The organism is Streptomyces griseoruber (genome assembly GCF_001514205.1).
Lineage (GTDB): Bacteria > Actinomycetota > Actinomycetes > Streptomycetales > Streptomycetaceae > Streptomyces > Streptomyces griseoruber.
The window spans coordinates 2,391-48,053 of record NZ_KQ948778.1 but is presented as its reverse complement, the minus strand read 5'-3'; the positions used below and the strand labels follow the sequence as shown (position 1 = coordinate 48,053).

The 45,663-nt window shown below is 70.5% G+C and carries 40 protein-coding genes and 2 tRNA genes; 5 read left to right on the top strand and 37 right to left on the bottom strand.

Annotation, left to right across the window (positions count from 1 at the left end; translation table 11 throughout):
* The 8 genes from AQJ64_RS33230 to AQJ64_RS33195 form a co-directional block, all read right to left on the bottom strand.
* A partial coding sequence (locus AQJ64_RS33230; RefSeq protein WP_169809754.1) for a hypothetical protein occupies positions 1-283 on the bottom strand: 283 nt, incomplete at its 3' end.
* A 307-nt stretch (positions 284-590) separates the two neighbouring features.
* Positions 591-1,325, bottom strand: coding sequence for a TIGR03936 family radical SAM-associated protein (locus AQJ64_RS33225; protein ID WP_055631775.1), 735 nt, complete (start codon positions 1,323-1,325; stop codon positions 591-593).
* Positions 1,326-1,373: 48 nt separating this feature from the next.
* Positions 1,374-2,522, bottom strand: a complete 1,149-nt coding sequence (locus AQJ64_RS33220; RefSeq protein ID WP_055631774.1) for a hypothetical protein — start codon at positions 2,520-2,522, stop codon at positions 1,374-1,376.
* Positions 2,523-2,604: 82 nt separating this feature from the next.
* The gene (locus AQJ64_RS33215; RefSeq protein WP_055631773.1) at positions 2,605-2,961 is read right to left on the bottom strand and encodes a hypothetical protein; all 357 of its coding nucleotides are present in this window, start codon (positions 2,959-2,961) and stop codon (positions 2,605-2,607) included.
* A 7-nt stretch (positions 2,962-2,968) separates the two neighbouring features.
* Positions 2,969-3,721, bottom strand: a complete 753-nt coding sequence (locus AQJ64_RS51290) for a polyphosphate kinase 2 family protein (RefSeq protein WP_055631772.1) — start codon at positions 3,719-3,721, stop codon at positions 2,969-2,971.
* 104 nt (positions 3,722-3,825) lie between these two features.
* Positions 3,826-4,239 (bottom strand): arsenate reductase ArsC, encoded by a 414-nt coding sequence (locus tag AQJ64_RS33205; protein WP_055631771.1) that lies wholly within the window; start codon positions 4,237-4,239, stop codon positions 3,826-3,828.
* Positions 4,240-4,266: 27 nt separating this feature from the next.
* On the bottom strand, positions 4,267-5,013 hold the full coding sequence (locus tag AQJ64_RS33200; protein WP_055631770.1) for an aquaporin: 747 nt from the start codon (positions 5,011-5,013) through the stop codon (positions 4,267-4,269).
* On the bottom strand, positions 5,010-5,387 hold the full coding sequence (locus tag AQJ64_RS33195) for an ArsR/SmtB family transcription factor (protein WP_055631769.1): 378 nt from the start codon (positions 5,385-5,387) through the stop codon (positions 5,010-5,012). The genes AQJ64_RS33200 and AQJ64_RS33195 overlap by 4 nt, the downstream gene beginning before the upstream one ends.
* A gap of 103 nt (positions 5,388-5,490) precedes the next feature.
* Between AQJ64_RS33195 and arsM the strand changes: the two genes are divergently transcribed.
* Complete coding sequence (gene arsM, locus AQJ64_RS33190) at positions 5,491-6,384, top strand: arsenite methyltransferase (protein ID WP_055631768.1); 894 nt, start codon at positions 5,491-5,493, stop codon at positions 6,382-6,384.
* A 53-nt stretch (positions 6,385-6,437) separates the two neighbouring features.
* Here arsM and AQJ64_RS33185 read toward each other — a convergent pair whose 3' ends face one another.
* The 13 genes from AQJ64_RS33185 to AQJ64_RS33125 all read right to left on the bottom strand — a co-directional run bounded on the left by AQJ64_RS33185 (position 6,438) and on the right by AQJ64_RS33125 (position 24,328).
* Entirely contained in the window at positions 6,438-7,253 is an 816-nt protein-coding gene (locus tag AQJ64_RS33185; RefSeq protein ID WP_055631767.1) for a S1 RNA-binding domain-containing protein, read from the bottom strand.
* Positions 7,254-7,307: 54 nt separating this feature from the next.
* A complete protein-coding gene (locus AQJ64_RS33180; RefSeq protein ID WP_055631766.1) occupies positions 7,308-8,564 on the bottom strand; it encodes a VanZ family protein in 1,257 nt (418 codons plus the stop codon).
* Positions 8,565-8,970: 406 nt separating this feature from the next.
* A complete protein-coding gene (locus tag AQJ64_RS33175) occupies positions 8,971-10,911 on the bottom strand; it encodes a TIGR03960 family B12-binding radical SAM protein (RefSeq protein WP_055631765.1) in 1,941 nt (646 codons plus the stop codon).
* 106 nt (positions 10,912-11,017) lie between these two features.
* Entirely contained in the window at positions 11,018-12,523 is a 1,506-nt protein-coding gene (locus AQJ64_RS33170) for a CYTH and CHAD domain-containing protein (protein ID WP_055631764.1), read from the bottom strand.
* Between the two features lie 82 nt (positions 12,524-12,605).
* Positions 12,606-13,805, bottom strand: a complete 1,200-nt coding sequence (gene rodA / locus AQJ64_RS33165) for a rod shape-determining protein RodA (RefSeq protein WP_055631763.1) — start codon at positions 13,803-13,805, stop codon at positions 12,606-12,608.
* Positions 13,802-16,084, bottom strand: a complete 2,283-nt coding sequence (mrdA, locus tag AQJ64_RS33160; RefSeq protein ID WP_055631762.1) for a penicillin-binding protein 2 — start codon at positions 16,082-16,084, stop codon at positions 13,802-13,804. Before mrdA ends, rodA begins: the two co-directional genes overlap by 4 nt.
* Positions 16,085-16,212: 128 nt before the next feature.
* On the bottom strand, positions 16,213-16,884 hold the full coding sequence (mreD, locus tag AQJ64_RS33155; protein WP_055631761.1) for a rod shape-determining protein MreD: 672 nt from the start codon (positions 16,882-16,884) through the stop codon (positions 16,213-16,215).
* Positions 16,885-16,899: 15 nt separating this feature from the next.
* Positions 16,900-17,832: a rod shape-determining protein MreC gene (mreC, locus tag AQJ64_RS33150; RefSeq protein ID WP_055631760.1), complete on the bottom strand. Its 933-nt coding sequence runs from the start codon at positions 17,830-17,832 to the stop codon at positions 16,900-16,902.
* Positions 17,833-17,995: 163 nt separating this feature from the next.
* Positions 17,996-19,015 carry a rod shape-determining protein gene (locus tag AQJ64_RS33145; RefSeq protein WP_030779466.1) on the bottom strand — a complete coding sequence of 340 codons (1,020 nt, stop codon included), beginning with the start codon at positions 19,013-19,015 and terminating at the stop codon, positions 17,996-17,998.
* A 226-nt stretch (positions 19,016-19,241) separates the two neighbouring features.
* Positions 19,242-19,655 (bottom strand): nucleoside-diphosphate kinase, encoded by a 414-nt coding sequence (ndk, locus tag AQJ64_RS33140; RefSeq protein WP_055631759.1) that lies wholly within the window; start codon positions 19,653-19,655, stop codon positions 19,242-19,244.
* Positions 19,656-19,762: 107 nt separating this feature from the next.
* Positions 19,763-20,101 carry a DUF4233 domain-containing protein gene (locus tag AQJ64_RS33135; RefSeq protein ID WP_055631758.1) on the bottom strand — a complete coding sequence of 113 codons (339 nt, stop codon included), beginning with the start codon at positions 20,099-20,101 and terminating at the stop codon, positions 19,763-19,765.
* A gap of 11 nt (positions 20,102-20,112) precedes the next feature.
* Entirely contained in the window at positions 20,113-21,597 is a 1,485-nt protein-coding gene (gene folC / locus AQJ64_RS33130; protein WP_055631757.1) for a bifunctional tetrahydrofolate synthase/dihydrofolate synthase, read from the bottom strand.
* Between the two features lie 106 nt (positions 21,598-21,703).
* The gene (locus AQJ64_RS33125; protein WP_055631756.1) at positions 21,704-24,328 is read right to left on the bottom strand and encodes a valine--tRNA ligase; all 2,625 of its coding nucleotides are present in this window, start codon (positions 24,326-24,328) and stop codon (positions 21,704-21,706) included.
* A 135-nt stretch (positions 24,329-24,463) separates the two neighbouring features.
* Between AQJ64_RS33125 and AQJ64_RS33120 the strand changes: the two genes are divergently transcribed.
* Positions 24,464-25,462: a proline-rich domain-containing protein gene (locus tag AQJ64_RS33120; RefSeq protein WP_059203246.1), complete on the top strand. Its 999-nt coding sequence runs from the start codon at positions 24,464-24,466 to the stop codon at positions 25,460-25,462.
* Positions 25,463-25,532: 70 nt separating this feature from the next.
* Here AQJ64_RS33120 and clpX read toward each other — a convergent pair whose 3' ends face one another.
* The 5 genes from clpX to AQJ64_RS33095 form a co-directional block, all read right to left on the bottom strand.
* Positions 25,533-26,822 carry an ATP-dependent Clp protease ATP-binding subunit ClpX gene (gene clpX, locus AQJ64_RS33115; protein WP_055635084.1) on the bottom strand — a complete coding sequence of 430 codons (1,290 nt, stop codon included), beginning with the start codon at positions 26,820-26,822 and terminating at the stop codon, positions 25,533-25,535.
* 180 nt (positions 26,823-27,002) lie between these two features.
* Entirely contained in the window at positions 27,003-27,683 is a 681-nt protein-coding gene (locus AQJ64_RS33110; RefSeq protein ID WP_059203245.1) for an ATP-dependent Clp protease proteolytic subunit, read from the bottom strand.
* Positions 27,684-28,248: 565 nt separating this feature from the next.
* The gene (locus AQJ64_RS33105; RefSeq protein ID WP_030967072.1) at positions 28,249-28,857 is read right to left on the bottom strand and encodes an ATP-dependent Clp protease proteolytic subunit; all 609 of its coding nucleotides are present in this window, start codon (positions 28,855-28,857) and stop codon (positions 28,249-28,251) included.
* A 243-nt stretch (positions 28,858-29,100) separates the two neighbouring features.
* Entirely contained in the window at positions 29,101-30,504 is a 1,404-nt protein-coding gene (tig, locus tag AQJ64_RS33100; RefSeq protein ID WP_055635085.1) for a trigger factor, read from the bottom strand.
* A 214-nt stretch (positions 30,505-30,718) separates the two neighbouring features.
* Positions 30,719-30,795: transfer RNA gene (locus tag AQJ64_RS33095), tRNA-Pro, on the bottom strand.
* 167 nt (positions 30,796-30,962) lie between these two features.
* On the opposite strand from AQJ64_RS33095, the gene AQJ64_RS33090 reads away from it, so the two are divergent.
* A tRNA-Gly gene (locus AQJ64_RS33090) sits at positions 30,963-31,033 on the top strand.
* Positions 31,034-31,176: 143 nt separating this feature from the next.
* Positions 31,177-31,365: a hypothetical protein gene (locus AQJ64_RS33085; RefSeq protein ID WP_206189746.1), complete on the top strand. Its 189-nt coding sequence runs from the start codon at positions 31,177-31,179 to the stop codon at positions 31,363-31,365.
* Between the two features lie 12 nt (positions 31,366-31,377).
* Here AQJ64_RS33085 and AQJ64_RS33080 read toward each other — a convergent pair whose 3' ends face one another.
* Positions 31,378-31,572, bottom strand: coding sequence for a hypothetical protein (locus tag AQJ64_RS33080; protein ID WP_055635087.1), 195 nt, complete (start codon positions 31,570-31,572; stop codon positions 31,378-31,380).
* A 376-nt stretch (positions 31,573-31,948) separates the two neighbouring features.
* Here AQJ64_RS33080 and AQJ64_RS33075 point away from each other — a divergent pair, with 376 nt between their 5' ends.
* On the top strand, positions 31,949-33,058 hold the full coding sequence (locus AQJ64_RS33075; RefSeq protein WP_055635088.1) for an acyltransferase family protein: 1,110 nt from the start codon (positions 31,949-31,951) through the stop codon (positions 33,056-33,058).
* 7 nt (positions 33,059-33,065) lie between these two features.
* Here AQJ64_RS33075 and AQJ64_RS33070 read toward each other — a convergent pair whose 3' ends face one another.
* From AQJ64_RS33070 to AQJ64_RS33025, 10 genes are all read right to left on the bottom strand, one after another.
* Positions 33,066-34,487: a DUF6177 family protein gene (locus tag AQJ64_RS33070; RefSeq protein ID WP_059203244.1), complete on the bottom strand. Its 1,422-nt coding sequence runs from the start codon at positions 34,485-34,487 to the stop codon at positions 33,066-33,068.
* Positions 34,488-34,521: 34 nt separating this feature from the next.
* The gene (gene eccCa, locus AQJ64_RS33065) at positions 34,522-38,499 is read right to left on the bottom strand and encodes a type VII secretion protein EccCa (protein ID WP_055636853.1); all 3,978 of its coding nucleotides are present in this window, start codon (positions 38,497-38,499) and stop codon (positions 34,522-34,524) included.
* A gap of 31 nt (positions 38,500-38,530) precedes the next feature.
* On the bottom strand, positions 38,531-39,775 hold the full coding sequence (locus AQJ64_RS33060) for a nucleotide-binding protein (protein ID WP_059203243.1): 1,245 nt from the start codon (positions 39,773-39,775) through the stop codon (positions 38,531-38,533).
* 19 nt (positions 39,776-39,794) lie between these two features.
* A complete protein-coding gene (gene eccD / locus AQJ64_RS33055; protein ID WP_055638887.1) occupies positions 39,795-41,150 on the bottom strand; it encodes a type VII secretion integral membrane protein EccD in 1,356 nt (451 codons plus the stop codon).
* An 85-nt stretch (positions 41,151-41,235) separates the two neighbouring features.
* Positions 41,236-41,538, bottom strand: a complete 303-nt coding sequence (locus AQJ64_RS33050) for a hypothetical protein (RefSeq protein ID WP_055638886.1) — start codon at positions 41,536-41,538, stop codon at positions 41,236-41,238.
* Between the two features lie 40 nt (positions 41,539-41,578).
* Positions 41,579-42,022, bottom strand: coding sequence for an HD domain-containing protein (locus AQJ64_RS33045; RefSeq protein WP_055638888.1), 444 nt, complete (start codon positions 42,020-42,022; stop codon positions 41,579-41,581).
* Between the two features lie 133 nt (positions 42,023-42,155).
* Positions 42,156-42,734 (bottom strand): hypothetical protein, encoded by a 579-nt coding sequence (locus AQJ64_RS33040; protein WP_059203242.1) that lies wholly within the window; start codon positions 42,732-42,734, stop codon positions 42,156-42,158.
* Complete coding sequence (locus AQJ64_RS33035; RefSeq protein ID WP_059203241.1) at positions 42,731-43,519, bottom strand: DUF6508 domain-containing protein; 789 nt, start codon at positions 43,517-43,519, stop codon at positions 42,731-42,733. Before AQJ64_RS33035 ends, AQJ64_RS33040 begins: the two co-directional genes overlap by 4 nt.
* Positions 43,512-43,913 (bottom strand): hypothetical protein, encoded by a 402-nt coding sequence (locus tag AQJ64_RS33030; protein ID WP_059203240.1) that lies wholly within the window; start codon positions 43,911-43,913, stop codon positions 43,512-43,514. The genes AQJ64_RS33035 and AQJ64_RS33030 overlap by 8 nt, the downstream gene beginning before the upstream one ends.
* 42 nt (positions 43,914-43,955) lie before the next feature.
* Positions 43,956-45,663: ADP-ribosyltransferase (locus tag AQJ64_RS33025; protein WP_280529291.1), on the bottom strand; the 1,708-nt coding region annotated here is incomplete at its 5' end.

The following is a 45,663-nucleotide window of genomic DNA, read 5'->3' as shown; positions in this document are numbered from 1 at the left end:
CCTTCTCCGCCGCAGCCTCTGCGGCCTCTGCGGTCTCTGCGGTCTCTTCGATGTGCTCGGTCACGGCGACCTCTTCGGTCTCGACGACCTCGTCCGCCAGCTGCTCGGCGGTCTCCACGGCCGGTATGGCCGGCGCGGTGATCTCGGCCGGGGCCTCGGCGGCGCCGCTCGGCGGGCCGGCCGGGCGGGAAGCGGCACGGCGCCGACGACGCGGCGGCAGGGTGTCGCTGGGGGTGTTGTTCTGTTCTTCGGAACCCTGGGTGGGTTCGGTCGGTTCGAGCATGCGGGTGTGTCTCCCGTCAGGCTCCCGGGCGCCGCACCGGGCCCGGCGCCGATCACGAGGGATCGGTCGCCGTTGACGTCCGCGGCTCGCGCACCTGCGCGCTGCCGCCGTCCGGGGCGCGGCCGCCGCACGGGAGCTCTCTGTGTCCTGTCTCGCCGGTTCCGTAGCCCTGTTGCGTACGGCCTGGCGAAAGTCTTCTGGTGGGTGCGCTGCCCGACCCAGGTGGCTCCCGAGTACGAGGGCTGCGCTACGACGCCCGTCCCGATGCGGAACCTTCCGTGCGTCGACGCCTTCGCGGCGGCAGCCACTAGGCCGTTGTGAGGGCCTCTGCTGCCTCGCGGTCGGGCGCGAGCGGGTCGGTCACGGCGCCGGTCTCTTCATCGAGCAGCCCCTGCGCCAGCCTGGTCACCGCTGCGGGGACCGGCGGCGCCAGGTCGGCCACGGCGCGGAGACCGGACAGGACGTCGTCGGGTCGTACGGCAGGCGTCACGTGCCGAACAACCAGCCGCAGTATCGCACAGGGCCGGTCGGTCGGCCTATCAGCCGTTTCACTCTGTGTTTCGAGATGTACGACCGCCGGGCGCGCGTCGAAGGTGCGCATGCCGTTCTTGGTCATGCGCTGGACCTCGACGGACCCGGCGGTGTTGAAGACCTGGACGGCGCGTTCGGCGTCGGCCGGGTCGACTCCGTCGAGCCGCAGCTCCCACACGGAGGCCGTGAGCCGGTCGGCGAGGCCCGAGGTGCGGGCCTCGACCGCGTCGACGATGTCGAGCCCGGTGGGCAGCGACTCGTCGAGCAGCGCACGCAGCGTCTGCGGTTCGCGCGCCGCGGTGAGCGCGATCTCCAGGTACTCCGCCTCACTGCCCGTGCCGGTGGGTGCGGCATTGGCGTACGACACCTTCGGGTGCGGCGTGAAGCCCGCCGAGTACGCCATCGGCACCTCGGCACGGCGCAACGCGCGCTCGAAGGCACGCTGGAAGTCACGGTGGCTGGTGAACCGGAGGCGGCCGCGCTTGGTGTAGCGCAGTCGGATGCGCTGCACCGCGGGTGCGGGCGGCGGGCCTTCGGGCTGTCGCTTGCCCAGTGTCGTTCAGTCCTTCGTGAGGTTCGTGAGAGCGGTCGTACTGCTCTCAAGAGTACGTGTGCCGAGCGGCGTCGGTTCCCGCCGGAGCACCGCTTCCCTCTCCCGGGGCCGCACGGCCCGCTCCCGGGATTCCCCGAACAGCATCCGCCGTACGTCGGCCCGTGTCTGCCGGGCCGTCTCGCGCGCGGAGGCGAGGGCCTGCCGGGTCGCCCGGCCCACGGCGCGCGCGGCCTGCGCGGCGGGCCTCAGGACGGCGTCGCGCACGGCGTGTCCGACCGGGGTGAGGACGGTCCGGTACACCCAGCGCACCGGCTCCACGAAGACCCACCGGAAGAGGGTGGCGAGGAACCGCCCGACGGCGCGCGAGAGGTGCCCCGCGATCCGCCAGGCGTGTCCGAGCGCGTCCCCGACCTCACGGGCCAGGACGCCCAGGAAGCGCCCGACGGGGACGAGCACCCGGCGCCACAGTGCGAGCGCGGGCAGCACCAGCAGCACCCGGGCGGTCCAGTACGCGGCCGTCCCGAGCCCCGTGACCAGCAGTGCGAGCAACCGCCACGATCCGAGCGCGCACCAGGCGGCGGCCCGTCCGACGGGCGCGAGGATCCACTCGTACACCCACCGCGCGGGGACGACGACCAGGTGGCGGACCAGCCACAGCGCGGGCACCACGACCGCGTACCGCACGCACCACAGCACGGGCACCACGACCCCGTACCGCACCAGCCACCCGACCGCGTGGCCCGCGGGCGTCAGCACGCGCGCGTACAGCAGCGCGAACCCCGCGCCGACGCCCTGTGCCAGCCACCGGGCGGCGTGGCCGACCGGGGTGAGGACGTACCGGTACAGGGCGACGGCGGGGACGACCAGCAGCACCTTCCCGAGCCGGACCAGGGCCCGGCCGGCCGGGACGAGGACGTACCGCCACAGCCCCACCAGCGGCCACACGAACAGCACCTGCCCCAGCCACAGCAGGGCCCGGCCCAGTGGCCGGAGCAGGGTGTCCCGCAGGAAGCGGCCGGTGACGACCAGCGCGTCCCAGGCCATCCGCACGGGCACGACCAGCACGAGCACCACGATCCGCACGGGCAGCCGGATCGCGACGACGAGACATCCCTCCGGCTGATGCGGCTCGGCGGGCGGTTTCTGCAGGTCCATACCGGTGTAGACGCCGCGGACCGCTCGCTGGATGCACCGAATCAGCCGGACGGACGACAAAAGTGTGCCCGGCGTGGGTGGTTCAGGACTTGCCGCGGCTCTGCGCCTCGGCGTTGGCGATGACTTCCGCCTCTGCCTCGGCCATCGCGATGGCGACGCCGAAGGCCTGCGCGATGTGGCCGGCCGCCGACATCACGCGTGCGCTGCCCACGACGGGCGCGATGGCGACGAGGACGTCCTGGAGCTCCTCGACGGTGAGTTCGACCTTGACCGCCGGGTCGATGTGCGCGAGGTAGGAGACGGCCGGCGCATCGACGGCCACCAGGGCGGCGATACGGGTGAGGATGAGCGTCCGGTCGTCCATGTGACAGCGTTCGACGGAGTCGACGGTCATGGCGGCGAGCGTGTCGAGGACGGGGGTGTCGGATGCGGTTGCCATATCGGGATCACCTTCCTGTGTTGTGCGGGGTCGATGTCAGGTGCGGAGGGCACCTGACCAGGGCCTTTCCCGGCTCCCACAGCGCCGGCGGGGCCACCGTCGGCACCAGCGCCCGGCCGAACCGCTCCAGGTCGAGCCGGGTCGTCCCGAGGAGCCGCCGGAAGCCGTCCATCCGGGTCACCAGCACGGCGAGCGCGAACTCCACGAGCATCGCGATGTTCATCTGCCTGCCGTCGAAGCCTGCGGTGGTGAGCACGGTGTCCGTCGCTGCCGCGTCGCGTCTGACCTCGGCCGGCTCCCGGCGGGTCTCGTCACCGACCTCCGGACGGCGGGGGTCGATCTGGTGGTCGTCCCAGCGGGCGCGCTCACGGACGTCGGCCGGCGAGAACTTCCAGTTCCGCTCGGAAACCGAGAACTTCCAGTTCCGCTCGGAAACGTCGATGCGCTTGAGCGAGCGGACGCGCTGTTCGTCCTTCGACGGCTTCAGCTCCCCGCGCCCCGGCAGCTCGCGGTTGCAGCGCCGGAGCAAGTCGTGGTCGAGCTCGTCGTCCGAGGGCACCTCGAAGCCGGTCACCCGTACGCCTTGCGGGTGGACGCCGCTCATCACATGCCGGATCGTGCCGTACCTGTCCTGCGCGGCCAGCCGCTGCTGACAGTCGGCGAGCAGCGCGGCGCCTTCCTTCTTCTTCCGGATCCCCGCCTTGTCGACCCGCAACGGACTGACGAACTCCGCGATCCACTCGGCCCTCTCGTCGCCCATCGCCCGCTCGTCCCTTCGCCGCCGCGTCCCCCGCCCCTCTCCAGCAGCATCACCTCACGCGCCGAGGACGACCTCACCCGCCACGGGTGGTTCCCCCACCGGCCTCAGCGGCCGGTCAGGTCGCCCACCAGGCCACGGACGCGCCGCTCGATCTCGTCGCGGATCGGGCGGACGGCGTCGACGCCCTGACCGGCCGGGTCGTCGAGTTGCCAGTCGAGGTACCGCTTCCCCGGGAAGACCGGACAGGTGTCACCGCATCCCATCGTGATGACCACGTCGGACGCCCGCACGGCTTCACCCGTCAGAACCTTCGGTGTCTCGGCGGAGATGTCGATGCCCACCTCCTTCATCGCGTCCACCACCGCCGGGTTGACGGTCTCGGCGGGGGCGGACCCGGCCGAACGGACCTCCACCTTCTCCCCCGCGAGGTGGGTGAGGAAGGCGGCAGCCATCTGAGACCGCCCGGCGTTGTGCACGCAGACGAACAGAACGGAAGGACGCTGAAGGGAGTCGCTCATGACGGGTGTCTTTCCTTGGGTGAGGGATCAGGGAGCGGAGGCGGCACGTTCGGTTTCGCCGTACGCCACGACGACCGCGGTGGTGGTTCCGGAGGGAACGGCGGCGCCGAACAGCAACGCGGCCAAGCCCAGGCCGACGGCGGCGCCGAGCAGTTGAGCGACGATGAACGGCAGGACGGAGCCCGGGGCGATCCCGGCGAACGTGTCGCTGAAGGTCCTGCCGATGGTCACCGCCGGGTTGGCGAAGGAGGTGGACGAGGTGAACCAGTACGCGGCTCCGATGTAGGACGCCACCGCCGCCGGAGCGAGGCGCCCCTGTCCGGTCCGGCCAAGACCGAGGATCAGCAGAACCAGCCCGGCCGTGGCGACGGTCTCCGCCAGCCAGAGGTGGCCCGCGAAGCGGTCATGCGTGGACCACTTCACCAACGGTTCGGCGAACATGGCGTCGGCCAGGACCGCGCCCCCGACGGCTCCGGCCAGCTGAGCCGGAACGTACGCGACGACCTCTCGCAGTGTCGGCCCGTCCCCGCTCCGGCGCCCCGCGAACCATGCCGCGAGAGTGACGGCCGGGTTGAAGTGCGCGCCGGAGACCGGCCCGAGGAGCACGATCAGCACCCCCAGGCCGAAGACCGTGGAAATCGAGTTGGCGAGCAGTTGGACGCCCACGTCGTGCGAGAGTTCCGTCGCCTGGATCCCGGAGCCGACGACCACGGCCACCAGCACGGCCGTCCCCACCCCTTCCGCGGCGACGCGACGGCCGAGAGGCGTACTCACACGGGCTCCTTGGCAGAGTGGGGCACGGCCAGGAACCCGGCCAGGCGGTCGAGGACACCCGGCAGGACCCAGTAGTAGACCCAGGTCCCGCGACGCTCGCAGTCGATGAGTCCGGCCTGCCGGAGCAGCTTCAGATGGTGGGAGATCGTCGGCTGCGACAGGTCGAAGGCCGGGGTCAACTCGCACACGCAGACCTCACCCCCCTCCCGTGAGGCGATCATCGACATCAGACGCAGACGCACCGGGTCCCCCAGCGCCTTGAAGATCTTCGCCAGGTCGGCCGCCCGCTGCTCGTCCAGTGGCGCCGACGCCAGCCCCTGACAGCAAGCGTCATCCGCGGCTCGGCCGAGGATCGTCAGCTCTTGTTTCGACATTCCTCTATGTTGACGTTTTTCGATTCAGGGCGCAAGGTTGAATCAACGAACGTCAATACAGGCCCTTCAGGGCACCGCCATGCCCAGTCATCCAGGAGTGACCATGTCCGAGCATTCCACCGACCTCCGAGAGACCGTTCGCGAGCGCTACGCGGCGGCGGCCCTCCAGGTCACCGAAGGCGGCACCGCCTGTTGCGGACCCCAGCCCGTCGAGGTCGACGAGAACTTCGGCTCGACCCTCTACGCCGCGGACGAGCGCGACACCCTGCCCGCCGAGGCCGTCGCCGCCTCCCTCGGCTGCGGCAACCCCACCGCCGTCGCCGAGCTGCGCGCCGGTGAGCGCGTCCTCGACCTCGGTTCCGGCGGCGGCATCGACGTCCTGCTGTCCGCCCGTCGCGTCGGGCCCACCGGGAAGGCGTACGGCCTCGACATGACCGACGAGATGCTCGCCCTGGCACTCGCCAACGCCGAGAAGGCCGGCGCGGCGAACGTGGAGTTCCTCAAGGGCACGATCGAGGCCATCCCCCTGCCCGCGAACACGATCGACGTCGTGATCTCCAACTGCGTGATCAACCTGTCCACCGACAAGCCCGCCGTCCTCGCCGAGACCTACCGGGTGCTCAAGCCCGGCGGCCGGATCGGTGTGTCCGACGTGGTGGCCGACGACTCCCTGACCCCGGCGCAGCGGGCGGAGCGCGGCGATTACGTGGGGTGCATCGCGGGCGCGCTCTCCTTCGCGGAGTACCGCGCAGGACTGGAAGCGGCGGGGTTCACGGACGTCGAGATCAGGGCGACGCACACCGTGGCCGACGGGATGCACTCGGCCATCGTCCGCGCCACCAAGCCGGCCGCCTCCGAGCCGCACGCCACCGCGCTCTCACCGGCCGACGCCTGCTGCGGAGTGAACGCCTGCTGCACCGATGCCGAAACCCCGGCGGACCCGGGTGTCAGCCTCAGCGCCGCGAAGACAGCATCGGGCTGCGGCTGCCAGAACTGACGGAACTGACGGCGCCAGAGGCGTCCGAGGCGCGTCATGCGCACCCCCGCGCCTCAGGCGCGTCGCCGAGACAGAACCAGCCGGTGTCGCCCCCGGTCGACGTCCATGACGGTGACCGGCACCTCGTCGCCGACGTTGACGACGTCCTCCACCGCCGCCACGGGCTCCGATGCGAGCTCGGCCAGTCGCACCAGTCCCTCGACACCGTCCTCGACCTGGACGAAGACGCCGAACGGGACCAGCTTGGTGACGCGCCCCCGCAGTGTCTGGCCCACCGTGACGCGGTCCGCGAACTCGAGGAACGGGTCCGGCCGCATAGCCTTCAGGGACAGCCGGGCCTCGCCGTTACTGGTGTCGAACTGCAAGAACTCGCACGACACGCGCCGGCCGATCTCAACGACCTCGGACGCCGCCTCGAAACGCCGCCAGGACAGCTCGGGATACGTGATGAAGCCGACGCCGGGATACACCGGATGGCCAGGACCCTCGTCCAACGCCACGAACACGCCGAACCGCTCGATCGCCGCCACCGTGCCGGCCAGGACCTCACCGCGACGAAGCCGCTTGAGGAACGCCCAGAGTTCCGGGTTCTCCGTGGCCGCCATCGACAACCAGACCCGACCCGCATCCAGATCCACGGCGATCACCTCGGCGGTGATCCGCTGCCCGACCACCGCAACCTCGGCCGAACGCCGTCGCCAGGAAGCGTCCAACGACCCCACCACCCCGAGCGGGCGCTCCTCGAAGCCGTCCAGAAGCACCGAGGGCCCCGAACGAGTGACCTCCACGACCGTCCCCGCGCAGAGATCACCGACACGGATCGTTGCCAGAAACCTCCTGATGGCCTGATCCGCCGACGCTTCCCCCATGGCGCTCAGGCTCTCACGAGATGCCGCGGACCCACGTGATCGCGTGGGAGACCGTCACCCTTCGCCGGCGATGCGCTCGCCGGTGGCGGCGTCGATCGCGATGTCCTGCTTGCCACTGCCCACCCACCAGACCGGCCGCCATTCGCCCTTGACCTGCTGGGCAAGGAGCGAGGTGGAGTCGGCCGGCAGCCCCGTCGCATCTTCCGCCAGGGTCTTGGCCTTGGCTTCATCGATGGTCACTCGCGGAAGAGCAGGATCGTCGACGGTTCGGGCGGAGAACCCGATGACTCGTCCCGTGGTGGTGATGGTGAGGTCCAGGCGCACAGGCATCATGACCTTGTCCGTGTAACGCCGGTACACCACCGTGTAAGCCCTGGTCGGACCGTCACCGATGGATCGGATGCGCCGATCACTCCCCGCGACGTTCCGCGGAAACCACGTGCGAGCGAACCGTTCGGCCGCTGCCGCGACTTCCTTCTCGCTGAGGCTGCCCTCGTCCCCACGGGCGTTCGAAGACCGGGCACTCTCCAAGGTCTTCTGCGGCCATGTGCCGGAGATGGTGCCGCGGTTCGTCTCAGCGGTGATCTTCAGGCGGCTTCCGTCCTTCTTGGTCGCAGTCCCCCGCATCTCGGTGCCGCTCCCGAACACGCCCTTGGCCGCAGTGGCAATCCACTCGTCGGCCTGCGCGGCGGACTCGGCAAGATCGCGCATCCGATCATCCATCGCGACGACATCGACCGAATCGATCCGCGACTGGAAGACGCCCCCGACGGCCAGCACGGCGACCGCCGCGAGCGACACCCCCCACACGAGGTCACGCACGGGCTCGGCCGGCGACTGCCGCCGCCGGTACAGCCACACGGCCCCCGCCGCAGAACCCAGCACCGCGCCGGTCGCATTGGCCGCGAGGTCCGTCACACTGCACGAGCGCCCCAGATGCCCCACCGACTGGGCGAGTTCCACCGCCCCGCTGAGGGCCCCGAACGCGGCCGCAACCGTCACCGGCCTCCTGAAGAGCAGGACGGCCAGAACCGCACCGGGGGCGAAGAGCGCGATGTTCAGCAGAGAACTCGCCGACGTGAACACGTGGGTGGGCATCCCGGTGTCACACTGCCAGGACTCCAGACCGGCGTCACCGGGCAACAGAGTCACAGCGAAGATGCCGGCCAAGCAGGCGGCCAAGGCCGTCCTCAAAGGCCACGGCTTCTTCCTGGCCTTCGCCACGAGCGCCGTAGGGACGGCGACGAGTACAGCGAGGATCACGAAGGAGACGATCAGGCCCGGTACGGCGGAGATGGACGCTTCAATCACGTGGGCGCCTTCGAAACACACGACCGGGGTACTGGTCAGGCACCGCGGCCGTTGCGGAAGTGGATTGTCGAACAGCCGGGAACTTCGGACTTCCGCTTGCCACCCCAGCTGTGCGACAGCGTCTGACCTGACGCGATCGGCTTCTGGGTGTCGAGGAAGAGCACGTCCCCCGTCGTCATCGCGAGCTGGACAGCCGCGTGCTCCTCAACGCTCCCCTTCCCCCTCCGTCATGGCTCTGGTCTGCGCAATCGGCGATGCCGTCAGCGATGAGGGCCGCGCCAGCCGCCAACCGGCTCAGAAGGCGGCGGTTCGGTCGAAGCTCGTGATATTGAGTCCGATGCCTTTCACGCTCTCTGGATCCTCCGTGACCTCCGCCGCAGCGCCGCCCTCACCCCCCGCGTCCGTCTCAGCCCGTCGGAGCCGCGTTCTTGACCGTCAGGGGGAGCAGCTTCTTACCCGTGGGGCCGATTTGGATGGTGGTGTCCATCGCAGGGCAGACGCCGCAGTCGAAGCACGGGGTCCAGCGGCAGTCCTCGACCTCGGTTTCGTCGAGGGCGTCCTGCCAGTCCTCCCAGAGCCAGTCCTTGTCGAGGCCCGAGTCCAGGTGGTCCCAGGGGAGGACTTCCTCGTAGGTGCGTTCGCGGGTGGTGTACCAGTCGACGTCCACGCCGAAGGGGGCCAGGGACTTGTCGGCGCAGGCCATCCAGCGGTCGTAGGAGAAGTGCTCGCGCCAGCCGTCGAAGCGGCCGCCGTCCTCGTAGACCGCGCGGATCACGGCGCCGATGCGCCGGTCGCCGCGGGAGAGCAGGCCCTCGACGATGCCGGGCTTGCCGTCGTGGTAGCGGAAACCGATCGAGCGGCCGTACTTCTTGTCGCCGCGGATCTTGTCGCGGAGCCTGGTGAGGCGGGCGTCCGTCTCCTCCGCCGAGAGCTGCGGGGCCCACTGGAAGGGGGTGTGGGGCTTGGGGACGAAGCCGCCGATCGAGACCGTGCAGCGGATGTCGTTGGAGCGGGAGACCTCGCGGCCCTTGGCGATCACGTTCATCGCCATGTCGGCGATCTGGAGGACGTCGTCGTCCGTCTCCGTCGGCAGGCCGCACATGAAGTACAGCTTCACCTGGCGCCAGCCGTTGCCGTAGGCGGTGGCGACGGTGCGGATCAGGTCCTCCTCCGACACCATCTTGTTGATGACCTTGCGCATGCGCTCCGAGCCGCCCTCGGGGGCGAAGGTCAGGCCGGACCGGCGGCCGTTCCTCGTCAGCTCGTTCGCCAGGTCGACGTTGAAGGCGTCGACGCGGGTGGAGGGGAGGGAGAGGCCGATCTTGTCTTCCTCGTAGCGGTCTGCCAGGCCCTTGGCGATGTCGCCGATCTCCGAGTGGTCCGCCGAGGACAACGAGAGAAGGCCGACCTCCTCGAAGCCCGTCGCCTTCAGGCCCTTCTCGACCATCTCGCCGATGCCCGTGATCGAGCGCTCGCGCACCGGGCGGGTGATCATGCCGGCCTGGCAGAAGCGGCAGCCGCGCGTGCAGCCGCGGAAGATCTCGACGGACATGCGCTCGTGGACGGTCTCGGCGAGCGGGACGAGCGGCTGCTTGGGGTACGGCCACTCGTCGAGGTCCATGACCGTGTGCTTGGAGACGCGCCACGGGACGCCCGACTTGTTGGGGACCACCCGGCCGATACGGCCGTCGGGGAGGTACTCGACGTCGTAGAACGCCGGGATGTAGACGCCGCCGGTCTTCGCGAGGCGGAAGAGGACCTCCTCGCGGCCGCCGGGACGGCCCTCGGCCTTCCACTCCTTGATGATCCGCGTCATGTCGAGCACGGCCTGCTCGCCGTCGCCGATGACCGCCGCGTCGATGAAGTCGGCGATCGGCTCGGGGTTGAAGGCCGCGTGGCCGCCCGCGAGGACGATCGGGTCGTCGAGCGTGCGGTCCTTGGACTCCAGGGGGATCCCGGCCAGGTCCAGCGCCGTCAGCATGTTGGTGTAGCCCAGCTCGGTGGAGAAGGACAGGCCGAACACGTCGAAGGCCTTCACCGGGCGGTGGCTGTCCACCGTGAACTGCGGGACGCCGTGCTCCCGCATCAGCGCCTCCAGGTCCGGCCAGACGCTGTAGGTGCGCTCGGCGAGGACGCCCTCCTGCTCGTTCAGCACCTCGTAGAGGATCATGACGCCCTGGTTGGGCAGACCGACCTCGTACGCGTCCGGGTACATGAGCGCCCAGTGGACGTCACAGGACTCCCACGGCTTGACCGTGGAGTTGAGTTCGCCCCCGACGTACTGGATCGGCTTCTGCACGTGCGGGAGCAAGGCTTCGAGCTGCGGGAAGACCGACTCGACAGACATCGCGGCGTTACCTTCGTGAGCTGACAGGGTGGTCATCCAGCCTAACGCGCCCGAGGGACTCCCCCCGCCCGCGGGAATCTCGATCCGAACCCGATCCGAACCCGATCTAAACCTCCATCGAGCCGCTGGTCCCCTTCCACTCGCCCGGCACCGCCTCCTCGACCCGCTCCGCGCGCCGCTCCTCGCGGGCGTAGAGCACTCCGTACGTGAACCCGTTCTCCCCCGCCGCGTGTGCCACGGCGGACAGCTCGCGCAGGGTCGTCCGGGCCATCACGCTGTCCTGGTGGTCGCCGAGCAGGCTCTGGAGCGACTTCATGGACTTGACCAGGTCCTTGGCCGGACGGCCGAGGGCGGGGACGGAGGTCTCCGCGGCGTACCGCGTGCGCTTGGCCTTCTTGCGGGCCTCGTGCAGGGCGAGGTCGCGGTCCGTGCCCGGCGGCTGCTCCACGGCCTCCTCGATCAGCGCGGACACCTTCGCGAAGTCCTTGCGCACGGCCTTGGCGAGCACCTTCTCCGGCTGCTTGCCGGCCGCCTGCAGCACCGGCGGATCGGCGATCAGCGCGTCCAGGGTATCGAGGAGCGTCAGATAGCGCGCGGAGTCCAGTACGGCGAGCAGCCGGCGCCTCGACCCCTTCTCGCCGGCCTTCGACCAGTGCTGCAGCCGTTCCCGGACCGGGCCGGCGACCAGGGTGGCGGGCAGTGCGTCGAAGGCGGCCTGGAGCCGCTCGGCCAGCACCTCGTGGTCGCGGCCCACGCCCAGCTCCCCGGCCAGCCATTTCAGCTCGGCGGCGATCGGGTCGGTGACGTCCCGGTCGAGGACCCTGCCGAAGGAGCGGAAGGTGCTGCGCAGCCGCCGGGTGGCGACCCGCATGTCGTGCACCGACTCCTCGGCGTCCTGGCGCACCGCCGGGTCCAGCTCGACGATCGCGTCCCGCTGGGCGCGGACGTACGCCATGACGTGGTCCCCGGCGGTGACGGGCTCACCGGGGCCGTGGTCCTCGGGGCGCGGATGTCCGCCCTTGGTCTCCGCGAGCGCCCGCGCCAGCTTCGACGCCGACTTCGACGGCCGTACGCCCGCCTTGCGCAGCCGTTTCTCCACCTTGTCGAGGAGGGCCGGGTCGCCGTCGTCGGCCAGCTCCACCTCGATCTCGCTCCACTGGGCGCTGCCCTGCCCGCCGAACAGCCGCTCCGCCCGTACGGTGTCCACGCTCGCCTCGGCCAGCAGTCTGCCGTCGGCGTCCACGAGGTCCCGTACGTCCCGTGCGGAGCGCAGCCGGACCACCGCCACCAGCTGTCCCTCGCGCACCCGGGAGCGCACCAGTGCGGCCAGCTCGTCCGGGACGGTGTCGGAGAGCGGGGCGCGGATCTCGTCGCGGACCCCGGGGCCGACCGGAAGCTTCAGGTGCCAGCCGGCGTCGGAGCCGCCCGTGCGGCGGCGCAGGGTGATGGCGGCCGAGGCCAGGCGCAGGTCGGAGGTGTCGTAGTAGGTCGCGTCCAGCTCGGCGGTGCCCTTGTCGAGGACGCTCGCCACCCCGGCGACGCCGGTCAGGTCGGGCAGCCCGCTGTCATCGGATTCGTACTTGCGCTCTATCTCGCGTTTCGTCTCCGCCATGAAATGAATCTAGTCGCAGTCAGGCCGTGACGGCAGGGTCAACTTCCGTTGAATTCACGACCAACGGCTGGAAAACCACCGTTTACGCGGACATCGGGCGCTGCACCCGGATCGACTGCAACAGCCCCATCGCCACCCACACGGCGAACATCGACGAGCCGCCGTACGACACGAACGGCAGGGGCAGACCGGTCACCGGCATGATCCCGAGCGTCATCCCGATGTTCTCGAAGGACTGGAAGGCGAACCAGGCCACGATGCCTGCGGCGACGATCGTGCCGTACAGCTCGGTCGTCTCGCGGGCGATGCGGCAGGCGCGCCACAGGATCACCCCGAGGAGCACGATGATCAGGCCCGCGCCGACGAAGCCCAGCTCCTCGCCCGCCACCGTGAAGACGAAGTCCGTCTGCTGCTCGGGGACGAACTGGCCGGTGGTCTGCGAGCCGTGGAACAGGCCCGCGCCGGTCAGCCCGCCGGATCCGATCGCGATGCGCGCCTGGTTGGTGTTGTAGCCGACGCCGGCCGGGTCGAGGCTGGGGTTGGCGAACGCGGCGAAGCGGGCGATCTGGTACTCGTCGAGGATGTGCAGCTGCCAGACGGCGACCGCGCCGGCCGCGCCCGCGCCGAGCAGTCCGAAGACCCAGCGGTTGGAGGCGCCGGAGGCCAGCAGCACCCCCAGCACGATCATCACCATGACCATGACCGACCCGAGGTCGGGCATGAGCATCACGATCAGCATCGGGACGGAGGCGAGACCGAGCGCCTGGACGACCGTGCGGTGGTCCGGGTAGAGCTTGTCGCCGGCGTCGACCCTCGCCGCGAGCAGCATCGACATGCCCAGGATGATCGTGATCTTCACGAACTCCGAGGGCTGGAGCGAGAAGCCGCCGCCGAACACGATCCAGGAGTGCGCGCCGTTGACCGTCGAGCCCAGCGGGGTCAGCACCAGCAGGATGCCGAGCAGCGAGAGGCCGTAGAGGACGGGCACCGCGTTGCGCAGGGTGCGGTGGCCGAGCCAGATGGTGCCGATCATCAGGGCGATCCCGATGCCGGTGTTCATCAGATGGCGGATCAGGAAGTAGTACTGGTCGCCCTGGTTGATCTCGGTGCGGTTGCGGGTCGCGGAGAAGACCAGCACCGAGCCGATCAGGGAGAGGGCGACGGCCGACAGCAGTATCGGCCAGTCCAGCCGGCGGGCCAGCGAGTCACGGGCGAGGACCCGGGTCCAGCCGGCCCGCGCGGGCCCGTATCCGGAGACGGAGAAGCTGTTCACGCCGGTCATGCGAGCGACCTCCTGCCGACCGACCGGCGGCCTGCGGCGCCCCCGCATCCGTCCCGTCGCCGCCGTCGTCGTCTGCGGGTGTTCTGGTTCGTGGTGTTCTGCTGGGTGGTCCCGGCCGGCTGCGAGGCGTCCGGCTCGGGGGCCTTCTCCTGGCTGGCGCGCTGGTCCTTGGCCGGGTCCTTGGCGACCTTCGGGGACGTGATCGTGCCGTCCGCCCGGACGGTCGGCAGGCCCTTCTGCGGGGTGGGCAGCAGGGCGTTCTTCTTGTCGATCGTGCCGTCCGCGGAGACGCCGTAGAGGGCGTTGTAGATGTGGCGCACGGCCTCGCCGGAGGCGCCCGAACCGGTACCGGCCTGGGCGATGGTCATGATGACCGTGTAGTCCTTGCTGTAGGTGGCCAGCCAGGACGTGGTCTGCTTGCCGTAGACCTCCGCGGTACCGGTCTTGGCGTGCAGCTCGATCTTGTCCTGCGGCCAGCCGCCGAACTTCCAGGCGGCCGTACCCCGGGTGACCACGCCCGCGAGGGCGTCGTCCATGCCGGCCAGGGTCGCCTTGCTGATGGGCAGCTTGCCCGACTTCTTCGGCTTGATCTCGGTGACGGTCCTGCCGTCGGCACTGACGATCGCCTTGCCGATGGACGGCTGGTACATGGTGCCGCCGTTGGCGAGGGCGCCGTAGATCACGGCCTCCTGGATCGGCGTGACGAGGGTGTCGCCCTGGCCGATGGAGTAGTTGATCGAGTCGCCCTCACGCATCTTGTTGCCCTCGAGGCAGTTCTCGTAGGCGATCTTCTCGACGTACGTGCCGTTCTTCTTGCCGTACTTGCACCAGGAGGCCTTGTTGGCCTTCCAGTAGGACTCCTTCCACTGGCGGTCCGGGACCCGGCCGGTGACCTCGTTCGGCAGGTCGACGCCGGTCTCCTTGCCGAGGCCGAACTGGTGGGCCGCCTTGTAGAAGTAGTCCTTGGGCTCGCCCTTCTTGGGGTTGATGCCACCGTCCTTCTTCCACTCGCGGTCCGCGAGGGCGTAGAAGACGGTGTCGCAGGACACCTCCAGGGCGCGGCCGAGCGAGATGGGGCCGAAGTTCTCCCCCTCGAAGTTGTTGAAGACCTGGCCGCCCACCGAGTAGGAGCTGGTGCACGGGTAGCCGCCGTCCCAGACGTAGCCGGCCTCGACCGCGGCGGCCGTGGAGACCACCTTGAACGTCGAGCCGGGCGCGGCCTGACCCTGTATGGCCCGGTTGAGCAGCGGGTAGTCGGAGTTCTTCCCGGTGAGCTTCCGGTAGTCCTTGGCGGAGATGCCGCCGACCCAGACGTTCGGGTCGTAGGTGGGCGCGGAGGCCATGGCGACGATCCGGCCGGTCTTGGCCTCCATCACGACGACGGCGCCGGAGTCGGCCTTGTAGTTGGTGCCGGTGATCTTGTCGAACTGCTGGCGGGCGACCTTCATCGCGTTGTTCAGCTCGTACTCGGCGACGCGCTGGACACGGGAGTCGATGCTGGTGACCAGGTTGGAGCCGGGCTGTGCCGGGGTGGCCTCGGCCTGGCCGATGACCCGGCCGAGGTTGTCGACCTCGTAGCGGGTGACGCCGGCCTTGCCGCGCAGCTCCTTGTCGTACTGGCGCTCCAGGCCGGAGCGGCCGACCTGGTCGGAGCGCAGATAGGGCGAGTCGGTGTCCTGGGCCTTGGTGATCTCGTCGTCGGTGACCGGCGAGAGGTAGCCGAGGACCTGGGCGGTGTTGGACTTGCCGGGCGCGGGGTAGCGGCGCACGGCCTCCGGTTCGGCGGTGATGCCGGGGAAGTCCTCGGCGCGCTCACGGATCTGGAGGGCCTGCTTGGCGGTGGCCTCGTCGGTGATGGGGATCGGCTGGTAGGGCGAGCCGTTCCAGCAGGGCTGGGGGGTCTTCGCGTCGCACAGCCGGACCTTCTGCATGACCTCCGTGGGGTCCATGCCGAGGACGCCCGCGAGCTTGGTCAGGACGGCCTTGCCGTCGTCCGGCTGCTTGAGCAGGTCGGTGCGGGAGGCGGAGACCACCAGCCGCGTCTCGTTGTCCGCGAGGGGCACTCCGCGCGCGTCCAGGATGGAGCCGCGCACGGCGGGCTCGACGACCTGCTGGACGTGGTTGCCGGAGGCCTCCTTGGCGTAGGCCGCGCCCTCGCGGATCTGGAGGTACCACAGCCGGCCGCCGAGGGTGCCGAGGAGGGAAAGGACGAGGATCTGGATCACGACGAGCCGGATCTGGACACGTGGCGTCCGGCCGGTCTCGGGAATGTTGGTCACTGCGGCTGCCTCCCCCTCTCAGTGAGCGAACACATGTGCGCGGCTGGGTGTGCGTACGAATGATGAACGAGCGGCCTGTGAGGCCGCGTTCCGCCCAGAGTGACCCGTTCGGGTGAACTCATGCGTTCTCACAGCCGCTTGACCCCCTTGATGCGCCCGGCCCGGGTCGCCCGCGACTTCGCCGCCCTCAGCTTCAGGCCGCCGCGCTGGCCGCCGATCCTCAGGCCCGTCCCGGAGGACAGCCAGCCCGAGGAGATGTCCGAGCCCTTGGACGCGGAGTTGGTCTCCGCGAGCGGGTCGTTCTCGGCCCGCCGGGCCAGGAACATCACGCCCGGGACCACGAAGGGGGCGAGCAGCAGGTCGTACAGGGCGGCCGAGAACAGCAGCCCCGTCAGGCCGACATGACGGGCCGCCGTGTCGCCGACGAGGGCGCCGACGCCCGCGTACAGCAGGGTGGAGCCGACCGCGGCGGCGACCACCACGACCATCGGGCCGGTGGCCGACTTGATCTGCCCGGTCTCCGGCTTGACCAGCCCGGCGAGATAGCCGATCACGCACAGCACCAGGGCGTACCGCCCGGCCGCGTGGTCGGCGGGCGGTGCGAGGTCGGCGAGGAGGCCCGCGCCGAAGCCGATGAGGGCGCCGCCGACATGGCCGTACACCATGGCCAGGCCCAGGACGGTGAGGAGCAGCAGATCGGGGACCGCGCCCGGGAGATGGAGGCGGGCGAGGACGCTCACCTGGATCACCAGGGCGACGACGACCAGCGGGACGGAGAGCAGGATCCGGTTGACGCGCATGGGGGTTGTCAGCTCCTACTGCTGCTCTTGCTGGCCATCGGCGTTCGGGGTCACGGTGACGGTGACCGTCGGGGTGGGCACCGGCTTGGGCTTCGCCGGGAGCACGGTGTCGCGCGGGTCCTTCTTCGGGGTCTCGACGACCACACCGACGACGTCGAGCTTGGTGAAGCTGACGTACGGGGTGACGTAGAGGGTGCGGGTGAGGTCGCCGCCGGAGGGGTCGACCCGGGAGACCACGCCGACCGGGACTCCGGGCACGAACGGCTTGTCGGCCTGGGAGCCGAAGGTGACCAGGCGGTCGCCCTTCTTCACGTCCGCCTTGCCGTTGAGGAGTTCGACGCGCAGCGGGCTGTCGCCCTGTCCGGAGGCGAAGCCGAGTTCGTCGTTGCCCTCCATGCGGGTACCGACGGTGAAGTCGGGGTCGTTGGCGAGGAGCACGGTCGCGGTGTTCGGCCCGACCGTGGTGACCCGGCCGACGAGCCCGTCGCCGTTGAGGACGGTCATGTCGCGCCTGATGCCGTCGCTCGCGCCGACGTCGATGGTGATCGTCCAGGAGAAGCCCTGGGCCGCTCCTATCGCGATGACCTCGGCGCCCTTGATGCCGTACTGGCCCTCGCCGGCGATCTTCAGCATCTTGTCGAGCTGGGCCAGCCGGCTGCGGTTGCGGTCGTCGCTGCCGAGCTTCGCCTTGAGAGCCGCGTTCTCCTTCTCCAGCAGCGCCATCCGGTCGTGGCGCTCACCGGAGTCGCGGACCGCCGAGACGGCGTTGCCGACCGGGTCCACCGCCGAGGACACCCCCTCCTCGATCGGGCCGAAGACCGCGGCCGCGGCCTGCCGGGCACCGTCGACCGGGGAGTCCTCACCGCCGCGGATGTCCACCGTGATCAGTGCGAACGCGATGGCGATCAGCAGCACCAGGAGCAGCCGGCTCTCTCGTGTGTCCCTCACGTGCGGCGGCCGTGCCCTTCCTCGATAGAGAAATCACTACACAGGAATTCGGGTAGCCCCGGGCCAGGATGACCAAGGGCGCTTTGTGGGAGCTTATGCCGGAATATCAACGATCCGCCGCACGAGAGGGGATCATCCCGTACGGCGGAACCGAAGCGTTACGTCATCTGCGGGGCGCGGCGTCCAGAACCTGCTGGAGCGCCTCGAACTCCTCGACGCACTTGCCGGAACCGAGCGCCACGCTGTCCAGCGGGTCCTCGGCGATGTGGATCGGCATACCGGTCTCCCGGCGCAGCCGCTCGTCCAGACCGCGCAGCAGTGCTCCGCCACCGGTCAGAACGATTCCGCGGTCCATGATGTCGCCGGACAGCTCCGGCGGACACTTGTCCAGCGTGGTCTTGACGGCGTCGACGATCGCGTTGACGGGCTCCTCGATCGCCTTGCGCACCTCGGCGGCCGAGATGACGACGGTCTTGGGCAGGCCGGAGACGAGGTCCCGGCCACGGATTTCGGTGTGCTCGTCGGAGTCGAGGTCGTACGCCGAGCCGATGGTGATCTTGATCTGCTCGGCCGTGCGCTCACCCAGCAGGAGGCTGTACTCCTTCTTGATGTGCTGGATGATCGCGTTGTCCAGCTCGTCGCCCGCGACGCGGATGGACTGGGCGGTGACGATGCCGCCGAGCGAGATGACCGCGACCTCCGTGGTGCCGCCGCCGATGTCCACCACCATGTTGCCCGTGGCCTCGTGGACCGGCAGGCCGGAGCCGATGGCCGCGGCCATGGGCTCCTCGATGATGTGCACCTGACGGGCGCCGGCCTGGGTCGACGCCTCGATGACGGCGCGGCGCTCGACGCCCGTGATGCCCGAGGGCACACAGACGACGACCCGCGGACGAGCCAGATACCGCCGCTTGTGGATCTTCAGGATGAAGTAGCGGAGCATCCGCTCGGTGATCTCGAAGTCGGCGATCACGCCGTCCTTCAGCGGCCGCACGGCGACGATGTTGCCCGGCGTGCGCCCGATCATCTTCTTCGCTTCGGCGCCGACCGCGAGGATGCCACCGGTGTTGGTGTTGATCGCGACGACGGACGGCTCGTTGAGTACGATCCCGCGACCCCTGACGTACACCAGCGTGTTGGCGGTCCCGAGGTCGACAGCCATGTCACGGCCGATGAACGACATTGAGTTCCCCATCAGGATTCGACTGGCCTTCCATGAGCTTTTGAGGGCTTTTCAGGTCGGCGAGGTGGGTGCTGTGACGTGAAGGCTTCCATCGTAGACGCGCCTTCTCGGACACTGCGGAAGGGTCCTGGCCATTGTCAGCAGATGCTGTGTGGGTTCGCTTCCGGAGACGGGCGTTCGGGGAGTCTCGTTCCCTCGATCGCCCGTCTCAGTCGTCTCGGAACGGTTACGCGCGCCCCGGGAAGAAGATCTTGATCTCGCGCTCGGCGGACTCCTCGGAGTCGGAGGCGTGGATCAGGTTCTCGCGGACGATGACGCCGTAGTCGCCGCGGATCGAGCCGGGAGCGGCCGCGATCGGGTCGGTCGGGCCGGCCAGCGCGCGCACACCCTCGACGACCCGGTCGCCCTCGACGATCAGGGCGACGACCGGACCGGACGCCATGAACTCCACCAGCGGCTCGTAGAAGGGCTTGCCCTTGTGCTCGCCGTAGTGCTGCTCCAGCGTGTCCTGATCCAGGGTGCGCAGCTCCAGCGCGGTGATCCGCCAGCCCGCCTTGCGCTCGATACGGCTGATGATCTCGCCGGTCAGGCCGCGACGGACCGCGTCGGGCTTGAGGAGGACGAGGGTGCGCTGGCTCACGGGAGACTCCTTAGGGACTGCTGAGGTGCACTACTGCCGGGGTGCGGTGGGACGAGATTACAGGGCGTGTCCGTGAACCTGTCACACAGCGTCAGCAGGATCGGCGGTCAGGTCCCGGCCTGTGCCGCGAAGCGGGCCTTCGCCTCCTCGACCTTGCGCCCATAGTGCACCGAGGCCCACCACAGGCCGGCGAACAGCACCCCGATGACGAACATCATCGGGACGAAGAAACCGGACGCGACCAGCGCGATCTGGAGCGCCCAGCCGAGGGCGACGCCCCCGGGCCGGGTCACCACGCCGCACAGCAGCACACTGAGGAACATCGCGATCCCGCACACCGTCCACACCGTGGTCATGGACAGGTCGGGGTCCTTCATGGCGACCAGACCGGCGAATCCGATGATGAAGAACTCGCCGATCAGGGTCGAGGAACAGAGCGTACGCATGGCGGGGGTGTTCAGCCCTTCCCGAGGAGCAGCCGGGCCTCGCCGACCGTGATGACGGAACCGGTGACCAGCACGCCGCCGCCGGCGAACTCGCCCTCCTCCTCGGCGAGCGTGATCGCCGCCTCCAGGGCGTCCGGCAGCCGCGGCTCGACCTGGACGCGCTCGTCGCCGAACACCTCCACGGCGATCGCGGCCAACTCGTCGGCGTCCATGGCGCGCTGGCTGGAGTTCTGGGTGACGACGACCTCCGCGAAGATCGGCTCGAAGGCCTCCAGGACCCCGCGGACGTTCTTGTCGCCGCTGGCCCCGACCACGCCGATCAGCCGGCTGAAGTCGAAGGCCTCGCCGATGGCGTCGGCGGTCACCCGTGCGCCGGCCGGGTTGTGGGCGGCGTCCAGGACGACGGTCGGGGAGCGCCGTACGACCTCCAGCCGGCCCGGCGAGGACACGGCCGCGAAGGCCTTGCGGACCGCGTCGATGTCGAGCGGTTCGGGCCGCTGGGAGCCGACGCCGAAGAACGCCTCCACGGCGGCGAGCGCGACGGCCGCGTTGTGCGCCTGGTGCTCGCCGTGCAGCGGGAGGTACACCTCGGGGTACTCGCCGCCCAGCCCACGCAGGGTGACCAGCTGTCCGCCGACGGCGACCTGGCGCGCCACGACACCGAACTCCAGCCCCTCGCGGGCCACGGTGGCGTCGACCTCGACGGCCTTCTTCAGCAGCACCTGGGCCGCGTCGACCGGCTGCTGGGCCAGGATGACCGTGGCGTCCTGCTTGATGATCCCGCCCTTCTCCCCCGCGATCTCGCCCGGGGTCTCCCCCAGCCGGTCGGTGTGGTCGAGGTCGATGGGCGTGACCACGGCGACATCGCCGTCGATGACGTTGGTGGCGTCCCAGGAGCCGCCCATGCCGACCTCGACGACGGCGACGTCGACCGGGGCGTCCGCGAAGGCCGCGTACGCCATACCGGTCAGCACCTCGAAGAAGGACAGCCGGTACTCCTGCTGGGAGTCGACCATCTCGACGTACGCCTTGATGTCGTCGTACGTCTCGATGAAGCGCTCGGCGGAGATCGGGGCGCCGTCGAGGCTGATGCGCTCGGTGATGGACTGCACGTGGGGGGAGGTGTAGCGGCCGGTGCGCAGGTCGAAGGCGCCGAGGAGGGCCTCGATCATGCGGGCGGTGGAGGTCTTGCCGTTGGTGCCCGTGATGTGGATCGAGGGATACGTCCGCTGCGGCTCGCCCAGGACGTCCATCAGCGCGGCGATCCGGCTGACGGACGGCTCCAGCTTGGTCTCGCCCCAGCGGGTGGCCAGGTCGGCCTCGACCGCGCGGAGGGCCTTGTCGACCTCGGGGTCCTCGGGGCGGGTCGGGACGTCAGCGCTCGGGGCTGCGCCCTGGGTGCGCAGGGTGCGGCTGCCGGCCTCGATGACCGCGAGATCGGGGTCTCGGTCGGTCTCGGCCTCGATGATCTCGTCGAAGGAGTCGCTGTCGCTCACGGGGTTCAGTCTAGGCCGGTGGCCCACGGAGGAGGGTGGCTGGTCACGTACGGCGGGCGCGGGGAGTCTGTGGCTGGTCGCACAGTTCCCCGCGCCCCTGGGTCGGCTACTGCTGGGGCAGCCTTTCCAGCTGGGCCCCGATGCGGGCGATGTCCTCGTCCGCCTTCGCCAGGCGGCCCCGGATCTTGTCGACCACGTTGTCCGGGGCCTTCGCCAGGAACGCCTCGTTGCCGAGCTTGGCGTTCGCCTGGGCCTTCTCCTTCTCGGCCGCCGCGAGGTCCTTGGCGAGGCGCTTGCGCTCCGCCGCCACGTCGATCGTGCCGGAGAGGTCCAGGGCGACCGTGGCGCCGGCGACCGGGAGGGTGGCGGTGGCCGAGAAGGCCTCGCCCTCCGGCTGGAGGCGCAGGAGCTGACGGATGGCGGCCTCGTGGGGCGCCAGCGCCGTGCCGTCGAGGGTCAGGCGGGCCGGGACGCGCTGGCCGGGCTGGAGGCCCTGGTCGGCGCGGAAGCGGCGGACCTCGGTGATCACCGACTGGAGGCTCTCGATCTCCTGTTCGGCGGCCGGGTCCCGGAAGCCCGAGTCGGTCGGCCAGTCGGCGATGACGATGGACTCGCCGCCGGTCAGCGTGGTCCAGAGGGTCTCGGTGACGAACGGGACCACCGGGTGCAGCAGCTTCAGGGTGACGTCGAGGACCTCCCCGAGGACGCGCTGGGAGACCTTCGCGGGCTCGCCGCCCGCCTGGAACGTCGTCTTGGACAGCTCGACGTACCAGTCGAAGACCTCGTCCCAGGCGAAGTGGAAGAGGGCGTCGGAGAGCTTGGCGAACTGGAAGTCCTCGTAGAACGCGTCGACTTCGGAGACGACGGAGTTCAGACGGGAGAGGATCCAGCGGTCGGTCGCCGACATCTTCGACGGGTCCGGCAGGGGGCCGTCCACCGTCGCGCCGTTCATCAGCGCGAAGCGGGTCGCGTTCCAGATCTTGTTGGCGAAGTTGCGGGAGCCCTGGACCCAGTCCTCGCCGATCGGGACGTCGACGCCCGGGTTGGCGCCGCGCGCGAGGGTGAAGCGGAGCGCGTCGGAGCCGTACTTGTCCATCCAGTCCAGCGGGTTGACCGCGTTGCCGAAGGACTTGGACATCTTCTTGCCGAACTGGTCGCGGACCATGCCGTGCAGGGCGATGGTGTGGAACGGCGGGGTGCCGTCCATCGCGTACAGGCCGAACATCATCATCCGGGCGACCCAGAAGAAGAGGATGTCGTAGCCGGTGACCAGGACGGAGTTCGGGTAGAACTTCGCGAGCGACTCGGTCTGTTCGGGCCAGCCCAGGGTGGAGAAGGGCCACAGGCCGGAGGAGAACCAGGTGTCGAGGACGTCGGTGTCCTGGCGCCAGCCCTCGCCGGTCGGCGCCTCGTCGTCGGGGCCGACGCAGACGACCTCGCCGTCGGGCCCGTACCAGACCGGGATGCGGTGGCCCCACCACAACTGACGCGAGATGCACCAGTCGTGGAGGTTGTCGACCCAGTCGAAGTACCGCTTCTCCATCTCCTGCGGGTGGATCTTGACGCGGCCGTCACGGACCGCGTCACCGGCGGCCTTGGCGAGCGGGCCGACCTTGACCCACCACTGCATGGACAGGCGCGGCTCGATGGTGGTCTTGCAGCGCGAGCAGTGGCCGACGCTGTGGACGTACGGCCGCTTCTCGGCGACGATCCGGCCCTCGGCTCGCAGAGCGGCGACGATGGCGGAGCGGGCCTCGAGCCGGTCCAGGCCCTGGAAGGGGCCGTGGGCGGTGATGACGGCGTGCTCGTCCATGATCGTGATGGACGGCAGGTCGTGGCGCTGGCCGATCTCGAAGTCGTTCGGGTCGTGCGCCGGGGTCACCTTGACGGCGCCGGTGCCGAACTCCGGGTCGACGTGGGTGTCCGCGACGACCGGGATGGAACGGTCCGTCAGCGGCAGCCGGATCAGCTTGCCGATCAGGTGCTGGTAGCGCTCGTCGTCGGGGTGGACGGCGACGGCCGTGTCACCGAGCATCGTCTCGGCGCGGGTGGTGGCGACGACGATGGTGTCGTCGCCCTCGCCGTACTTCATGGAGACGAGCTCGCCGTCGTCGTCCTGGTACTCGACCTCGATGTCCGAGATGGCGGTCAGACAGCGCGGGCACCAGTTGATGATGCGCTCGGCGCGGTAGATCAGCTCGTCGTCGTAGAGCCGCTTGAAGATGGTCTGGACGGCCTGGGAGAGGCCCTCGTCCATGGTGAAGCGCTCACGGGACCAGGCGACGCCGTCGCCGAGGCGGCGCATCTGGCCGCTGATCTGGCCGCCGGACTCGCCCTTCCACTGCCAGACGCGCTCGACGAACGCCTCCCGGCCGAGGTCGTGGCGGGACTTGCCCTCCTTGCCCAGCTCGCGCTCGACGACGTTCTGCGTGGCGATGCCGGCGTGGTCCATGCCGGGCTGCCACAGCGTCTCGAAGCCCTGCATGCGCTTGCGGCGGGTGAGGGCGTCGATGAGCGTGTGCTCGAAGGCGTGGCCCAGGTGCAGGCTGCCCGTGACGTTCGGCGGCGGGATGACGATGGTGTACGGCGGCTTGTCGCTCTTCTCGTCCGCCTCGAAGTAACCCCGCTCCACCCAGCGCTCGTACAGCGGCCCCTCTACGTCGGCCGGCGCGTACTGGGTCGGCAGTTCGGTGTGGGGCGCTGATGGCTGCTGATGAGCGTTCTCGGTCACGGGGCCAGTTTAGGGGTGTCACGGCGCCGTCCCGAAACGTGTTTGCCTTGTAACGGTCGGGGCCCCGCCGCCTGGCAGGTACTGAGTTTGAGCCAAGATGTGAAAATCACATAAGCATCTGGAGGGGAACCCAGAATGAGTCACCACCAGCCGGGCCCGTACGGCGGGCAGCCCCCGCAGCCCGGACCGTACGGCGGCCAGCCCGGCCCCTACGGCCAGCCCCCGCAGGCGCCCCAGCCCGGCTACGGCTACCCCCAGCAGCCCCCGGCCCCGCAGCCCGGTTACGGCTACCCGACGCAGCCCCCGCAGGCCGGTCCCTACGGTCAGCCCCCGCAGGCGGGACCGTACGGCCAGCAGCCCCCGACCGTGGGCTACGCCCAGCAGCCTCCCTACGGCCAGGCCCCCTACGGCGTCCCGCAGCCCCCGGTGCCCGGCGGCGGCAAGAAGAGGACCGGCATCGTCATCGGCTCGGTCGCCGTGGTCGCGGCCCTCGGCGTGGGCGCGTTCTTCGTCCTCGGCACGGGCAGCGCCTCGGGCGGCATCGAGGACGACGGCGCCCACAAGCTGGCCACTCCGGCCACCGTGCTCTCCGACTACAAGCGGGCCTCCGACGACGGCGCGAGCGCCGGTGACGACTCCGCGTCCGATCTGGAGAAGAGCGGCGTCAAGAACGGCAAGACCGTGCTCGGCATCTACTCGACGGCCGACCTGAGCGGCTACGACCCCTCCGACCCGAGCACCGCGCCCGACGCGACCGAGCTCGCCACCGCCAAGGGCATCACCTTCGCCGGTGCGTACGGCACGATCGCCGACCCCGAGAAGGCGCTGGACACGTTCTTCGCCAACTTCAAGAAGTCCTCCGAGGAGAGCTCCTCCTCCGGCAGCAGCGGCTCGGAGGCCAAGCTGGTCGGCGAGCCCGAGGAGGTCGACCTCGACGGCGCGGTCATGAAGTGCCAGGCGGCCACCGGCACGAACGTCGCGACCAAGCAGGAGAAGACCGACTGGTTCTGCGCCTGGGCCGACTACAGCACCATCGCCATGGTCTCGCCGGGTGACACCACGAAGGGCATCACCAAGGACGTGGCGGCCGACATCACCACGAAGCTGCGCGACGAGGTCCGGGTCAAGGCATGACCCCCCGGCAGTACATGCGAAGGGGCCCCGGTCGGTCGACCGGGGCCCCTTCGCATGTGCTCGCTCTGCCTCACGCCGTCTTCTGCTCGCCCGGTCCCCGGCCGCCGCGGGCCTCGCGGGGGATCAGGGTCGGGTTGACGTTGGAGTGGACGACGTCGGCGGTGATGACCACGCGGGCCACGTCCTTGCGGGACGGGACCTCGTACATCACCGACATCAGGACCTCCTCCATGATGGCGCGCAGACCGCGGGCGCCGGTCTGGCGGAGGATGGCCTGGTCGGCGATGGCCTCCAGCGCCTCGCGCTCGAAGTCCAGCTCCACGCCGTCGAGTTCGAAGAGCCGCTGGTACTGCTTGACCAGCGCGTTGCGCGGCTCGACCAGGATCTGGAGCAGGGCCTCGCGGTCGAGGTTGTGGACGCTGGTGATGACGGGGAGACGGCCGATGAACTCCGGGATCATGCCGAACTTGACCAGGTCCTCGGGCATGACGTCCTCGAACTGGTCCTTGGCCTCCAGCTCCCGCTTGGAGCGGATCGTCGCGCCGAAGCCGATGCCCTTGGCGCCGGCCCGGGACTCGATGATCTTCTCCAGGCCCGCGAAGGCGCCGCCCACGATGAACAGCACGTTCGTCGTGTCGATCTGGATGAACTCCTGGTGCGGGTGCTTGCGCCCGCCCTGCGGCGGGACGGAGGCCGTGGTGCCCTCCAGGATCTTCAGCAGCGCCTGCTGGACCCCCTCACCGCTCACGTCACGCGTGATGGAGGGGTTTTCGCTCTTCCGGGCGACCTTGTCGATCTCATCGATGTAGATGATCCCGGTCTCGGCCTTCTTGACGTCGTAGTCGGCGGCCTGGATGAGCTTGAGGAGGATGTTCTCGACGTCCTCGCCGACGTACCCCGCCTCGGTCAGCGCCGTGGCGTCGGCGATGGCGAACGGCACGTTCAGCATGCGGGCGAGGGTCTGGGCGAGGAGGGTCTTGCCCGAGCCCGTGGGGCCGAGCAGAAGGATGTTGGACTTCGCCAACTCGATGGCGTCCTCGCGGCTTTGCCCGCCGCCGTTCTCACCGGCCTGGACCCGCTTGTAGTGGTTGTACACCGCGACCGAGAGGGCCTTCTTCGCGGCCTCCTGGCCGACGACGTACCCCTCCAGGAACTCGTAGATCTCGCGGGGCTTGGGGAGTTCCTCCCAGCGCACCTCGCTCGTCTCGGCGAGTTCCTCCTCGATGATCTCGTTGCAGAGATCGATGCACTCGTCGCAGATGTACACACCGGGCCCTGCGATGAGCTTCTTGACCTGCTTCTGGCTCTTGCCGCAGAACGAGCACTTGAGCAGATCGCCGCCGTCACCGATGCGTGCCACGGTGTGCTTCCCCTTCGCCTGGGAGACGCCTGGACACTTTCGAATCCAGCGGCTCCTGGTGCTGCCTTATTCCGACGGTACCTTGCCGGGACCCCCGTTCGGGCCCCCCTTGGCACGGTTCACTTCCGCGTGGACCGTGTCACACCGCGCCAAGGGGTACGGACGAGAGGGCCCAGTGCGTCAACGCAGAGAGCTGTTGTTCATCTTCCGGGTGGAGATGATCTGGTCGATCAGGCCGTACGACAGGGCGTCCTCGGCCGTGAGGATCTTGTCGCGCTCGATGTCCTCGCGGATCTTCTCGATCGGCGTGGTCGAGTGCTTGGCCAGCATCTCCTCCAGCTGCGCACGCATCCGGAGGATCTCGTTGGCGGCGATCTCCAGGTCGGAGACCTGACCGCGGCCCGTCTCACTGTACGGCTGGTGGATCAGCACGCGCGCGTTCGGCAGGGCCATGCGCTTGCCCGGCGTACCGGCCGCCAGCAGGATCGCGGCGGCGGAGGCCGCCTGGCCCATGCAGACCGTCTGGATGTCGGGCTTGACGAACTGCATGGTGTCGTAGATCGCCGTCAGCGCGGTGAAGGAACCGCCGGGGCTGTTGATGTAGACCGAGATGTCCCGGTCGGGGTCCATCGACTCCAGGCACAGCAGCTGCGCCATGACGTCGTTGGCGGAGGCGTCGTCGATCTGCACGCCGAGGAAGATCACGCGCTCCTCGAAGAGCTTCGCGTACGGGTCGTACTCGCGGATGCCCTGGGAGGTGCGCTCGACGAAGCGGGGGATGACGTAGCGGGACTCGGCGCGGGGGCCGGTGTACTCGGCCGCCGTGCGGGCGTTGAGGCCGCTGCCGGGGAAGTCGTTCACGGTGTCTCCTGGAGAGAGGGTGGGGCGGTGGGCTGGGAGGGGCGGGCGGGACTCTGACGGCAGGATCCCTCTGGGTCTTCGACGGCGGCGTCCTCACGGTCCCGGTGACCTCGGCCGTTCCGTTGGCCTCGGCCGTTCCGTCGGCCTTGGTCCTTCCGGTGGCCTCGGCCGGTTCCCGGTCGGATCCACGAGGGCCTCGGGGACTCCGTGGGGCCCTGACGGGCTCCACGGGCTCCACGGGGGCCTCGGGGCTCCGTGGCGGTCTCGTGACCCCTGCGGGGGCCGTGGAGGCCTTCACGGGGCTCGTGGGGCCTTACGGGGCCTGCCGAGCTCCCGCGGGACCTGTGGGCCTCCCGGGGCCGGTGGCCCCTTCCGGGGCCGGTGAGCCCTTCCGGGCCGGCCCTTGCGGGACGTGAGGCCCTGCGGGGACCACGGGCCGCCGCGGGGCGGGACCGTCGGACTGCCGCGATGCCGGGACCGGTGAGGTCCGGCGACACCCACCGGTCAAGTCTCCATCGACTGCGGTGGGATCGTGCGAAGGGGACCGGTGCCGTCGGTCGTGGTCCTACGCCGCCCCGGTACCGCCACCGCCCGGCATGCCCGCGGCCGTGGGGATGACGTCGTCGATGAGGCCGTACTCCTTGGCCTCGAACGCGTCGAACCAGCGGTCGCGGTCCGAGTCACGGGTGATCTGCTCGACCGACTGGCCGGTGTGCTGCGAGGTGAGCTCGGCCATGCGCTTCTTGGTGTGCAGCAGCCGCTCGGCGTGGATCTTGATGTCCGAGGCCGAGCCGGCCAGGCCGGCGGAGGGCTGGTGGATCAGGATCTCGGCGTTCGGCAGCGCGAAACGCTTGCCGGGCGTGCCCGCGCTGAGCAGGAACTGACCCATCGAGGCGGCGAGGCCCATGGCGATGGTCACCACGTCGTTCTTGATGAACTGCATGGTGTCGTAGATCGCCATGCCGGCCGTGATCGAGCCGCCGGGGCTGTTGATGTACAGGTAGATGTCCTTGTCCGGGTCCGCGGCAAGGAGCAGCAGCTGTGCGGTGATCTTGTTCGCGATGTCGTCGTCGACCGGCTGGCCGAGGAAGATGATCCGCTCGCCGAGCAGCCGGTTGTAGACCTGGTCGCCGAGGCCACCACCGATAGAGGGCTCGCCGGCGGCGTAGGGCATCAGATTCGTCACGTCTCCACCTGCTCGTCTTACGACGGCGCCGGGCCGTCTCACGTGTACTGCCGGGGGCAACGGGGACTCCCCTGCCCTCGTATTCATGGACCCTAACGCGCGGGTCCCGCCGGAGAATCCCGGAGAGGTGGGTGTTCGCCGGGGGCGTAGCGGCGCGTAGTCGCGCGAGTAACGGAACGGGCCCCGGAACACAGGGTTCCGGGGCCCGTCACAGCGAAGCGGCGGTGCGGATCAGGCGTCGGCCTTCTCGTCACCCTCGGCCTCGGTCTCGGCGGCACCCTCGACGGCCTCGACCGTCTCGGTGGCGGCCTCGACCTCGTCCTCGTCGTCCAGGTCGATGACCTCGCCGTTGGTGTCCTTGACCGTGGCGGACTCGACGACCGTGGCCAGGGCCTTGCCGCGGGCGACCTCGCCGACCAGCAGCGGAACCTGGCCGCCCTCGACGACCGCCTGGGCGAACTGGTCGGGGGACATGCCGGAGGAGGCGGCGCGGCGCATGAGGTGCTCGGTGAGCTCCTCCTGGTTCACGTTCAGCTTCTCGCGCTTGACGAGCTCGTCCAGGACGAACTGGGTCTTGATGCCCTTGACCGCGGCCTCACGGGTCTCGGTGTCGAACTCCTCGGCGGTCTTGCCCTGGATCTCCAGGTACTTGTCGAGGGTCAGGCCCATCTGGCCGAGCTGGTGGTGCTCCAGGTTGTGCTTGCGGGTGTTGATCTCGTCCTCGAGCAGCTTCTCGGGGACGGGCACCTCGACGAGCTCCAGCAGCTTCTCCAGGACGCGCTCCTGGGCCTGCGTGGCCTGGTCGTACTGCTTCATGTTCTCGAGGCGCTTGCGGCTGTCCGCACGCAGCTCCTCCAGGGTGTCGAACTCGGAGGCGAGCTGCGCGAACTCGTCGTCCAGCTCGGGCAGTTCGCGGGCGGCGACCTGGGTGACCTTGACGGTGACCTCGGCCTCCTTGCCGGCCGCGGAGCCGCCCTTGAGCTCGGAGGTGAAGGTGGCCTCGCCACCGGCCTCCAGGCCCTTCACGGCGTCGTCGATGCCCTCGAGGAGCTCGCCGGAGCCGATCGTGTAGGAGACGCCCTCGGCGACGCCGTCCTCCAGGACCTCGCCGTCGACCTTGGCCTGCAGGTCCACGGTCACGACGTCGCCGTCCTCGGCGGCGCGCTCGACCGGGGAGGTGGAGGCGAAGCGCTCACGGAGCTGCTCGACCGACTTGTCGATGTCCTCCTCGTCGACCTCGACGGCGTCGACCTCGACCTCGATGGAGGAGAAGTCCTCGGGGAGCTCCAGGGCGGGGCGGACGTCGACCTCGGCGGTGAAGTTCAGCGTCTCGCCGTCCTTCAGCTCCGTGATGTCGACCTCGGGCTGGCCGAGGACGTCGATCTCGGCGGTGTTGACCGCCTCGGTGTAGAACTTCGGAAGCGCGTCGTTGACCGCCTCCTCCAGGACCGCACCGCGGCCGAACCGCTGGTCGATGACCCGGGCCGGGATCTTGCCCTTGCGGAAGCCCTTCACCGTGACCTGCTGGTTGATCTTCTTGTACGCCGCGTCGAGGCTGTCCTTGAGCTCCTCGAAGGGCACCTCGACAGTGAGCCGAACCCGAGTCGGGTTCAGGGTCTCCACGGCGCTCTTCACGGTTCGGTCTCCTTGTGGCTGACTTCTTGGGGTTCGCCGGAGCCCGACAGGCCCGGCGATTCGCCGCCCGGGGGAGTTCACCGGCCGGGGTGGGCCGGGACACACGAGCGCGCAGCTTGCATAGTAACCGCAGCGGGTGAGCCACCCAAAAGTCGATCACCGGCCAGGTGCGGGTCGTGATCGCGCAGGTGGACGGCGCGGATGATCGCGAAGGTGGTCGGGGTGGCGGGATTTGAACCCACGGCCTTCCGCTCCCAAAGCGGACGCGCTACCAAGCTGCGCCACACCCCGTCTGGTGCGAGACGTAGGGTACATGCCCGCAGGCCGCCTGACCGCCGCATTTACGGAGCACCGGGAGCGGGCGGGACGCGCGCACCGGGAAGGGATGTGCGGGCGGCGGCGTCGACCCGCTACGATGCGTGCAGCGCCGCGCTCTGCTGACCTGCGGCGCACCCTGTGCGGGCGTAGCTCAATGGTAGAGCCCTAGTCTTCCAAACTAGCTACGCGGGTTCGATTCCCGTCGCCCGCTCTGTACGCCGAAGGCCCGGGCGGGAGGCTGGTTTCCTCCCCCGGGCCTTCAGTGCGTCCCGGGGTCGCCGCTACCCTCGGGTGCAGGGCGGGTCGCACAGACGGGGGGCTGCGGTGGTCGAGCTGGGGATCCTGTTCGGGGTCATGATCGCGCTGGCGGTCTTCCTGATCGTCACGCTGCTGCGCCGGGGGAGCCGCGCCACCGAGAACGCGGACGGGCTCCTCATCGAGCAGGATCGCCGGCTGCGGGCACACCACGACCGCGTCTCCTACAACGCGCTGTCGATGGACGGCACCTCACCGACCCAGAGCGACAGTCACCGCCGTCCCTAGGTGCCGCCGGCCTCAGAAGCTGATCGAGTTGATGGTGTCGGCCAGCGAGTTGAGGAAACGGTTGATCGACGGCGCCATGCCGCTGGAGGCGAGGAAGAAGCCGAAGAGGATGGCGACTATGGCGGGGCCCGCCTTGATGCTGCCTCCTCTGATCAGCACCACCAGGATGATCGCCAACAGCAGCACCACTGACAGTGAAATCGCCACGACTGATCACACACCCTCGGTTGGTCCGCACTCCCGAGACCATCGTGCCACCAACACGGGCTTCCCATGCCGCCGGTGACGCATCATCGCGGCGGCCGTTCGGGCCCGGTCGCGCCGCGCGGCAATTCGAGGCGTACCCGTCACGGGAATTGAAAGAGATCGTTTCCGTCTCCACACAACCTGTGCGCGGGTAATTCGAATTGGGGCCGACGGTACGTCAACAACAGCCACACAACGGGTGTTATGCACCTTTTAGTGTGGATGAATCCTGACATCCCGGACAGATCGGAGGTGACACCACGGACGGGCGGGCGCAATTACGAGAATGACCTGGGGTGTTTTACGAATACGCACAAGCAGCGCTAGGGTGCCTCAAATGTTCCACGCCGTCTCGTCTCTCGTTCCAAGCCCGCGCCCGCCGAAGAACCTGAACGACCAGCACCATCCGTCACGTGACGCGTTCTTCGACAACGCGAAGTACCTGGCGATCGTGCTGGTGGCCGTGGCCCACTCCTGGGAGCCGCTCAAGGGCGACAGCCGGGTCCTCCAGGCGGCGTACCTGGTCGTGTACGCCTTCCACATGCCGGCGTTCATCATTGTCTCCGGGTACTTCTCCCGGAGTTTCGACGCGAGCCCGGGCCGGGTGAAGCGGCTGGTCACCGGGGTCGTCGTACCGTATGTCGTCTTCGAGACCGGCTACTCGCTCCTCAAGCGCTACGGCGACCACAGCCCCGGCCAGGAGCTGAGCCTCCTCGACCCCTACTACCTGACCTGGTTCCTGATCGCGCTGTTCATCTGGCGGCTGACCACCCCGCTGTGGAAGGCCCTGCGGTATCCGCTGCCGGTCGCGCTCGGCATCGCCGTGCTGGCGTCCGTCAGCCCGGACATCGGGGACGACCTCGATCTCCAGCGGGTGCTGCAGTTCCTGCCGTTCTTCGTGCTGGGGCTGTGTCTGCGGGCCGAGCACTTCCGGCTGGTGCGGCGGCGTTCGGTGCGCGTCGCCGCCGTGCCGGTGTTCGTCCTCGCGCTGGCCTTCTCCTGGTGGGCGGTGCCCCGGATGAACAGCGCGTGGTTCTACCACCGGGACTCCGCGCAGGAGCTGGGCGCTCCCGCGTGGGTCGGGCCCGTCATGCAACTCGCGCTGTTCGGGTGCTCCTTGCTGCTGACCGCCTGTTTCCTGTCCTGGGTGCCGGGGCGGACCCTGTGGTTCACCTCGCTGGGGGCGGGGACCCTGTACGGGTATCTGCTGCACGGGTTCCTCCTCAAGGGTGCGGAGTACCGGGGGTGGTTCGACCACCGCTCGCTGCACGGCCCGCTCGGGGAGATCGCCGTGAGTCTCACCGTTGCCGTGACGGTCACGTTGTTGTGCACCTCGCCGGTGCGGCGGGTGTTCCGGGGGGTGATCGAGCCTCGGATGGAGTGGGCGTTCCGGAAGGATCCCGTCCGGGTCGCCCGGGAGCGGGAGCAGGCGTCCGCCCGGCCCTGAGGTGTCCTCAGCCCTTCAGGTGGGTCATCAGCCTCTCGAAGTCCTTCCAGCCCGACAGGTCCGACGGGTTGCCGGGGAAGGGGTAGTAGAGGGCCGGGCGGGTTTTCGGGCCCAGTTCTCGGGGTTTTTCGCGCAGCGGGGTGCGCCGTGCCCGGTCGCCGGGCATCGTGCGGACCTCCTCGGCGCCGAGCACGAAGGCGTACGGGACTCCCGGGCCCTCGAAGCGGGGCGGGACCGCGAGGTCGCGGCGGGCCCTGCGGACCTGGACGAGCATCGACTGGAGGTCGTGGCGGGTGGCCAGGGTCTGTGCCGCGTTCATGATCGAGGCGTCCGTGGGGACGGTCTCGCCGGGACCGTAGCCGAAGGCGAGGGTGACGTCCTCCTCGACGCCTCCCTTGGTGCGGGAGACGCGGACCGTCGCCAGGGCCGGGCGCTCGGGGGCACCGACCACCACCAGCCAGGTCGGCGCCGGTGAGCGCTCGAACGCCACGTCCGTCACCTGGCGCAGCGACCAGGGCAGGTTGGCGGGTTCCTCGGTGCCCCAGCCGGCCGGCGGCTCGCCGGTGATCTCGCGCCAGACCGCTTCCAGGGCGCCGCCGAGGACCAGCCGGTCGTCGGCCGGGTGGACGCAGCGGAAGGAGATCGCGAGCTGGCGCTCGCCGGAGTCGGCGATCTCCCGGGTGAAGGACTCGGCGACCGGGGTGCGGGGGTCCTCGGGGGTGGCCTCGGGGGACTCGACGGTCACGAACAGGCCGTTCGCCCACTGCAGGACCGCGCCGGACAGGCCGTCGTAGTAGCCGCACTGCTCGTCCTGCACCACCCAGCGCGAGGGCCAGCCGGGCAGGGCGCCCCGGACCGTCGGGGAGAGGCGGGTGCCTGCCGGGGTGACGATCTGGAGGCCCAGTTCGGCGTCGGCGGCGGCCCGGAAGGTGTCGGCCAGCCAGGCGGTCATCGCCACCACCGGGCGGTCCTGGATGACCACGGCGACCTTGTCGGTGAGCACGTCGACGGCGGGCTGCGCGGCGGCCGGCACGGGGACGGCGGTCATGCCCTCGGTGTTCACCACGGCGAGCGAGGCCGCGGCCTCGCGGGGCCAGGCCGTGCCGCCGACCAGGGTGGCGACTCGGGCCGCGAAGGTGCCGGCCAGTGCCTCCGCCTCGCGCACCCCGGTGGTGGCGCGGGCCTCGGTCCACCAGTACGGGACCTCCGGCTCGTCGGCGCCGAGGAGCCGCTGGGCCTCTCCCCTGACCTGGACGAGCAGCGGGGCCTCCACCGAGAGCAGGGGGCGGCCCTGCTCGTCGTGCAGCCGGACCAGCGCGCCGTCCTCCTCCGCGCCGACCAGGGTGTCGGGGCCGCCCGAGAGCAGGCCGGCGATCACGCTGAGCGGGTCGGGCATCCTCTGCGTGAGCGCGACGACGTCCTTCGTCATGGGTGCTCCCCCTCGTCCCCCGTCATGGGTCCCTCTACCTCGTCCCCGCGTGGACGGTCTGGATCAGTCGGTTCGGCTCGCCCCTGCGGACCAGCACACCGCGGCCGGGCGGCTGCTGGGAGGCGTAGACCCCGGTGAAGAGCTGGCCCTCGCTGCGGTCGCCGGACATCACCAGGGCCGCCGCGCCGGACTCGCGCAGGCCCATCAGCAGCGGCTCGTACAGCCCCCGGGAAGCGCCCGCGACCCGCCGGGTGAGGACGAAGTGCAGGCCGATGTCCTGGGCCGAGGGGATGTACGGGACGAAGGGGGCGAGGGGCTGCTGGCCCGCGGTGGTGAGGACGTCGTAGTCGTCGACCAGGATCACGATCCGCGGGCCCGAGAAGCTGCCGGGCTCCAGGTCCGAGGCGTCCGTGCTCTCGTCGGGCAGCCGCTTGTCGAGTTCGGTGGCGATGCCCGCGGCGAGACCGGCGGCGAGCTTGGCGTTGTAGGCGTAGCCGCCCCGGTATTCCTCCGGGATCGCGCCGCGCAGACCGCGCCTCGGGTCCATGATGCCGAAGACCAGTTCGTCGTCGCCGTAGCGCTCGATCAGGCCCTGGGCGATCACCTTGAGCAGGTTGGTCTTGCCGCACTCGCTGTCGCCCATGATCAGCAGGTGCTGGTCGTGGTGGAACAGGTCGAGCAGGACCGGCGCCAGATGGGTCTGGTCCAGGCCGACGGCGACCCGGCGGGGTTCGGCGGACGGGCCGGGCAGCAGGTGCGGTTCGAGGAGGTGCGGGAGGACCCGTACGGGCTGGGCGACCTCGCCGGTCCAGGTCGCGCGGATCGTCCGGGCGGCGCGCTCCAGGACCGCGCCGAGGTCGGCGGTGTCGGCCAGGCCGTCCGTGCGGGGCAGCGCGACCTGGGCGAACAGCTTGCCGTCGGTCAGCACCCGGCCCTTCTCCTCGGGCGAGAGGGTCTGGGCGAGCTTGCGTTCGATGCTGGACTCGCTCGGGTCGTTCAGCCGCAGCTCGACCCGGGTGCCGAACTGGGACTGGGTCGCGATCCGCACGTCGTTCCAGCGGAGCATGCCCGCGACGACGTGGATGCCGTAGCCGCCGCCGCGCTTGAGGATGTCGACGACCGCGTCGTCCAGTTCCTCGAAGTCGTCGCGCAGCGCGCCGAAGCCGTCGATGAGCAGCACGATCTCGGTGGAGGCCAGCTCGGGCAGGCGGCCCGCCGCGCGCAGGGTGCGCAGCTGCTCCAGCGAGTCGATGGTGTGGACGCGGAAGAGTTCCTCGCGCTGGTCGAGCATGCCGCGCACGGAGTCGATGGTGCGGGCGGCGCGCTCGCGGTCGGCACGCCCCGCGACCCCGCCGACGTGCGGGAGTCCGGCGAGCGCCTGGAGGCCGCCGCCGACCAGGTCGAGGCCGTAGACGCCGACCTCCTGCGGGGTGTGGGTGAGCGCCAGCGAGAGGGCCAGGGTGCGCAGCAGGGTGGTCTTGCCGGACTGCGGGCCGCCGATGACCGCCGCGTGGCCGCCGGCCATGGTGAGGTCCAGGTACCACTGGCCCTGCCACTGCCTGGTGGGGTCGTCGAGGACGCCCAGCGGGACCTGGAGCGGGCCGCGGCGCCGGGCGAGCTGGGTGCCGCGCGGGCCGACCTGGAGGGGGCCGGCCACCTGGTCGAGGGCGATCGCCTCGGGCAGCGGGGGCAGCCAGATCTGGCGTACGGGGCGGACGCCGGCGCCCTCGATCTGCTGGACCATGACGCCCATCTCGGTGGGCCCGGTCTCCCGGCGCCGCATCTGCGGCTCCTGCGGGGCGGCGCCCTCCTCCTGGCCGAGGGTGTTGTAGGCCTCGTACTCCAGGGCGAGCGGTCCGGTGTCCTCCTGCTCGCGACGCACCGGGCCGCTGTAGGCGCCGGAGACATAGCCGGCCTTGAAGCGCTCGTAGTGGCTGGTGTCGACCTTGAGGTAGCCGAAGCCGGGCAGCGGCGGCAGGTGGAAGGCGTCCGTGGTGTCCAGGACCGTGCGGGACTCGTCGGCGGAGAAGGTCCGCAGGCCGAGCCGGTACGACAGATAGGTGTCGAGGCCCTTGAGCTTGCCGCCCTCGATGCGCTGGCTGGACAGCAGCAGGTGCACGCCGATGGAGCGGCCGATGCGGCCGATGGACAGGAACAGGTCGATGAAGTCGGGCTTGGCGGTGAGGAGTTCACCGAACTCGTCGATGACCACGAAGAGGTGCGGCAGCGGGTCGAGGTCGGGGCGCTTCTCGGCGCGCAGGGCGGCGTAGTGGCCGATGTCGGCGACGTTCCCGGCGTCCTTGAGGACCTGCTGGCGGCGCTTGACCTCGCCGGCCAGGGAGGCGTGGACGCGTTCGACGAGGCCTGCCTGGTTCTCCAGGTTGGTGATGACGCCGGCCACGTGCGGGAGGCCGGCGAAGGGGGCGAAGGTCGCGCCGCCCTTGTAGTCGACGAGGACCATGGCGAGGTCCTCCGGCGGGTGCGTGGCGACCAGGGCGAGGACCAGGGTGCGCAGCAGTTCGGACTTGCCGGAGCCGGTGGCGCCGACGCACAGGCCGTGCGGGCCCATGCCCAGCTCGGAGGACTCCTTCAGGTCGAGCAGGACGGGTTCGTGGGAGTCGCTGACGCCGATGGGCACGCGCAGGAAGGCGCGTTCGCCGCGCGGCGCCCACAGCCGGGTCAGGTCGAGGTCGGCCACGTCCTCGATGCCGAGGAGTTCGGCGAAGTCGACCGGTCCGGAGAGCGGGGCGTCGGCGGCCATCGAGTCGGCGGACAGCCGCAGCGGGGCGAGCATCCGGGCGAAGCCCTCGGCGAAGGGCACGCCGATCTCGTCGACCGTGCCGTGGGCGCCGATCGGCTCCTCCTCGCGCAGGTCCTCGATGGCGATCCGCTCGCCGTCGACGGTGATCCGCACACCGACGCTGCCCGGCTCCTGCACCCGTTCGTCGAGCAGGTGCAGGATGGTGATGCCCATCTCCCGCAGGCCGACGGCGTCGTCGGGGCGGGGCAGGTCGACGGCGTCGTCGCCGTGCGCGTCGGCGACCACCAGCAGCCGGGAGGTCATTCCGAGGGCGTCCTTGCCGGACAGCCCGCGGCGCACCTCGGCCGCGAAGGAGGCGCGGCGGCGCAGCTCGGGGCCGATCCGCCGGGCGAGTTGCGGCACGGAGGGCGCGATCCGGCGGGCGGCGACGGGGCCGTCGTACTGCTCGGAGTCGAGGAGGTGGGGCAGCCACTTCGCCCATTCCCAGTCGGCGATCCGGTCACCGGGCGCGGCGAGCGCGAACGCCACGTCGTCGGGGGCGTGGGTGGCGGCGGTCTGGACGAGCAGCGCGCGGGCGATGCGGAGGGTGTCCTCGCGGGCGCCGATCACGCTGATGTTGCCGACGCGGTCCAGCGGCACGGTGAGCGGCAGGTCGGTGCCGGTGCGGAAGCGGGACATCAGCGCGGACGCCTCGTTCAGCATGAAGCGGTCCGGCGGGGTCAGCACGGACGAGCCCTGCTGACCGACCTTCAGATCCCGGACCGGCATCTCGCCGGTGCCGACCCGCACCCGCAGGAAGTCGCCGTCGACGCGGCGGCGCTCCCACAGTCGCGCCGGGTCGCGGACGATGTCGTACAGCGCGTCCGGCGGCGGGTTGAGCACCTGGGCGGTCTCGGCGCGCTCCCGCTCCTCCCTGGAGAGTTCCTCGCGCAGGTCCTCCAGATAGGCGAGGTAGGCCTCGCGCTGGGTGCGGCGGGTCCGCTGGGCCTTGCCGCGCTGGGAGAAGACCAGGGTGAGGGAGCCGACGAGGGTGACGACGAGGATGATCGCGCCGAGCCCGGCGAACTGGCTGTTGCGCACGACCGTCATCATCACGACGGAGGACATCACCCCGGCGACGGGCAGCAGCGAGGTGGCGATGGAACCCGCCTTGCCCTCGGGCAGGTTGGGCGGGGCCTCTATGGTGCGCGGCTCGGAGGCGGCCGGCGGGCGGGTGGTGCGCGCCGGGCGGTGGATCAGTCGGGTACTCATCGTCTGTCCTTCGGGGTTCCCTTCGCGAGGGTCAACGGCGCTTCTGGGACAGTTCGAAGACCTCGGCGGCCAGCCGGGTGGCGGCCTGCCGGGTCGGGCGGGCGAGCAGATCGGTGCGGATGGCGCCGCCGGCCGCGAGATGCCGGTCGTACGGCAGGACGCGCACGCTCGCGCCGGTCGCCTTGAGCTGCTCGGCGGCCTTGTCCAGGTCGAGGCCGGGGTGCGGGGCCGTCTCGGTGAGGACGACGACGGTCGTGGTGGTGATGTCCCGGGGCAGTCCGCGCATCCACTCCAGCACCGAGCGGGTGCTGGCGACGCCCTCCAGGGTGGCGGGCGCGGTGAGCACCCGGGCCTGCGCGGCGGACAGCGCGGTACGGGCCACCTCGGCGGGCAGCGTCTCGCAGTCGACGACGGTCACCCCGAAGTAGCGGCGCAGCGACACCATGACCCGTTCGTAGCCGCGGGTGTCGAGCATGGCGCCGACCTGCCCCTGGCTGCCGGGCAGCAGCCAGGCGTTCTGCGGGAGCTGGACGAGGTAGCCGGTGATGTCGAGCAGCGACATCTGCGGCTCCACGAGGGCGGCGAGATCGCCGGTGGTCCAGCGCAGGCTCTCCGCGCCGAGCCGCAGCGGCAGCGAGCCGAGCGCCGGGTCCGCCTCGACCAGCAGGACCGGGTCCTGGCGGTAGTGGGCGTAGGTCGCCCCCAGCAGGGCGGCGACGGTGGTCTTGCCGGAGCCGCCGCGGATGGAGGTCACGGCGATCTGCCGGCCGGTGGTGACCGTCCGCTGGAGCGTCTCGGCGGTCGCGGTGGTCTCGGCGACCTCGCGTGCGGCGGAGGAGGAGACGGTACGGCGTACGGCGCGCAGGGCGCGGGCGGCGAAGGGCTCGCCGTGCCGCGGCTTGAGTCCGGTGGCGGCGAGCCGCTTGTCGACGACGGGGCGGGTGTCGGGGGCGGCGCGGCGGGGGCTCTGCTGCGGGGCGGCCTGCGGGTGCTGTTCGGCGTGCGGCTGCGGGTGCTGTTCCGCGTGCGGCTGCGGGTGCTGTTCCGCGTACGGCTGCGGGTGTGGGGGCTGGGGCTGGGGCTGCTGCGGGGGATAGCCGTAGGCGGGCTGCTGCTGGTGCGGGTAGCCGTAGCCCGGGGTCTCGGCCTGCGGGCCGGGCGCCTGGGCGTTCTCCGCCGGAGGCTGCTGTGCGGGTACACCGGGCCGCGGACCCTGTGGTCCGCCGCCCCTCAGGTCGCGCAGCACGTCGTTCTGCCAGTTCTCACCGCTCGGCATGTCGCCCTTCTCCCAGACCTCAGAACTTGTCGAGCAGTTGCCCGTAGATGCCGAACACGCCGACGGCCAGCGGGAACAGCCCGATCACCCCGAGGGACTCGACGAGATCGGCCAGCCGCCGCAGCCGGATCCGGACGTGTTCGGGCGGTTCGATCGCGAGGACCAGCAGCGGCAGCAGCGCGGCGGCCCCCAGCAGGGCCAGCGCACCGGCGCCGCCGGCGTGGTCCAGCCACAGCACGGCGAGCCGTACGACGAGGACGCCCGCCGCCCCGAACAGCGCCACGACCTCCACGACCAGCGGGAAGGCGCGGGCCCGGGACAGCAGCACCACCGCGGTGAGCGAGGCCAGGGTCACCGTCCACGCGCTCGGCCGGCCGGCGGTGGTCAGCAGCCAGCCGCCACCGGCGGCCGAGGCGGCGGTGACCACGGTGGCCAGCGCGAGCCCGCGGTGCGTGGCGGCGAGCGCGTTGGAGACCTGGTGCCGGCTCACCGACACCCCGGTGGACCGCTTGTCGTCCAGGCCGGTGAGTCCGGAGGCCATCAGCGCGAGCCGCGGCAGCAGCCCGAGGAGCACCACCGAGAACACCGTCATCACGGCACCGAGCCGGTCCGGACGGTCCTGTACGGCGGCGGCGGCCTCCCACACGGCGGCCATGGCGACGGCCGCCCCGGCCCCGATGAGCCCGCCCCGGCCGAGGGGCGAGAAGTAGGCGAGCAGCACCAGGCTGAGCACGGCCGCGGCGACGACACCGGCGAGACGGGCCTCGCCGGACCAGTCGTAGGCGTCGGCCGCGGTCCACGCGGTGAGCAGACCGAGTCCGCCGGATGCGGCCAGCAGCGCGGTGGCGAGTCCGAGGTTGCCCTCGCCGATCTTCGCGACGACCGCGCCGGCCAGCAGGAACGCCACGGTGACGACGGCGAGCGCGGTGGCGACGGACTCCGGCGCGAACTCCCCGCGGGCCAGGACGGCGGCGGCCACGGCGAAGACGACGGTGGCGACCCCGGCGCTGATCCGGCGGGCGGCCGGGCGCCAGCGCCAGGCGTGCAGATCGAGGTCGTCGGCGACGAGGTCGGTCACGTCGTGCACGACGGGCGCGGGCGGCGCGGCGTGCGCGCGCACCAGCTGGAGCACGGCGCCGTCGGCGACCTGGGCCGAGGACAGCGTGGCGTCGTTCGGCAGCACCGAGCCGTCGGAGGTGACCAGTTGGCGGGTGGTCGGCCGGGAGGCGACCCGGTCGTCGAGCAACCGCAGTATGTCGGGGAGCAGTTGACCGATGGGCGTGTCCGACGGAAGTACCAGGTCGGCGCGCCGCCGTTCACCGATCAGGGTGATACGGCTGAGCTGGGTCCGAGACGTCGTCGCAGTGCTCACCACTCACCGGAACCTATCATCGCGCCATTTCGGCCACAGAGCCGATTTGCCCTGAATGCCTTGTGCCCGTCACCCATGCTCATCCTCTTCACCGCTTCTCCCCACCCGCGTCGGCGGACGGGCTGCTGCTCGCGGGGTCGTACAGCTGCTCCTGCTGCTGTTGCTGCTTCTCCTGCTCGGCCTTCTGCTTGGCCAGGGTGGCCTGGAGGAAGGACCAGCCGACGCAGCCGGCGCAGAGCACGGCGGCGATCGCTATGCCCGCGAACACCTTGCCGAGCCGTTCGTCCAGCGTGCGCCGGCCGCGCTGGGCGCCGAACAGCAGCGCGTCGCGCATCCGGCGCCGCCGCACCGCCACCGACTCGAGCAGTTGGCTGTCGTAGTCCCGTGCCATTCGTCGTCGTCCTGTGTAGGTACTGGCTCTTGGTGTGCCGTCAGTCGTGCGGGGTGAGGCCGAGGTGCTGCCTCATGGCGCTGTACTTCCGCTCCAGCCGGGTGCGGGTCGCCTCGTCGAGTACGGCGAGGCGGTCCGGGTCGGCGTTGTGCGCGAGGTCGGCCGCCTTGACGAGCCGGGCGCCGGGCGTGGCCAGGATCCGCCGCGCGTACGCCTCGGGCGGCTCGCCCTCCCGCTTGGTCACGGCGAGGACGACGTCCTTGGTACGCGGATCGAGATCGGCCGCCGCCAGCCACTCGGCGCTCAGCGCCTCGTCCTCGACGGCGTCGTGCAGCCAGCCCGCGGCGATCAGTTCGTCACCGCCGCCGCGGGTGCGTACGCCCTCGGCGACGGCCCGCAGATGCTCGGTGTACGGCCGGCCGGCCTTGTCCGTCTGCCCGGCGTGCGCGGCACACGCGACGGCCTCGACCTCGGCGAGGCTCATCGTCACGGCGCGCGCCTCGGGTCGTGCCCGTGGTACAGCATGCAAATTCCCCCTTACTTTGCCCGTGCAACATAAGGCACGGGAGGCGGGGGCGTACACCCGGGGTGCGGGTTGTTTCCCCCGGCGGTCTCCGTCAGGAGCCCTGCGCCAGGCCCGTCACGATCATGAACAGCACCCAGAGCACCGGGACGAACGCGACATACGCCAACGGCCGCCGGTGCACGGGGACACCGGGGTCGACCTGCGGCCCGTGCTGCCCCGGCGCCGGCGGCTGGAGCTTCTTCACCTTGCGCGCGACGACGAGGTTGTGGAGGACCGTGAACGGCGTGAACAGGAACAGCGAGAACGGACTCCACCACCCCTGCCACAGCGTCCGCGTGGTCAACTCCCGGTACACCGCGAGCCCGCAGGTCGCACACATCATCCCGCTCTGCTTCCCGAAGGTCATCAGGACCAGGATCCCTCGATGAGCCCGGAAGGTGACGTGCACGGCCGGAGCGCCCGCGCAGAACATGCAGGTGGGGGCGGGGGGTTGGGGGTGCCCCTGGTACGCGGCGTACCAGGGATGGCCCTGCTGCGCCGGATACCCGTACGGCCCGGCCTGCTGCGGCACACCGGCCGTCTGCGGGTAACCGCCCGGCTGCGCATAGGGGTTGGGGACGGCCTGCGGGACGGGGGTGGCGTAGGGGTTGCCGGAGGGCGGGGTGGTCATGGGGTGGGGGTTCTCCGTGGATCGGGTGGGGTGGGAAGGGTTCGTCGTACGTGCCAGGCGCGGAGCGAGGCTCCGATGGCGTCCAGGAGGCCGTCCTTCGCCGCGTCGACGATCATGCCCTCGCTGATGCGCTCGCCGACCAGCACCGTGGTGGCGGCACGGACGGCGTGCGCCGGAGCGATCCGGCCGTCCGGTGCGGGCGTGGGCAGAGGGGCCTCCGTCCAGCGGTACTCGGGCGTGACGGCACCGACGGCGCGCAGCGCCGCGCAGACCCGCATCAGCGGCTCGCTGTAGCGCGGATACGCCACGTGGATGGTCCCGTTCGGCTGCTTGCCTCCGCCGACCCACTCGACGTGCCGGTCCTCGTCGGTGAGCGCGTCGAAGGCGTCGGCCAGCTCACGCCAGGTGTCGCTGTCGGCACCGCTGAGCTGGGCCGGCAGCCGGTGGTCGTCGGCCTCGGTGACGGTGCGGGCGAGTTCCTCGACCACCTCCTTCGAGGAGGCGCCGACGACCGCCCCGGCGCCCTTCGCCCGGGCGAGCCCGGCCACCACGACGACCGGCGCGGCCTCCCGCTGCCCGGCCCGGAAGACCTCGTGCGCCCACTTCCCCTCCAGCTCCCGCACCCGGGAACTGCGCGCGGCACGGCGCGCCCAGCCGACTTCGGAGGCGGTGTGATCCCCCCAGACGTACCCGACGATCTCTCCGTCGTCGGCGGTGACGGGGAAGTACCAGACGGGATGGCGGGGGTCGGGGAGGGGGGCTGGGAGCGGTTGTTCGCTACTCACCCGCGGCCAGGGTCTCGACCACGCCGGCGTTGGGTGCGTCGGTCAGGGAATCCGGCAGAGCGCGCCCCTTGTTGCCCTCCGGGTTGGCCAACAGCTCCGCGAGGGCCTGGGACGGCAGGAGCCCTCGCTCCTTGGCCTCCTCCAGTCTGGCGTGCCAGATGCCACCCTCGGAGTACGCCCGGGGCCCGGCGGCCTGTCGCGGCTCCCAGGTGGCGGCATCGTCCTCGTCGCCGGCCCATACGTACCCGAGGACCACACCGGTCTCCTTGTCGACCACGGAGAAGTACTGCACCGGCTTGTCGGTCCCGGTGGCGTAGCGCGGCGGTCCCGGCGACACGAGGTTGAACATCATGTCGTCGTCGAAGCGCGGGTTGATCGGTCGTTCACTGCTCATGGTGTCCACGTTCCTTTTGCTCGGGTCGATCTGCAACGCAGGCTACGGCCTCGGCAGAACCTCCCCGTAGACGTGCCACTTGCCGTCGGCCTCGTCCATGAACACCCGCGTCACCTTGAACTGCGTGCCGCGGGCGAGGAGCAGTTCCCGCTCGCCCTTGACCAGGGTGATGGACTCCAGCCAGAGAGCGGGGGTTCCCTTCGGCACCCGCAGATGCATCCGCACCGGTTTGGCGTCGAAGGGCGGTGGCGGCGTCTTGCCGAGCGCTGTGGAAGTGAACGCCTTGTCGTCGAAGACACCACCCTGCATGTCCAGCGGCGACTTCAGGTTGAGGTGGTCGATTCCGGTGCCGCGCACCACCATGATGTCCTCGGGCACCGGACGGGCGTGCATGACCTCGTCCATGTTGTCGATGGTGTCCAGGATGTGCTGGGGCGCGTCCGTGCCGTACCGGAGATGGTTGTTGATCGGGTCGTAAGCCGAACCCGTGTAGGTGACCAGCCCGCTCTTCCTCTCCGCGGGGAGGCCGTCCATGAAGTCTTTCCAGTTCGCGTGGCCGTAGTCCAGCCCCGCCTTGTTGCTGACGCTGGGCCCGGGGTTCGTGCCGTGCGCGAGTTCGGCCTCGGCCACGGCGTGCTTCTGGGCATCGCTCAGACCACCGAACTCTGCCTTCGACATGGTCGGCTTGTACTCGAACGGCTCGCCCGCCCCGGGGTGCCCCGGCAGGTCCGTGCCCGGGTGGCCCGAGGTGACGGGTACGTCGGTGCCGTGGTGGGCGCCGACGTCCGCGGCCCCGTCCCCGACGTCCACGTGATCCCAGGCGCCCGCGTGGTCCCCGGTGTGCGCCGCGCCGTCGCCGTGGCCGGCGCCGTGCGAGGCGTCGTGCGAGGCGTCGTGCGAGGCGTCGTGCGAGGCGTCGTCGCCGTGGCCGGCGCCGTGTGAGCCGTCGTGCGGGTGGGCGGCAGGGGTGTCGTGGCCGCCGGTGTGCGGGGTCGTGTCGTGCGGGGTCGTGGTCGGTACGTCGTGTGTCGCGGCGTTCGCCGGGGTGTCGTGGTACCAGGCCGACGGGGTGGTACCGGAGTGCGCACCCGCCGAGACCGCGTCGCCCGTGCTGTGCGGGATGCCGCCGTGGATGCCGTCCGACGTGGCGTGCAGGCCGCCGGTGTACGTCCCGCCGCTCCCCGTGGAGTGCGGGATGCCGCCGTGGATACCGTCGCTCGTCGCGTGCACGCCGCCGGTGTACGACCCGGTGCCCGCCGTGGAGTGCGGGGTACCCCCGTAGATGCCGTCGCTGGTCGCGTGCGCCCCGGCGTGCGCCCCGCCGTCGGCCGTATGGGCCGCGTACGACGGTGTGGCGTCCGGGGTCTGGATCGTCCAGTGGGACGGGAGCCCGGAGGGGGTCTGGTACGACGCCGGCACGGACTCGTGCGGGACGGGTGTGGTGTCGATGGTGCCGTCGGGCGAGAGGAGGTTGCCGTTCGGCTCCAGCAGACGGCCGTCGGGCAGCTGGACCGAGCCGTCCGGCAGCGTGGGCATGTCGATCTTGCCGAGGCCCTTGAGGCCCTTGGCGATGTCGCCGATCTTCGACAGCCCGGCGCCCGCACCCTTGGCGATGTACGTCATCGGGTCGATCACACGGCCCGCCTTGCCGGCGACCGACAGGACCTTCGCCACCGCGCCCGCCTTGCCCGCACCGGCCGCCGCGCCGCCCGCACCGCCCGTGAAGACAGTCGTCAGGACGTTGAAGGTG

What these genes read in the sequence shown, in the direction of transcription:
- AQJ64_RS33220 (WP_055631774.1), bottom strand. Translation starts at nt 2,522, where the DNA reads ATGGACCTGCAGAAACCGCCCGCCGAGCCGCATCAGCCGGAGGGATGT.
- AQJ64_RS33215 (WP_055631773.1), bottom strand. Translation starts at nt 2,961, where the DNA reads ATGGCAACCGCATCCGACACCCCCGTCCTCGACACGCTCGCCGCCATG.
- AQJ64_RS51290 (WP_055631772.1), bottom strand. Translation starts at nt 3,721, where the DNA reads ATGGGCGACGAGAGGGCCGAGTGGATCGCGGAGTTCGTCAGTCCGTTG.
- AQJ64_RS33205 (WP_055631771.1), bottom strand. Translation starts at nt 4,239, where the DNA reads ATGAGCGACTCCCTTCAGCGTCCTTCCGTTCTGTTCGTCTGCGTGCAC.
- AQJ64_RS33195 (WP_055631769.1), bottom strand. Translation starts at nt 5,387, where the DNA reads ATGTCGAAACAAGAGCTGACGATCCTCGGCCGAGCCGCGGATGACGCT.
- arsM (WP_055631768.1), top strand. Translation starts at nt 5,491, where the DNA reads ATGTCCGAGCATTCCACCGACCTCCGAGAGACCGTTCGCGAGCGCTAC.
- AQJ64_RS33185 (WP_055631767.1), bottom strand. Translation starts at nt 7,253, where the DNA reads ATGGGGGAAGCGTCGGCGGATCAGGCCATCAGGAGGTTTCTGGCAACG.
- AQJ64_RS33175 (WP_055631765.1), bottom strand. Translation starts at nt 10,911, where the DNA reads ATGTCTGTCGAGTCGGTCTTCCCGCAGCTCGAAGCCTTGCTCCCGCAC.
- AQJ64_RS33170 (WP_055631764.1), bottom strand. Translation starts at nt 12,523, where the DNA reads ATGGCGGAGACGAAACGCGAGATAGAGCGCAAGTACGAATCCGATGAC.
- rodA (WP_055631763.1), bottom strand. Translation starts at nt 13,805, where the DNA reads ATGACCGGCGTGAACAGCTTCTCCGTCTCCGGATACGGGCCCGCGCGG.
- mreD (WP_055631761.1), bottom strand. Translation starts at nt 16,884, where the DNA reads ATGCGCGTCAACCGGATCCTGCTCTCCGTCCCGCTGGTCGTCGTCGCC.
- AQJ64_RS33145 (WP_030779466.1), bottom strand. Translation starts at nt 19,015, where the DNA reads ATGTCGTTCATCGGCCGTGACATGGCTGTCGACCTCGGGACCGCCAAC.
- AQJ64_RS33135 (WP_055631758.1), bottom strand. Translation starts at nt 20,101, where the DNA reads ATGCGTACGCTCTGTTCCTCGACCCTGATCGGCGAGTTCTTCATCATC.
- AQJ64_RS33120 (WP_059203246.1), top strand. Translation starts at nt 24,464, where the DNA reads ATGAGTCACCACCAGCCGGGCCCGTACGGCGGGCAGCCCCCGCAGCCC.
- AQJ64_RS33105 (WP_030967072.1), bottom strand. Translation starts at nt 28,857, where the DNA reads ATGCCCTACGCCGCCGGCGAGCCCTCTATCGGTGGTGGCCTCGGCGAC.
- AQJ64_RS33085 (WP_206189746.1), top strand. Translation starts at nt 31,177, where the DNA reads ATGATCGCGCTGGCGGTCTTCCTGATCGTCACGCTGCTGCGCCGGGGG.
- AQJ64_RS33075 (WP_055635088.1), top strand. Translation starts at nt 31,949, where the DNA reads ATGTTCCACGCCGTCTCGTCTCTCGTTCCAAGCCCGCGCCCGCCGAAG.
- AQJ64_RS33070 (WP_059203244.1), bottom strand. Translation starts at nt 34,487, where the DNA reads ATGACGAAGGACGTCGTCGCGCTCACGCAGAGGATGCCCGACCCGCTC.
- eccCa (WP_055636853.1), bottom strand. Translation starts at nt 38,499, where the DNA reads ATGAGTACCCGACTGATCCACCGCCCGGCGCGCACCACCCGCCCGCCG.
- AQJ64_RS33060 (WP_059203243.1), bottom strand. Translation starts at nt 39,775, where the DNA reads ATGCCGAGCGGTGAGAACTGGCAGAACGACGTGCTGCGCGACCTGAGG.
- AQJ64_RS33050 (WP_055638886.1), bottom strand. Translation starts at nt 41,538, where the DNA reads ATGGCACGGGACTACGACAGCCAACTGCTCGAGTCGGTGGCGGTGCGG.
- AQJ64_RS33045 (WP_055638888.1), bottom strand. Translation starts at nt 42,022, where the DNA reads ATGAGCCTCGCCGAGGTCGAGGCCGTCGCGTGTGCCGCGCACGCCGGG.
- AQJ64_RS33040 (WP_059203242.1), bottom strand. Translation starts at nt 42,734, where the DNA reads ATGACCACCCCGCCCTCCGGCAACCCCTACGCCACCCCCGTCCCGCAG.
- AQJ64_RS33030 (WP_059203240.1), bottom strand. Translation starts at nt 43,913, where the DNA reads ATGAGCAGTGAACGACCGATCAACCCGCGCTTCGACGACGACATGATG.